Origin of the sequence: Cohnella soli, from assembly GCF_042655525.1 — a bacterium.
GTDB classification, from domain to species: domain Bacteria; phylum Bacillota; class Bacilli; order Paenibacillales; family Paenibacillaceae; genus Cohnella; species Cohnella soli.
Genome location: NZ_JBHSMI010000028.1, coordinates 1 through 57,671 on the forward strand (window position 1 = coordinate 1; position 57,671 = coordinate 57,671).

Here is a 57,671-nt window from a genome sequence, read left to right on the forward strand (position 1 = left end):
GTCAAAATTCTTCTGGCCGAGAAAGAACGCGAAATAAAGATCATAACTACGTCATGAATCGATTTTATACGGAAGACTCCGGAATTAGGGGGTCGCACCGGAATAGCCTGGAAAAACCCGGCTACAAAGCGCCAAAGGCCACGCGCAGCACGAATAGCCGGGAAAAACCCGGCTACAGAGCGCCGAAGGCCACGCGCAGCACGAATAGCCGGGAAAAACCCGGCTACAGGGCGCCGAATTCCACCCGCCGGTAAAAATCGGTTGAAAAACGCAACAATTCTCCTTGGCGTTTAACACATAGGTTGAAGTTGAATGATCGTGCATGTTATCGTTGCTATGATTTTGTTGGGTGATAGGCATGGGTTTCGATAATGGCATGATCGGCATGAGGATCAAGAAAGCCAGAGAAGGCAAAGGTCTGACGCAAGAGGCGCTGGCGGAACATCTGGAAGTGTCCAATGCATACGTTAGCAAGATCGAGAGGGGAAAGACGGCCCTTAACTTGGATACGCTTTCCAAGATTACGATGCTGCTTGAACAAACGTCGGACTACATATTGACCGGGGCGGACACATCATCTGCAGACTACATGCGCAATGAGATCGTGGAGATGCTGCAGGGCTGCTCTGCGGAGAAGATCAAGCTCATCGCTCAAATTATCAAACCTATCATCGAATACAAAGAATAGTCGCAAGCAAATGAAGGGGGTCGCTTTTCTCGTTGAATTTTGCTCTGTATTTGGCTTGTACGTTCTTAGAACGTAGTCTCCGTATGTTCGATCTTGATCATCTGAAGGTTCGCATGCAGGAACGCACTCTCGTCATCTACTCCGAGGAAAGTGGCAAACAATCTCCGAGAGCGATTTTTACTTTATTCCCAGGCAATCAGTTTCTGTTGTTTGTGGCGAATCATAGAGGGAAGTGGCAGCCGACTCCGTTTATCGGAACAGCGGCAGAAGTATGGAAAGTGCTCACAAGTAAGTGTGTATTCGCGTTGGCGCGCTGGCCGTAACTTAGGCAGCTTATGAAGAAGAGAGTCGTCCATCCAGGTCATGCATTGACTGGAGGACGGCTCTCTTTTTTTTTATTATTTGATCGCAAGCATTCTCACAATCGCGGCTACGGCCTCGGCCCGGGTGGATTGGGCAGCCGGAGCGAAGCGATTATCTTTCATCCCGCCGAGCAGCGAATATTGACCGGCAAGGGCTGCCGCGCCTCTGGCCCAACCGGGAATTGCTTTGTCGTCGGCGTAGCTGGAGATGGCCGTGGAATCGGTAGGCTTCTTGGAGGCTTTGACGACCATCGTGATCATCTCCGCATGGGTGATTTTCCCCTGCGGTTTGAACGTGCCGTCCGCATAACCGCTAATGATCCCCAACTTCACGGCGGCGGCGACGGCATGGGCGGACCAAGTCTCGATCTTGCTCTTGTCCTTGAAAGCGAGATCCGCAGGGTCTTCGCCGGGCTGCTTCAATCCGTTCATGAGCATGACGGTGAATTCGGAGCGGGTGATGTTGGCTTCGGGGCGGAAAGTCCCGTCGGGATAACCGCTTGTGATTTTGGCGTCAAATGCTTTAGCGATGTCAGCGGCTGCCCAATGGCCGGTCACGTCTTTGAAGACACTGGGTACGGCGGAACCGGGCGTTACGGTCACGGTAACGGAGGCGCTATATTCGCCTTCTTCGGTCGTCACGGTCACGACCGCGCTGCCCGCAGATACGCCGACGATTCGGCCGCTGCCATCGACGGAGACGACCGCCGGATCGCTGCTTCGCCACATCGTTCGTTTATTAACGGCTTGTTGGGGAGCGACCGTAGCTGTCAACGTCGCCATTTGACCGGCTTCCAGCGTCGTTGCAGAAGTGTTCAAAGTCACTCCGGTCGCGGCGAACGTGCCGATCGCATACAAGACATTGCGTTGTGCTGTCGCCGAATTCAACGGACTGGCGATCGCGTACACTGTCCCATCCGGACCCGCAACGGGAGCGAAATACGCTTTGGGATCCGCATCGGCGTACTTCCAGAGTTTCTTGCCTTCCGAGGAGACGGCGTAGATATAGCCGTAAGTCGCGACGTAGAGCGTCTCGTCGGCGTTCATGCCCAATTCGAATTTTGTATCTCCGGCGAGGGCGCCGTTGACGCTAGGGTCGGTCTTGTCGACGGACCATTCCCACTGTTTCTTGCCCTCGGGGGAGAAAGACATTAAGCGGGAATGAGGTGTCGCTCCGGACTCCCAGAAGTTCATATAGACGCCATTACCAACTACCCATGAATCCGAAGGTGCTGTATACGGAAGCTCCCATCTCAGTACGCCACTGGGCTTGATCGCCACGATTTTGGCCGGTGTGCGCGCGAGAATCGTGCCGTCAGCGCTTCGCTTCAGGCGAACAATATCCTTGTTGCCGACCGCGTAAGTCCACTTTTTGTTGCCGTTCGAGTCTAGGGCGACTACGGTGTAACCGATAGCCGAATCGTATTCCGCCACATACAAAATTCCGTTGGCCGCAGTTACCGGACTGGACGCACCGTGGTCTCCGTATTTCCATTTGATGCTGCCGTCCCGCGGAGAGACGGCGTAGACGCTGATGTTGTCGTTGATATAGATGGTGCCGTCCGATCCGTGAGTAGGCGTGGAGAACACTTCTTTGTCGAGCGTCCATTTCGTCAATCCGTCAGGTCCGATGGCGAACACTTTCTTGCCGGCGGACAAGATTACGGTTCCGTCGTCTTCGACAGAAGGCTGACTGGCCGCCAAGCTGGTCCCCGCTGGCGCTTTCCAGCTCCATTTCACTGTGCCGTGAGGCTCGAGCGCGGCTAAGTAATCCCGATCTCCGGTATTGAAATGAACCGAGACGTATACAGTCCCGTCTTTGCCGACAACGGGCGGACTGAGTGAATCTCCCAGAAGTGCTTTCCATCTTAACGGAGCTTCGCGATTTAGCAGCAAGTCGGCCGGGAGCTTGATGTTCAGGTCCCTGTCGATTTTAATGATCGGCCCAGTCACGTTGATAGCCGAGAGAGCGTATGCCGGACTGGCGAGTAGCGTCAATGACGTCGCAAGCAGAAGCGACCCCAGGGAACAGCGCTTAAGAAACGACAACGAAGCTGATTTCAAGAAAATCGCCGCCTTTCGTCCAAATAAAGAGAGGGAAAAATAATGGAATTATGTGTATATATCATACCAACAATGGCAAGAAACCTATAGTGATTTTCTAAAATTGCTTCTCATTGACTAGTTCCGAACGCCGAACAGGCTGCTCCGAAAGTCATCCAAGAATGACTTTCGAAACAGCCTGTTGAACAATCTTGCCGATTGTTACCCAATAACCGTCAGCGTCTTCGGGAATGTCGTCAGCACTTCGACGCCACTAGCAATGACGAGCACATCGTCTTCAATGCGCACGCCGCCGACGCCCGGCACGTAGACTCCCGGTTCGACGGTGAAAATCATGCCTTCGCGCAGCAAATCTTCATTATTTCCGTGGATGGACGGGTATTCGTGAATATCCATGCCAAGGCCGTGGCCGAGCCGGTGGTTGAATTGCGGCCCATATCCGGCGGAAGCGATCGTCTCGCGCGCGGCTCGGTCGAGGCTGCCGAACGTGACGCCGGGGCGAATCGCTTCGATCGCGCGAAGATTGCCGTTCAGCACCGTGTCATAGATTCGCTTCGCATCGTCGGAGATGTCTCCAACCGCGAAAGTCCGCGTGATGTCGGAGGCGTAACCGTCTGAGTACACGCCGAGATCGAACAGCAGCAACTCTCCTTCGCGGATGATCGTGCCGTCCGGATGGCCGTGCGGCAGCGCCGATTTGGCACCGGCGAGCACCATCGTATCGAACGAAGGGCCTTGCGCTCCGAGCTTCTTCATTTGATATTCGAGCTCTGCTACAATCTCGATTTCCGTGACGCCGGGTTTAACTTTAGCGATGCCCGCGCGAAGCGCATCTTCGACAAGGCGAACGGCACGGCGCATGCGTTCCGCTTCTTCCGGCGACTTGATCGCCCGCATCTCGCGCAAAGGCAAGCCGATATCGACGTAGCTGCCCGCACCGATTACTCCGATTAACGTCTCATACTTGCTCACGCTCAGATGTTCTTTTTCCACACCTAAACTCTTGACGTTGCCCGGAATCAGCTTGCGCAATATTTCATAAGGGTTGTCGGTATCGTCGTGCGTATGGATGCTTTGCACAGAGGAAGCTGCGTGCGCTGCCTCGTAATCGAGCGCCGGTACAAGCATAAGCGGTTCTTCCCCGCGTGGAATGAGCAAGCCGAGGAAACGTTCATGGGGATCGGTCGCGAACCCGGTTAAGTAGTAGACATGTTTCGGCGACGTGATGAGCATCGCGTCGAGCTGTTGTTCGCTCATCCATGCTTGAAGGTTGTTTATGCGTGAATTCATTTGATCTACCGCCTTTCGACTCTATTGTACATCTTCTCCTTCATTCCATAAAATAGAGCTATGTAGATGAAGGGGAGATTAACCAATCATGAAGCAAAATCAATTAGGCTCCTCGGAGCTTATCGTCGGCGAAATCGGGCTTGGCTGCATGTCGCTCGGGACGGAAGAGGGGAACGCGGTCGCGCTCATTCACGAAGCGATTGATCGTGGCGTTACTTTACTCGACACGGCCGATCTGTACGACGACGGGATGAACGAGCGCATCGTCGGCAAGGCGCTCAAGGGCAGGCGCGATCGCGTCGTTCTTGCCACGAAAGCGGGCAACCGGCGAGTTCCCGGGCAAGACGGATGGACGTGGGACGCTTCCAAAGCCTACATCAAGTCGGCGGCCAAAGAAAGTTTGCGCCGCATACAGACGGATTATATCGACCTATTCCAACTTCACGGAGGCACGATGGACGATCCGATAGGCGAGACGATCGAAGCATTCGAGGAGTTGAAGCGGGAAGGGTGGATTCGGGCGTACGGCATCTCTTCGATTCGTCCGACTGTGATTCGAGAGTATGCCTTGAGGTCGTCAATCGTGAGCGTTATGAATCCGTACTGCATTGCGGATCGACGGGCGGAGGAACAGGTACTGCCGCTTCTTCGCGAGCGCGGCATCAGCGTGATCGCGAGGGGTCCGTTGGCGGGCGGCGCGTTAGCCGCGAATCGCGAGCCGACGAAGCCTCACTTGGGCTACGGCATAGATGAGCTCCGCTCGTTGCGCGCGCGGTTAACGGAACTGACGAGCGAAGAAAGAAGCTTGACGGAGCTGGCAATTCGTTACTCGCTGAGCGATCCGGCGGTTGCCGCGGTCGTTCCTGGCGCGAGTTCACGCGAGCAATTGCTGCTCAACTTGAAAGCGGCCGACGTTCCTGCGCTGACGGCAGAGGAACTGGCTGCAATCCGCGATGTGAGCGAAGCGAATCGGTACGAAGCGCATCGATTGGTCGATTGAAAGGTCAATTGATTGACTCGTCGAAGCGCGGATAGGTACAATGTTTGTATTGTTTGTATTCACGGATGCAGTGGCATAGTAAGGGGATTCGGATGGACGGAATCGGACTCGTATTGGAAGGCGGGGGCATGCGCGGGGTTTACACTGCGGGTGTACTGGAATATTTCATGGAGCAGGACGTTTATTTTCCATATACGGTCGGCGTATCCGCAGGGGCATGCATGGCGGCGAGTTACTTGTCTCGGCAGCACGGGCGCAACAAACTCATTAACACGGAATGGGTGGCCGATCCGCGTTACTTGTCTTGGCGGAATTTTTGGACGAAGCGGCAGTTGTTCGGAATGGATTTTATTTTCGATGAAATCCCCAATTCGCTCGTTCCGCTGGACTACAAGACATTCAGGGAAGCGGGCGAAGAACTGGCCGTCGGAACGACGGACATCGAGACCGGGGAGACGGTATACTATCGGAAAAGCGAACCGGGAATCGACATGATGAAAGTCATGCGGGCGTCCAGTTCGCTGCCCTTCATAGCTCCGATTGTGGAATATGGCGGCAGACGTCTGCTCGACGGCGGTATATCGGATCCGATTCCGCTTCGCCAAGCGGAGAAGGACGGGTACGCTCGCAATGTCGTCATACTGACACGCAATGCGGACTATCGCAAATCCCGAAACAAGTTTACCTGGATTGTGAAGCGCGCTTATCGCCGGTTTCCTGTGTTCGTGAAAATTTTGCTGTCGCGCCACAACATCTACAACGGCCTGGTGGACTACGTTCGCGAACAGGAGCGGGATGGGAAATGTTTCGTCATTCGCCCGATTACCCCGCTGGCCGTCGGACGGATGGAGCGTGATCCGGTGAAGCTGGAAGTGCTGTACCGGCAAGGCTACGAGGACGCGAAGCGCCTGCTTCCATCGTTAAGAGCATGGGCAAGGGAGCAGTAAATGAAGACACGGATTGCAACGGCTTTTACACTCGCACCCCAATCAAATATTTCTCGGTCAATATCGACAGCAGTTGGATGCCGATCTCATTCTGCCCGCCTTCGGGGATGATGAGGTCGGCGTATTTTTTGGACGGCTCGATGAATGCGTCGTGCATCGGCTTGACCGTCTTCATGTATTGGTCGTAGACGGATTGGATCGTACGCCCGCGTTCCTCGATATCCCGGAGCACGCGGCGAAGGATTCGGACGTCCGGATCGGTGTCCACGAACACTTTAATGTCGAGCATTGCTCGTAAATTCTCGTCCGAGAGAACATGCAGACCTTCGACGATGGCGATCCGGTGCGGCAGCAGCTCGAGCGTCTCGGTGACCGATCGGGAATCCGTCGTGAAGTCGTACACCGGCGCGTGAGCGACTTGTCCGCTCTTGAGCATATTCAGATGCCGGATCAACAGCTCATTGTCAAAAACAAGCGGATGATCGTAATTGATCGCGCGTTTCTCTTCCTTTGACAGACCTGCGTGGTCTCTGTAGTAGTTATCCTGCGAAACAAACGTCACTTTGTCCGTACCAAGCCGCTCAATGACGGAACGGGCGACTGTCGTTTTGCCCGAGCCCGTGCCTCCTGCAATTCCGATAATCAGCATCTTAGTTAGTGAACCTCCTGGTTGCGCGCTTTCTAATTCTCGTATTGTAGCATAGCGCAACTGCGAAAACACGCCCAAGCTTACTGGCGCTTGCTGCATCAGTGAACGGCACGAAAAAAGACCATCCGAAGATGGTCTTTTCTCTACCCGAGCGGCGCTTAGTCGAACCTTAATGTATCCCGCGCCTCCAGCAGTAAACGGATTACGTACCGGATCGGGTAAGGGATACGTTCAACATCTGACTCTGAATGTTGACGCACCTCCTTTCCTGTAAAGCTATCTTAGCAGAGGCGAAGAAGCTTGTCTACACAAAATTCGGAATTATCAGAAAAATCTGAAAAGGCTTGTCCTTTACCGACGCTATCGCATGATGGTAGACTATCGATTAAGTTCCTGCAGATATTCTACGGACAGATAGATAGAGCGATAAGTGCGAGGAGGAGCAGAGATGTCCATCGTTCCAAGTTTGGTGGCGTTCAATAAGAAATTCGTCGAGGATAAACGATACGAAGAGTTTCTCACGGATAAGTTCCCGGACAAGGAACTCGTAATTGTGACCTGTATGGATACGCGGCTCGTCGAGCTGCTGCCCAAGGCGCTCGGAATGAAGAACGGAGACGCGAAGTTTATTAAGAACGCAGGCGGCATTCTGACCCAACCGTTCGGGAGCGCGATGCGCAGTATTCTCGTCGCCGTGTATGAGCTCGGGGCTCGCGAGGTTGCCGTGATCGGCCATCACGGCTGCGGCATGACGGAATTTGATTCGGAGAAGATGGTCGGCAAATTTGTCGAGCAAGGTATCGACCCGCTTGTCATCAAAACGCTTGAAGATTCCGGCATTCGTATGGACAAATTTTTGAGAGGCTTCAAGCGCCCCGAAGAAAACGTCATGCACAGCGTGCGAATGATTAGAAGGCATCCGCTGTTCCCGGCAGCGATCCCGGTCCATGGTTTCGTAATGGACCCGGAAACGGGCGCCTTAGAGGTCATCGTTGAAGATTACCGTGAAGTTGAGCGATAAGCAGCGGCATTCTCGATTCGGCAAAAGAAAGAGCGAACAAGGCCAGGGCGCCTACGTTCGCTCTTTCTTTTGCTTCTCGCGCAATGAGTTGCGCTCCCAGAATACGCCTTCCGAGAAACCTTGAATCGAGGCGTCTTCGTCTGCAAGCGCGAGCCGTTTCTCGGCTAGGCAGCAATAGGTCTCATCCGCTTCGATGCCGACGTAACGGCGGTTTAGCTTCTTCGCGACGACGGAAGTCGTGCCGGATCCCATAAACGGATCTAAGACGATGTCGCCTTCGTCGGAGCTTGCGAGAATGATTTTGGCGAGCAGCTTCTCCGGCTTCTGGGTCGGATGGTCGGTATTTTCCGGCATCGACCAGAACGGGACGGTCAAGTCGGTCCATACGTTGGACGGGTAGGTCAGTCGATATTTGCCGCCGTCGGTTTCATCCCCGACCCAATCTTTCGGCTCGCCGTCTTCCTTCCGATAAGGCGCGATGACTTTCCGCTTGAGCTTGACTCTGTCGACGTGGAATTTATAATCGGCCGATTTTGTGCAGAACCAGATGTCCTCGGAGGCGTTTTTCCAGTTCGTCAGAGCGCCGCGTCCTTTTTCCCGTTCCCAGGTTATCCGATTTTGGATGAGCAGATACTTGGACGCAATCTCGTAGATCGTATGGCTTGAGCGCCAATCTCCGCAGATGTAGACGGACGCATTCGGCTTCAGAAGGCGAACGAGACGGGAGAACCACGAGTCCATCCATTCCGCATAGTCTTCGCTATCCATTCGCAAGAACGTTTTACCGTTGAAATTTTTCGTCAAATTATAAGGGGGATCGATGAAGAGCAGGTCGACGAATGCATCCGGCAATTCGTCCAGCGCCTCGAACAGATTCTGATGTATGGTTTTATTCGCGATGCCCGCGACATCCGTCGGTCCGTTTAACGTGAGCAAGTTGCGTCCGTAGAATGCCCGTTCTTCCTCGGACAACGTCACGGTACGGTTCCGTCCCGCCCGGCGGCTTATTTCTTCGGGTTCCATTTCACGTGCTCCTCTCTATTCCTGACAAGGGCTATTATATACGTTGCGTGCTATTCTTTCATCCAAAAGGTGAACGGTTTAATAGTTGGTGGCGCAATAGGTATATGCTATATTTGATATGTAATATTCGCACGTGACATTTCACAGCGTTGGAGGTTTAAGGTAATGAGTGTGGAAAGAGAACCGCTGTACGTTCAAATACAGAACCACTACAAGAAACTGATCGGCTCCGGGAACCTGCGGGAAGACGATAAAATTCCGACGGAGAAAGAAGTGCTGGAGCAATTCAACGTCAGCCGGATTACGGTTGCCAATGCGCTGAACGAGTTGGCGCGCGAAGGGTGGATTTACAGGATACCGGGAAGAGGCACTTATGTGAAAGGCATTCCCGAGTCTTATGTCCCGCAGGCCGTGCCGGCCGCCGCCCAAGTTGCGCCATATTCGGAAACCGCCGAAGGATCGAGCCGACCGAAGATCGGTCTCGTCTTTCCTTTCGTGGATGACTTCTTCGCCATTCGTCTCATCCGAGGCATATCGAATGTGCTTGAAAGAAGCGGCTATTCGTTGCTGATGATGTTTTCCTTCAATTCGAAAGAGCGGGAGAAGGAAATTATTCGCGATCTGAAGGACAACGTTGCAGGGCTGATCATCTTTCCGGTCGATGCGGAAATCTATAACGAAGAAATCATCGCGCTGAAGATGTCCGAATATCCTTTCGTGCTGATCGACCGTTACTTGCCGGGAGTGGAGACGAATGCAGTGATCTCCGACAACGCGAAGGCTGCCAAGCTGGCCGTTGACCACTTATGGGAGCTTGGTCACCGCAACATTGCGATTTGCTCGGATTCTCCGAAGCCAACCGTATCGGTAGACGACCGCATCAACGGATACATTAACGCTCTGAGGGAAAAGAATGCGATGATCAATCCGGCGCTGTTCCTGACGGATTTCAACGCCAAGCCTTCGGAGGTGAATCCGGAGCATCCGCTATACCGGTTCATTAAGAACAGGATGGCGACCGCTTATATTGCTTTGAACGGAGACCTCGGCGTTCATATTTGGTCTATTGCAAGGAGTGCGGGACTTCGCGTGCCGGAGGATCTGTCCATCGTGACATTCGACAATCCGGGCTCGAGGATGGACGCATCGGTCATGTTCACGCATATCGACCAGTCCGAGGACGAGATGGGGGAGCAAGCGGCCGAGTTGGTGCTCGAAGCAGTGAGGGGCAGCCGCCATCCGGCGAAAATGCGCAAAATCGTCCAGGAGCCGGCATTGATCGTCAAACAGACGACCGGCGAGATGTTGTAGAAAAATTGAATTAAACGATATATATGATATATTAATGATATAATGTTGTATGCAATTGCAAAGTGTGGCGTATAACATCGACTTATCCATATCGCTTAAAGGAAGGTGCATATGCTATGCCGCATACGCCGTGGAATGCAGGGAGATTAAAAGATACGCTTGGTAATATAGAGCGGAGGATTTACGAGAAGATCGCCCCGCTGTCGGTCGTCGCCTACGCGACGAAGGAGCCGGTCACATTCGCGGAGCGCGAAGCCGGGGAACGGATGGAATTGAAGGCCGGTGAGAGATGGGGAGAACGGTGGGACTGTGCCTGGTTCCATTTCCATGGCGTCGTTCCGGCAACGGCTGCGGGTAACAAAGTCGTGCTGCTACTGGACGTGAATGGAGAGCTGTGCCTCTTCGACGAAGAAGGGACCCCGACCCAAGGCCTTACGAACGTGAACTCGGAATTCGACTTGTCGCTCGGGTTGCCGGGTAAGCGGGTTGTCCACGTTGCCGATCCCGCGTCCGGCGAAGAAATCATTGATCTGTGGGCGGACGCGGGCAATAACGACCTGTTCGGCTACTATCGGAGCGGTACGCTGAAGGAAGCGGATATCGCAATCTGCCGGGAAGAGACGAGAGGGCTGTATTACGATTACGAGGTGCTGCTGGATCTGGCGGTCGCGCTCGACGACAAGTCGGCGAGACGCGAGCGGATTATGCAAGGCTTGTACGACGTGCATCTGCTTCTCCGCAATTGGAGTGAAGAGAACGTAGCCCGGGCGCGCGGCATTCTCTCTCCATTGTTGGAGAAGAAGGGCGGCGATCCGACACTAAGAGCAAGCGCGATCGGGCACGCGCACATTGACTTGGCATGGCTGTGGCCGATTCGGGAGACATACCGGAAAGGGGCTCGCACGTTCGCGACGGTGCTGCGACTCATGGAACGTTATCCGGACTACGTGTTCGGGGCGAGCCAGCCGCAGTTGTACGCCTGGATCAAGGAACAGCATCCGAAGCTGTATGCACAGGTGAAAGAACGGATCGCGGAAGGGCGCTGGGAGGCGCAAGGCGCGATGTGGGTCGAGCCAGATTCGAACGTCGCGGGCGGCGAGGCGTTGGCGCGCCAGATTTTGTACGGCAAACGTTTTTTCCAGGAAGAATTCGGTTTGGGTATGCGCATGCTGTGGGTTCCGGATATTTTCGGCTATTCGGCGGCATTGCCTCAATTGCTGAAGTTGTCCGGCGTCGACTATGTGATGACGCAGAAGCTCAGTTGGAACACGCATAACGACCACCCCCACCACACGTTTCATTGGGAAGGCATCGACGGCAGCCGCGTGCTGACGCATTTGCCTCCGGAAGATACGTACAACGGGCCGGCGCTGCCTCGTTCGTTCGTGAAAGCGGAGAGAGAATACTTGGACAAGAACGTATCCGAGCATTGCCTTGTTCTGTTCGGCATCGGCGACGGCGGAGGCGGTCCAGGCGAAGAGCATTTGGAGCGTCTTGCCCGCCAGCGCAACTTGTCCGGTATAATCCCGGCAGAGCAGGAGCATGCCTTGCATTTCTTCGAGAAGCTGGAAGCGAACAGCGACCGGTACAAGACTTGGAAAGGCGAACTGTACTTGGAGAAACACCAAGGCACACTCACAAGCCAAGCGCGCAACAAACGTTACAATCGCAAGCTAGAGAAGTCTCTTCGGGAGCTGGAATTCGCGGCGTCTCTCGCGCTAGCGGCGGGTGGCGCTTATCCGTCGGAAGAGCTGGAGACGATCTGGAAAGAAGTGCTTTTGTACCAATTCCACGATATTTTGCCGGGCTCGTCTATCAAAAGGGTGTTCGACGAATCGTTGGCGCGGTATGAAGCGTTAAGTATCCGAGTGGAGGAGATGATCCGAGACGCCTACCGCGTTGCGTCATCTTCCGTGAGCTGTGATGGAGGCATGAGTCCTTCCGTAATCGCGTTTAACTCGGTGCCGTGGGAGCGAAGCGAATGGCTTGAAGTGGACGGCGGCTGGACGAGAGTTACAATTCCGGCGATGGGTTATCGAGCGTTGGACGGCGCGGCTGTCGTAGCAGAACCTTCGGCGGGACTTATGGCTTCGGCGCAAAAGATAGAGAATGACCTGATTCGAGTCTCATTGAATGACGACGGCAGCGTAAGCTCGATCTTCGACAAGGCGCTCGGCAGAGAGGCGATTGCCTCCGGCCAAGCGGGCAACGCGTTGTACGTCTACGTCGACAACGGGGACGCTTGGGATTTTCCCGAAGATTACGCGGGGGCTGCGCCGGACAAGTTCGAGCTTGTCGACACGGAAGCGTCGGTCGACGGCCCGAAAGCAGTCGTCGTGCAGCGCTATCGTTATGGCCGATCGACGCTGACGCAGAAGATCATCCTGACGTCCGGAAGCAAGCGGGTCGACTTCGATACCGAATGCGATTGGAACGAGGACGGCCGTATGCTGAGGGCTTCGTTCCCGGTTAACGTCTATACGGACCAAGTCAACTGCGAAATTCAATTCGGCCACTTGAAGCGCCAGACCCACCAGAACACGATGTGGGATTACGCGAAGGACGAGATTTGCGCGCACCACTGGATCGATTTGTCGCAGCCGGATTTCGGTGTCTCCCTGCTGAACGATTGCAAATACGGCTTCAGTGCGAAGGGCAACGTCATGGACGTCAATCTTCTGCGCAGCCCGAGCTTCCCGGACGAGGCATGCGACCGCGCGATTCATCGATTCGTCTACGCAATTTTGCCGCATGAGGGAGATTTCATTCAAGCTGAGGTTTATAAAGAAGGTTATGAACTAAACGTCCCGGTCCGATTATCGGACAACGCGCCGGAACGAAGCGGAGCGGCATCCCTGCCGACTTCCGCCTTCGAGCTCGGCTCGTCGCGGACGATGATCGAGGCGGTCAAGAAAGCAGAGGACGGCAATTCGTTAATTGTGCGCCTTTACGAGACGGCAGGCTCCGACGCGGACACGTTCCTGCAGGTGAACTTGCCGCACAGTGGCGCCTGCCTGACCGATCTGATGGAGAATCCGATTGGGGAACTTAAAGGCGAAGGCGGGCGGTATCCGTTGCACTTTTCGCCGTTCGAAATCAAAACGGTAAAGGTCGATTTACCCTCTTAAACGGCGTTTGCATGATCATTTTTTTCTGTTAAGTTGAGGATAGCCGCGTATCGTTCTCCCCCGCCAGGGCAATACAGGGAATATATGATTCTAGCAGGGGAGAAATGATAGATGCACGCGATGTGGAAGGGAACCGTTCAAATCGCCAAAATCCAAATCCCGGTCAAGCTGTACGCGGCGACGGAGGACAAGGAGCTGTCGCTTAAGCAAATGCATGCTCCGTGCGGAGGCTCGGTATCCCACTTGAAATACTGTCAGACGTGTGACGCGAAAATAGAGCCGGAGGATATGCGGAAGGTCTACGATCTGGGCGGCGGCAACGTCGTGGAGATTACCGAGGACGAGTTGACGAGCCTTGCTCCCCCCGCGTCGAAGACGATGATCGTGGAGCAGTTCGCGAGTGAGGCGGAAGTGGAGCGTCTACGGCTGAAAAAGCATTATTACGTCGGTACCGACGAGGTCGGGGAGGAAGCGTTTCGGCTGCTTCAGGCAAGCTTGCGGCAATCGCGCAAAATCGGCATCGGCTACGTGACGCTTCGCTCCGTTCGGAATTTGGCCGCGTTATGGGCGCAAGGCGAGGGATTGGTTTTATCGACGATGCTTTACGAAGACGAAGTGCGGCCGATGGCGCCCGTGTACGCGAAGTCCCCGGCGGCCGCGGAGAGAACGGCGGTGCCGGAGGCGCATCTGCTCGTGTTTGATCGGCTCGTCGCGGCGATGACGTCGCCGTTCGAAGGCACGCGATACGTCAACCATTACGATTCGGCGCTAAGGGAACTGATCGACAGCAAAATCGCGAAGCTCGCTCCTAAGCCGGCAATGGGGGCGGATCAACAGGGGGTGCGACGCGGGACGGCGCATTTGGAAGATTTGCTCGCATCGTTGACGACGAGCTTGGACGCCGTAACGGGGGCGGGCGGCGACCCGTTCGCTCAGCAAGACTTTGGCCAGACCCATTAGCGCACGTACAGGTATTGGAAAAAAATCGTTGACAGCCTTCTTTGGCGTCGCGTATGATTGGCACATTACTTTTCGAGGGAAAGGAGACGGTCGAATATGAAGAAGGCGAGCTTATATGGCATGATCGAGAAGCATCTGCAGTGGAATCCCGAGACGGATCGCCATTTCTTTCCGCATGCGCGGCAGCTTCGACGCGTCGGTACCCCTTTCTCTACGGGACGTTTAGGCCGTTAACGATTTACCGGCTTAACGATTGTTCGAGAGCGGAAGGGCTGCCTGCGGGCGGTCCTTTTTTTGTTTGTGTTGGCGGATTTTCTAGTAATGCGGGCATTGCTGGGCGGGAAGCCACGACCATTGGCCGGACGAGGAGCCGCGACCGCTGTTACGATGTTTTTTATCGCACGAATGGCGATTTAGAAAAATATTGGCGCTGGTGTGATGATTTTGATCGTATGGCGGCTGAAGTTCGGCTCAATTTGCAAAATTGGACGCTGTTACGATGTTTTTCATCGCACGAAGGCGCCGAATGTAGTGGTTTGATGCTGTTGCGATGAAAATCATCGTTACAGGCTGTTTTGCAGGGCTGTCCCATACGGATTGCAAGGATAAATTCCCATAAATAATAAAATATGGTTGACAGCGAAAAAGAGACGATGCTATGATGAGCGACATGAAACGAAAACGACAAGACGAGGTGAGGAAAATGAACCCATTGTTCCAGACGATCGAGACGTATAGCAAGCTAGATTGCCGCGAGCAAGAGAGCCATTTTACGAATCCTCAGTTTCATATACGATGTCTTTGCGAACGCGAAAGAGAGCGGTCGAATGATCGGGAAGGCGAGTCATTGTTATCCTGATCGAACGACGACTGCATCTGTACATATGCGGGAAGCGAAGACGACTTGTAGCCGAATGGACTTTTTCTAAGGGCGGAATACTCCTGAAAAGGTCGACGGCGAAAGTGGTCTTTTTTTATTCACCAAGGGAGAGGCGGGAAACGGGCATGAGAAACGGAGAACAGAAGCATTATCCATCGTGCGATCGGGAGACGAACCGGAATTTTAACGGCGGGCTCCATGATTTCCTATTGCCTCATATCCATTTAGGTAGCCGATATACGAACGGAAGGAGCGAGTCGCCGCCATAAGGCGGGAACGTTTCCTCGTCGAGCGGGCGAAACGATGCCTGAACGATTCGCGTATCGAGCTACCTGAACCGGACGATCCGTTCGCTGCCAATCGGCAGCCGCGGCGCCGGGTTAGGTAGCTTTTTTGTTCTATACGGTCGGGTAGCTCCAATGGTAGAGCGGCGGTTTGAAGAACCGCGCGATGAAGGTTCGAATCCTTCTCCGACCGCCAGTATGGAGGCCATGGCGAAATGGCGAACGCGGCGGACTGTGGATCCGCAAGTACCGGTTCGATCCCGGTTGGCCTCCCCAATATAGCCCGATAGCCAAGCGGCAAGGCAGATGACTTTGAATCATCGATCGCAGGTTCGACTCCTGCTCGGGCTGCCATAAGGTTCCTTAGCTCAATCGGGAGAGCGTCGGTTTGTCAGACCGAAGGCAGCGGGTTCGAAACCCGTAGGGACCGCCATACGCGGGAGCATAGAGCGTAATCGGAAGCGTCTTCGGCTGTAAACCGAATGTGCGTCGCACCTTGGAGGTTCAAGTCCTTCTGCTCCCACCAAACTACGGCTCCGTTGACAAAACGGCTTAAGTCACCAGGCTTTCAACCTGGTCAGTGCGGGTTCGAGTCCCGTCGGAGCCCCCAAATCCAATTCAACAAAGAAAAATGGTGAAAACGATGAAAAGGCGCAGGCAATCCCCCGTCCATGAAACGCTCTTCCGCAACCTGTCGGAAAAAAATTTGAATATCGACGACGTGTTCGAGCGGATCAGCCGCTTCATGCGGGAGGAGCCGCGCGCCGCGTATCAGCTCATCATCGGCACGGATGCGCAGGTGCACGCCGGACATACGAAGTTCGTGACGTCCGTCGTCATCTATCGTCCGGGGCGCGGCGCATGGTTTTGTTACCGCCAAACGATCGTCCCTCGCGAGATTCGCTCGCTGCAGGAGAAGCTGTCGCTCGAGACGACGCTCAGCCAAGAGCTCGCGGCGCTCGTCGACGGCGACCGGCGCGGCATGCTGGAGGATATCCTGCTTCCTTACGTCTATCAAGGCGCGGAACTCCAAGTCTTCGTCGACATCGACGCGGGCACGGACGCGAAGCGCAACAAGACGTCTGCTTACGTCGCCGACATGGTCGGCCGGGTCGAAGCGATGGGGCTGACGGCGAGAGTGAAGCCGGAGGCGATCGGCGCTTCCGCCGTGGCGAATCGGTTCACGAAGACGCCGTATCGAGGCGGCGGGTCGTTATCGGCGGCAGCGGCCGGAACCTTGCGTCGTTAATCTTTTACCCTATATAAAACCATCGGGTCTGCGTGTTCGGCGCCGTCCTGCGATCGCCGGGATTTCCGAATGGTCCCGCAGTGCCGAGGCGTTTCGTCTACGGTATGCTGCAGGCACGGGCGGCGCAGACCCACCAATTGGAGGTTCGAATCCTCCTCACATTCAGATGTGAGCCATGGTAGGCACTCGACTGTTAATCGAGACCAATCACCCAGCAAGACCAACGCCTGAACCGAAATCCTCGGCGAACACCTTCGGGGATGTCGCGCCTCGCGCCAAGCTTTGCGGTCCGCGGATACAGACGGGGGCAGGTTCGTTCGCGCCGCTCTTCAAAGACGACAAGCCAATGATCGTAAGAGGATCGGAGGCCATCGTCCAAGGACGACGAGTGCCGACGTTCCCTATTCCGTCTCAAGCGAGACTTCCGCCGAAGCGCGGGGGAGGATTTTCGGGAAAGGCAACCCATTATTTCATGATCGAAAAGAGGAATCCATCGCAATGAAAGCAATCATCCGAGCCGACGAACGGGGACTCCTGTTCAAAGACGGCAACTACGTTCGTTACTTGAAACCCGGCACGTACCGGTTTTGGCCTCTGGCCGAATACAAAATCGTTACGCTAAACGTGAACAAACCTTTTGCCGTACCCGACCGGGACCTCCAGTTGTTCCTACAAGACGCGGAGCTTGCAAGCGAGCTGACGGTCGTGGACGTGCAAGATTACGAATATGCGCTGCACTTCGAGGACGGCAAAATCGTCCGACTCCTTCCTACGGGCCAATATGCGTTCTGGAAAGGTTGGAAAAATAACGCGTTCGTTAAGATTGATACCCGAGAGCCCGAAATCGACGTTTCGATCGACGTCTCCGTGCTCGCCCGGTTGAATGCCGCTTACGTGCAATCGTTCGATGTCGCGACGTATGAGACGGGCGTCCTGTTCATCGGAGGACAGTACCGGAAGACGCTCGCGCCCGGCAAGTATTACTTCTGGAAAGGTCCGGTGAGCACGGTCGTCAAGACGATCGACATGAGGCAGCTTCAGCTCGATCTGACGGGCCAGGAAATCATGACGGAGGACAAAGCGACGCTGCGCTTGAACTTCGTCTGCCAATACCGGATCGTGGACCCGCTGAAGGCGCTCGAGTTCAAAGCGCTCGAAGACCAGCTCTATGTGCTGCTGCAGCTCGTGCTGCGGGAATACGTCGGCGCTTTGAAGCTGGACGAATTGCTTCGAACGAAGCAGGAGGTTGGCGCGTACGTGCTGGAAAAGATGAATAAGCGCGGCGCGGAGCTTGGCGTCGCTTTCCGGGAGGCCGGCGTCAAGGACATCATCCTTCCCGGTGACGTGAAGGAAATCCTGAACACCGTCCTGATCGCGGAGAAACAAGCGCAAGCGAACCTGATCATGCGGCGGGAAGAAACAGCATCCACGCGCAGCTTGCTGAACACGGCGAAGCTGCTCGACGAGAACGAGACGCTCTTCCGGCTCAAGGAGCTCGAGTTCATGGAGAGAATCTGCGACAAAGTCGGCACGATCTCCCTGTCCAACGGCGGCAACTTGCTTGAGCAATTGAACGCTCTCGTATCCGCCAAAGGAAAAACATAGTGCTGAAGCCAATCGGAGTCTGCATGGCCAAGTCTTATGCGTCTCATAACCCCCAAGCCCAGTGGCTTGGGGGTCTTCGCGATCTGGCGATCGGCAATGGTATAATCATGGGGTCGATAGAAAGATAATACCCGAAAGGGGGGTTATGGATGATTCGGATTAAACGCAGAATGAACTTGATCACGCTCATTCTGCTTCTCATGTGTATTATTATAATCCCGGTTCTATCCCAAGGTTATATGTTGGGCAAGGGAGCAGTTAAACAAGTGGAAACGCTGTACGATAAATCGGTTTCCAGCAATATGGAGTCGCTCTCCATAAGCTTGGATTTCTACGTGAATCATATCGAGGATTATATTCGCACTCTGTCGCAGGACCAGGAATTGCAGAGGCTGCTGAACCGGAATGCCGACGTCCCTGCCAGCGACCACGCGATCAGAGAGCGCCTGAAATCCTTCACCGCGGCCTACCGGTTAAGAGTGCCCTTATACGTACAAATTCTTACCGAGCAAGGGGAAGTATTCAGCAATAGCGTCTTGCACGATACGGAAATCGAAAGGTTTAAGCAAGTCGTAAGCGGGTTTAATTGGCCAAAGGATAGAATTCCTTATGACAATAACATCATGTATCGCAATGTGGGCGCTAATTTCCACGATCTCTCCAGCGGACATAACGCCTTGTATTTTACGAAAAATATCGTGCAAGGGAACCAGGCTCTCGGTCTCCTGAACGTAGAGGTGAACGACAGCTTATTTCAACGGCTGCTGCGCAAAATTCAACTGAATAGCTCTACGCTCGCTTTCATTAGCCAAGGAGACGGCGTATTGCTCATTTCGAGCGAGGACAATGACTCTCATCTGCAGGAGTTATCGAAAAGCGCGATTTCCAAGGCAAAGAAAGACGGAGGAGAGTACGAAAGCTTCCACATCAAATGGGACGGGCAAAGCTACTTCTGCTCCATTCAGAATATCCCTTTTTTAAGTTGGTATTTAATTGCGTTAACGCCCGAGGAATTGCTGGCAAGCCCGACTAAACAGTTATGGAATCATACGCTAACCGTAACGGTTGCCTCGATTGTTCTAATCTCGCTCATTCTGTATATTTTCACGAGAAAAGCGATGGTACCCATCTTGAATTTATCCAAGACGGTCCGCAAAATTCGTTTTAACGATTCCGGACAAGGTCCAAATATCAATTGGCAGTTCCAGTACAAGGGGCTGGAAGAGATCGAAATATTGTTCTCGGGCATTCAACAGATGGTGAGCCGCATTAACGGACAGATCGAGAGAATCCAAACGGATGAACGGGAAAAATCGAACCTGGAATTAAATCTGTTGCTCTCGCAGATTAAACCCCATTTTCTGCATAATTCGATCAATTCGATCCGCTGGATGGCGGAAATGAAGGGCGAGAAGACGATCGCCCAGACGCTTGTCAATCTGAGCAGCATGCTCAACTATACGTTAAGCAAATCGCTCACGATCTGGAGCACGATCGGCGAAGAAATGGATTATGTAAGAAGTTATATCGCTTTTCAGGAGAAACGTATTTTTATGAAAATCGAAACGGTATGGGATGTGCCGCAGGGGGTTCTGAGCGCAAGAATTTTGAAATTAACGCTGCAGCCTATCGTCGAGAATGCCATCTTGCACGGGTTTGCCGATCTGGAGGGGATTACGCCGAGATTAACGCTGTCGTGTGTGTTGGAAGAGGAGCAGGTACGGGTGGAAGTCTCGGATAACGGAGTCGGTATTGAGGAAGCTGCCCTTGCCGGCATGCTGCTATTCGATCCGAACGAGTCGGAGAACGAGGAGAAAATATCGGGTATCGGATTAAAAAACGTGCATCGCCGTTTGCAATTGGAGTTCGGTACGCGTTATGGTATCGACATTCGAAGTGAACGAGGTAAGGGGACGACCGTCGCGCTGACTTTTCCTTATATCGATCATAATGGGGGCGTTTCCGAATGAAAGTGATGATTATCGAAGACGATATGCTCGTTAGAATGGGAATCAAATCGTTAATACCTTGGTCTGAAATGGGACTTGAAGTCGTCTGCGAAGCCAGGGATGGAGCCGAGGCCGTAGAACTGTACGAGACTTATTTGCCTGACATCGCGCTTGTGGATATTCTGCTTCCGAAGATGAACGGGCTGGACTTCATAGAGAAAGTGAAACCGCTCAACCCTCGGGGAGAGTTTATTATTCTTACCTGCAATCAGGATTTCGAAACGGTGCGCCAATCGCTGCGTCTGGGCGTTCATGATTTCATCGTCAAATCGACGATGGAGATTGAAGAGCTTCAACGTATTTTGAAGCAGTTAACGGACAAAATGAAAGCCAAGCTGTCGGAGCATACGCAGTCGGAGCAACCGGCTTCGGAGGCGGGGTCGCGATTTATTCGCAAAGCAGGACTATTGAGAGATTGGCTGCACGGCTTGTATAACGGCGTCGAGACGGAAGATTTTGCCGAGAAGCTGGGCGAATTCAAGCATTTTCTTGAAGAGGGGCACTATCAGGCGTGGGTCGTAGCATTAAATAATTCCCGGAACGATTCGATTCTAACTTCCCAGGAAGTCGCGAAAATCGGCCATTCGATCGATCATATGGCAGCGGAGCTTTACCGGGGCAAGCTTATCGGGTTCGTGGAGAACATCAAAGACAACTGTTGGCATGTTCTGCTGCGTAGCGGGAACGGCATGGAGATCGATCCGGGGCTGTTGATCGTCTCCGTCGCGCAGTATCTCGGCCATTCTCTATCCATCGCGGTAAGCGATCGGTTTACGGAGTGGCGGGAGTGGATCGACTATGACCGACAAGCGGGCGAGCTGCTCAGCCTTAAATATTATCGCGAGAACGATCATCTGTTCCAAGGGGAGCCGCCCGAATCCACGCTTTCCGATGCCGTGTTTATTTGGAAAAAGGCGATGATGAACAAGCTGTCCGGCTTTCAATTCGAGCAGGCGGAGGAGCATCTTGCCGACCTGAAGCGGGTCATCGGCCCGCCTTATCCGAAGCCAAATCTGGTTCACAATGTACTGGAGGACGTATTGTTCCAACTGAAGCAAATATACGAAATGACGGGAAGACGTCAGTTGGACGCACAACTCCAAAGAACAGAACTGCTGGACTGCGCTTCGTTAACGCAAGCCGTGGATTTGCTGCATAATGCCATCCATGTCTTGCAGGACCCTCTATCCAAGGAGAAGAACGGGCATGAGAGAAAGAAGTTCGTTGATGCTACCGAGTTATTCATTCAGGAGCATCGCTTCGAAGAAATCAGTCTGAACGGCATAGCTGCGCACTTGAAAATAAGTCCGGTATATCTTAGCCGGATTTATAAAGAAGAGAAGGGGATTTCCTTCAGCACCGCCGTAGTGACGGCCAAGGTGGAGCAAGCTGAAACGATGATACGCAGCGGAATGACTTTAACCGAAATTTCCGATAAGCTGGGTTATTTGAATCTCAGTTCGTTTACCCGAATGTTCAAGAAAATCAAGGGCATCGCTCCGTCGCATTACGCGGAATCGGATTCGGACACGGAAACGGATTAAAAGATGTCAACACTAAGTTAAAAAATGATAAGCCTGTGCGACGCCGGATATAAAGTGATAAATCAAATGGTTGGCTTAGGACATTCATCTGCGTAAGGAAAGCTTCTACACTAGCTACAAGACATCAACAAACGAAAGAGGGAAGCTTTCCATGAAACTTAGAAAAGGGTCTGTCTTAACCGCCGCATCGATCATGGCCATGGCGCTCATGCTTAACGCGTGTGGCAGTGGCAATAATGAAAGCGCTTCTTCCGCCGGCAACGGGGAGAAAAAAGTGAACCTCGTGTTTTGGAATTCAGGGTTTGCCACCATTGACGAGAATAACAAATCCAAGAAAAAAGAAGACTTCTACATCTCCCAAGCGGTGGCGCGGTACGAGAAGCTGCATCCGAACATCACGATCGACGTGCAGGACGTCCCTTCCGGAGACGAGCTGTTCGCCAAATTCCAGACGGCGAGCATCGCCAAGAACGGTCCCGACCTGACCGTACTCTGGTCCGGTTCGTATATGCTCCGCTTCAAGCAGTTCTTGGAGCCGATGGATCCGTACTTCACGAGCGAAGAGAGAAACAGAATCGTCGGGTGGAGCGCGACGACGGAAGACTTCACGAATGAAGGCAAAGCGTACGGCGTCCCGTTCGGGACGGACGGCACGTTCCTGCTGGCGTATAACAAGAAGATCTTCGCCGATGCGGGAGTTGATCCCGTCGCCCAACGTCCGAAAAACTTCCAAGAATTCGTAGCCATGCTGGAAAAAATCAAATCGAAAAGCGTAACCCCGCTCGGATTATTCAAGGACAGCTTCCTCCACGTGCCGGACTACTGGATTGCTCAGACGGTGGACATCCCGGGGCTCGACAGCTTGGTTCAAGGCACGTCAAACTTCTCCGATCCTAAACTTGTTAACGTCATGAAAGGCTGGCACGAGCTATTCGCCAAAGATTTGGTCATCGCGGACGATTCCGTTCGTCAATTGTTTATCCAAGGGCAACTGGGCATGACCGTAGGCGCCAATTCGGACATCTTGAACTTCAGCAAAGAGATGGGCGATAACATGGGCTTCATGAAAATTCCGGACTTCAGCGAGGATGTCAAAATCCATGATGGCGGTCCCGGCGGCGTCGGCGCTGCGTTCGTCGTGACGAATTACACCGGGCATGCCAAAGAAGCGGCCGATTTCGTTAAGTTCCTCATGAGCAAGGAAGAACAAATCAACAAAATCAAGTCGGGCGAAGCGCGGATTACCGTCGTGAACGACGTCGACGTGAACGAATACGTATCCGATCCGTTAGTGAAAACGATGCAAGATATGGCGAACGAGCCGAGCACGATTTTCTGGCCGGATAACGTGTATCCTGCGGAGCTTACGAGCGAGATGATGTCGTTGCAATCGCTTGTTTCCAGCGGAAAAATGACGGCGGAAGAATTCATGAAGAAAATAGACCAGAAACGCGATGAGCTTCTAAAAAGCAAAAGCAAATAACAACGATAGGAAACGGCCTCCCTTTAAGGGAGGTCGCTTTTGTACACGGCAAGGAGGAAGATAAAACTCGGGGGGATGGCGACGAGTGAACAAGCTCCGCAATTCTTTTTTTTCTAAATTGATCGTCATTCTACTGCTGGTCAACATACCGGTAGTCATGGGTATGCTTGTTTTTTTCTTTCAAAGCATGTCTTCCTTAAAAGTGAATGCAATGGAATCGATCCGGCAAAACCAAGGTGAATTGACGAAGACGGTAGAGAGCGATATCGATTACGTAAAGCAACAATTATTTAAAATATCCAATATGAGCGACTGGAATGAGCTTAACTCTGGCGGTCCCGATGGTATCGACTATAACGGGATTTCCGCGATCAATCGCTTCCGAGAGAGATTCCAGAATACATTGGATACGAGCCGGCTCTTCTCGGATGTGTGGGCCAATATCCCTTCCGTCGACAGGCGGTTCTCGGCCAAGAACGGATTGGAAGAGTTTAATGCGGAAGAAGAAAACAAAATCAGATCATTCTACCACGATTTCAAGCGTGTCGCGGCGTGGGACGGGAGAATGTTTATCACGTCCCAAAGCGGGTACTTGGAAGATTCGGCTGTGAATATAGCAGCAGAAATCGATAGGCAGAAATTATGGAAGCTTGCCGATTCCCGGAAAAGCTTTGCGAACGAGGAAATCATTTTCGCTTTTCATGCCAACGAAGAAACGTACTTATACAATCCGGCGAGCAAGGTTGCGCGGGTGTTAATCCAAGGCGGATTTGCCATTAAGAATACGGATATTCCCCATCACCTACTGATTCAAACTTCCTCTTCCCTGGGGGACTTCACCGTATACAGTCTAGTTCCCACCTATGATGTCTACTCCTTTCTGCAACGCTTTTACACCAGTATGTTTTTCGTGCTTTTTTGTACGGTGGCGGCGATTGTCTCTTACTTTATCGTGGTTGGGCGACTTATCAAAAAACCGATTCGGATGTTGATAGATGGGTTTAAGCAAGTCGAGAAAGGGGATTTTTCTACTCGGCTTAAACGCAAGAGTAACGATGAAATTTCTTATCTTTACGGGAACTTCAACACGATGTCCGCGAAGCTAAGCGACTTAATTACTGAAAATTATATTAAAGAGATCTATGCGCAGCGTGCCATTTATCAGCAATTGCAATCGCAAATCAACCCGCACTTCTTATACAACAGCTTTTATGTTTTGCATCACATGATTAAAGAGGGCGACAACGAGAACGCGGAGGAATTCTCGATCGGGTTGAGTCGGTACTACAAATTTCTCACCCAAAATTCGCGCAGCGACGTACTGTTGCAGGAAGAAATGCTGCATACGGAAGTGTATATGAACATCATGAGAAAACGTTATGGCTCAAGGGTGTCCATTGACGTACATTGCGAAGATCCGTCCTTATTGCAGGTGGAGGTGCCGCGGCTTATTCTGCAGCCCTTCGTTGAAAACATCTTTAAATACGGCATGGGGTACAAACGCGAAAGCCTGCATGTAACGTTAGCGATTAGGCAGGAAGGCCAAGAGCTGATCATCCGCATTTCCGATAATGGCAAAGGGATAGAGGATGAACTCTTGGCGAAGTTCAAGAAAGAACTTTTGCTGCCGGATGCGCCATCCGACTCGGCTATTTTTAACATCAACAAACGATTAAAAATCAAATTCGGAACCGATTACGGCGTGTCCGTAACGAATGCCGCCAGCGGAGGATGTCAAGTAGAGATTAAAATACCCTATCGCTCGCAAGACACTGAAACGAGAGGTGTAGATACATGTATCGAATGATGGTCGTCGACGATGAAGCGGCAATAACCGATTGGCTTGAACAAGCCATCTCCGAGCGTTATGGCGGAAGGATCGAAGTATACAAAGCGTATTCCGCGGATGAATGCCTTGAATTGATGGCCAGGGGAAGCTTTCACATTCTGTTGACGGACATCAGTATGCCTTATGTATCCGGTCTCGAGTTGCTGAAAGCGGTCTCGGTCTATCACCCCAAAACGAAAAAACTAGTGTTATCCGCACATGACAATTTCGAGTATGCCAAAAGAGCCATCGACTTCGAGGTGACGGCCTATGTGCTGAAAAGCGAGGGAGACGAGGTTTTATTCGATGCCGTGGAAAAGGCGATCGCGGAGGCGGAAAGCGATCAAGAGATGTTTAGACTGTCGGAAAAGTTAAAGCTGCAATCTCAAAAATGGGATGGAGCGATTAGAAACAGCCATCTGCGGTGCTTGTTGTTTGGCGAAGTCGGTTTGGATGAGTTCGCGACAAAAGCAGGCAGCTCTTTGGATTTTACTCGTCCGATGGAAATGGCATTGCTTGCGATCGAAGTGCGGGACGTCTCGCAGCGAGCCTTCGCGATGATGGCGCTCGAGGCATCGCTGGCGGAATTCCTGAAACCGCATTTCGCTTATGAGCTGGTGGAGACGGGCATGTCGGAGGTTACCTTGCTGGCACAGATCAAGATTGTCGGCGGAGTGTATAGGGAAGCCGCCCAATTCTTGAAATTCCACTACGTGCTGTACGAAAAGGCGCAGGAAAGTTTCTATCATCTGGCAGGGCAGCACGTCAATATCATCTATTCGACGCAGGCCACGGGCACGGCCAATTTGCACGCCAAGTATGTTCGGTTCAAAGAAACGATGCAAAAGTTCTGCGATTTCGATTGCTCGATCATTTTACCCGAAACGACCAAACACGAAACATCCGGATCTTCTAACGCGACTAGCGGCATGAACAGAGAGATCGGAGTCGTACTGAAATATATCAGCCAAAACATGGACAAAGACTTATCGCTTATCCGGCTTGCGGATGTGGCGTATTTAAACTCCTCTTACTTGTCGCATTTGTTCAAACAGCAGGTGGGAATAAACATATCCGATTACGTAAAGGCCGAACGGATTCGAGTCTGTAAAGAAATGCTGGCAGACCCCAGGCCTAAAATTCACGAGATTGCGCGCCATGTCGGGTACGACAATGCTTCGTATTTCAGCCGTTTTTTCAAGAAAATGACCGGCATTACACCTCAAGAATACCGGAATTCGCTGTAACATCCAACGAAAAGGACAGAGATACAAAGAAAGCGTAACTATTTCCCGGGAGGTAAACGCATTAACATCAAGGTATACGAATCGTTTGATCAGGCATGAACAAGGGGGATATCAATGAAACGTCTATTTGTAAGCGCGACCATCGCGACGGTTGCGTTCTCGTTAACGGCTTGCGCGGGCTCGTCAACCGAATCCGGAGGGGACAACGGCCAGAGTCAAGGACGGTCAAGCTGGAATGAGGCGGCAGGAAAATACGAGCCCAATATCACCCTAACGGTGGGAACCGCAGAGTCCGACCCCAATAGCGACAAGATCGCGGGTCAGACGCAAGAAGACAATGTGTGGATCGATGCATACCGGGACGATCTAGGGATCACATTCGAAGATATGTTTGTCGTCAGCAGCGCGCAGCTGGAAGAAAAACTGAATCTGCAAATCGCTTCAGGTCAAATTCCCGACCTGATGGCCGTCAATCGCAAGCAATTCGAGATGATCGTTAAATCGGGCTTGGCTACGGATTTGACCGAGGCGTACGACAAGTATGCCAGCGAAAAAACGAAAAAGTTCCTTATCGCGGACACTGGCATCTGTATGGACATGTCCAAAATAAACGGACGCTTGTATGCGCTGCCTGCGACTCAGGGGTACTTGGAAAGCGCCGGAGTTATCACCTGGTTGCGCAAAGATTGGTTGGACAAATTGAAGTTGAAAGTTCCTCAATCGTTCGATGAGTTATATAAGGTTATGCAAGCCTTTACGAATGACGACCCCGATGGCAATGGCGTGAAAGACACTTATGCCTTTACGACAAGCAATTCGTTAGACGAGTTGATCGGTTTGTTCGACAGCTTTGGGTCGCATCCCAAGTCTTGGGTGAAAAACGCTAACGGGGAAATCGTGTATGGCGGCACTCAGCCGGAAACGAAGGCGGCGCTTGCCTTCTTAAATAAAGCCTACAAGGAAGGCTTAATTAACCGCGAGTTCGGCGCCAATGACTGGAATCAATTTACCCAAGCCATCGATAGCAGCAAAGTAGGCGTTGCCTGGTTGCCATGGTATGCGGTCGATTGGCCGTTAGGGGCTTCTCACCGCGAGATGGGTGCCGAATGGATACCCGTCAAAATATTCGGTGCCGACGGCGGCGATGCCAAGGTCATGGGCGTTGCGGGTCCCGACACTTATTATGTCATTCGCAAAGGTTATGAACATCCTGAAGCGCTTGTTCAAATGTTTAACCTCTGGTTCGAAAAGGCATACGGCAGCAAGGAAGATATCCTCAAATATCACAAAAACGAAAAAGGCGAAATGCCCGCCAAGTTCAGTCAAGTCAAACCGTGGCTTGCCCATGAGGACATCGGGTACTATCTGAACATTCAAGACAAGCTGGCGGGCAAGGACGTGGGCGAAATGTCCCCCTCCAACGAGATGTATTACGAGGGCGTGGTGCGATATATAAAAAATCCTTCCGAGGATGACTATATTACCTACAAAATGTACGGCCCCGATAGCGCTAGCGGTATTCTGAACGATTATATGAAAAACGGTTTGGTTCTGCAGGAACAATACTATAGTACCGGTACGGAGACGATGAAAAAGAAATGGGGCGCGCTTGAAACGAAGAAGCTCGAAGCTTATGTGAAGTTGATTATGGGCGCAGAGCCTATCGATGCATTCGATGATTTCGTCAAAGACTGGGAATCCAGCGGCGGCAGTCAGGTCGTAAAAGAAGTGCGAGAAGCGGTACAGCACAATTTGAAATGAGGGTCTAACCGTGAAACGGAGACAAGCGCATAACCCGCGCCAAAGGTTAAACCGGCATGTGCTGAAAACACAGCTTACCTATCATGGCCTGATGCTGCCGGCGTGTATTGTTCTTGTCCTTTTTTCTTACGTGCCAATGTTCGGAATCATTATGGCTTTCCAAGACTTTATCCCTACCGACGGCATTTTCGGCTCGAGTTTCGTAGGGTTTGACAATTTCGTACATCTGTTCACGCTGGACAACATTCAGCAGGTTATGTATAACACGCTTTATATTTCGATCATGAAGATTATTCTCGGTCTTGCGGTGCCGATCGTTTTCGCGCTATTGCTTAACGAGGTGCGTAGCCGATTATTCGTCCGATCGGTACAGACCATCGTCTATCTTCCTTATTTTCTGAGCTGGGTCATCTTGGCGGGCGTCTTTATCGAAATACTGTCTCCTTCGAGCGGGGCGGTCAATCATGTATTAAAGCTATTCGGCATCGACTCGATTTTCTTCTTGGGGGACAAAGAATGGTTTCCCAACGTGATGATCCTAACCGATACGTGGAAGAGCTTCGGGTTTGGCACCATCGTGTATTTGGCGGCGCTTACGGGCATAGACCCTTCCTTGTACGAAGCGGCGAAAGTGGATGGAGCAAGCTATTTCCGGCAAATGTTTCACATCACGCTGCCTGGCATTACCCCTATCGTGGTGCTCATGACGGTGCTCTCTATCGGCGGTATCCTGGATGCCGGATTCGATCAAATTTATAACCTGTACAATCCGATCGTCTATGAAACGGGAGATATTCTGGATACGTTCGTGTACCGAGTGGGGATCAAGGATATGATGTTTTCGTTGTCGACTGCCGTGAGCCTGATCAAGTCGATCGTCTCCTTCGTGTTAATCGTGATCTCCTATAGGCTTGCCTATCGCTTAACGGAATATAAAATTTTTTAGGGAGCTGCCATGAGAACAACAAAGGCGAAGAACGGAATAAAAACCGGTTGGCAGAGAAAAGCGTTCATGAGCGGCAACCTGATCTTCCTGAGCTTGATTTCGCTCCTATGCATTCTTCCCTTGGTGCATATACTCGCCCTCTCCTTTAGTTCCTCCTTTGCCGCGTCCAGCGGCAAAGTGGGGATCTGGCCGGTCGATGCGACACTGGCGTCCTATAAATACGTGCTCCAAAACACGGCGTTCTGGCACGCATTCGTCGTCACGCTTAAACGCCTAGTGCTGGCTGTGCCGCTCACGCTGTTTATTATCTTTATCACGGCGTATCCGATGGCGAAAAGCAGTCAAAAGTTTAAGGGCAGGGAGTTTTACACGTACTTCCTGCTTATCCCGATGTTATTCGGAGGCGGACTGATTCCCGAGTATATGACTTATATGAAGTATGGCCTTGTCAACAATATTTGGGTGTTGGTGTTGCCCGGTTTGGTACCCATCTTCTCCGTCATTTTGTTGATGAACTTCATTCGGGATTTGCCGGCGGAGATGGAAGAGGCTGCAAGCATCGACGGCGCCGGCCCCCTCACCAGCTTGTTCAAGGTCGTCTTGCCGTTAGCTACGCCCGCGATCGCAACCGTCGCGCTGTTCTGCGTCGTGGGACACTGGAACTCGTGGTTCGACGGCATCTTGTACATGAACCATCCGAAGAACTATCCGTTGCAAAGCTTCTTGCAAAAAGCGCTTACCGCTTACGATACCAAAACGATTACCGCCAAGGATATGTCGTTAATGCGGATGATCTCGGATCAGACCACCCGTGCCGCCCAGATTTTCGTCGCAACGTTACCTGTGTTGTTGGTTTATCCGTTTTTGCAAAAGCATTTTACCAAAGGATTGGTCATGGGAAGCGTTAAAGGATAAAAGATGTCAACGCCGCTGTATAAAATGATAAATCCGTGCCGCGCCGGATATAAAGTGATAAATCAAATGGTTGGCTTAGGACATTCATCTGTTTATGTAAAGCTTCTATACTTGGACTCAAGACATCAACTAACGAAAGAGGGAAGCTTTCCATGAAACTTAGAAAAGGGTCTGTCTTAACCGCCGCATCGATCATGGCCATGGCGCTCGTGCTGAACGCGTGTGGCAGTGCCAATAATGAAAGCGCTTCTTCAGCCAGCAACGGAGAGAAGAAAGTCAATCTCGTGTTCTGGAATTCAGGGTTTGCCACCATTGACGAGAATAACAAATCCAAGAAAAAAGAAGACTTCTACATCTCCCAAGCGGTGGCGCGGTACGAGAAGCTGCATCCGAACATCACGATCGATGTGCAGGACGTCCCTTCCGGAGACGAGCTGTTCGCCAAATTCCAGACGGCGAGCATCGCCAAGAACGGTCCCGACCTGACCGTACTCTGGTCCGGTTCGTATATGCTCCGCTTCAAGCAGTTCTTGGAGCCGATGGATCAGTACTTCACGAGCGAAGAGAGATCCAGAATCGTCGGTTGGAGCGCTACGACGGAAGACTTTACGAACGAAGGCAAAGCCTACGGCGTCCCGTTCGGGACGGACGGCACGTTCCTCCTAGCTTACAACAAGCAGATCTTTGCTGATGCGGGAGTCGATCCCGTTGCCCAACGTCCGAAAAACTTCCAGGAGTTCGTAGCCATACTGGAAAAAGTCAAGTCGAAAAAGGTTACGCCGCTCGGTTTATTTAAAGACAGCTTCCTCCACGTGCCGGATTACTGGATTGCTCAGACGGTGGACATCCCGGGGCTCGACAGCTTGGTCAAAGGCACTTCGAACTTCTCCGATCCTAAGCTGGTGAAAGTGATGGAAGGCTGGCATCAGTTGTTCGCCAAAGATTTGGTCATCGCGGACGATTCCGTTCGCCAATTGTTTATCCAAGGGCAACTGGGCATGACCGTAGGCGCCAATTCGGACATCTTGAACTTCAGCAAAGAGATGGGCGATAACATGGGCTTTATGAAAATTCCGGACTTCAGCGAGGATGTCAAAATCCATGATGGCGGTCCCGGCGGCGTCGGCGCGGCATTCGTCGTGACGAATTACACCGGGCACGCCAAAGAAGCGGCCGATTTCGTTAAGTTCCTCATGAGCAAGGAAGAACAAATCAACAAAATCAAGTCGGGCGAAGCACGGATTACCGTCGTGAACGACGTCGACGTGAACGAATACGTATCCGATCCGTTAGTGAAAACGATGCAGGATATGGCGAACGAGCCGAGCACGATTTTCTGGCCTGATAACGTGTACCCTGCGGAGCTTACGAGCGAGATGATGTCGTTGCAATCGCTTGTTTCCAGCGGGAAAATGACGGCGGAAGAATTCATGAAGAAAATAGACCAGAAACGCGATGAGCTTCTAAAAAGCAAAAGCAAGTAAGGATTCGGTAAATGACCTCCCTCTATGGGAGGTCGCTTTTACAAAAGGCAAGGAGGAAGATCGGAATGAGTCTTAAGCAAGAACGTTGGGTAGGATGGGTCTCCTTGCTGCCGGCTTTTGTGCTATTGGCCATATTCGTGGGTTATCCCATGTTTAATACATTCTTTCACAGCTTCACGAAATGGGACGGGGTCACTTCCGTATTCGTAGGTTGGGATAACTTCAAGAACATCTTAAGCAACGGCGATTTGCCGCTCATGTTGCGGAACAATCTCATCTTTCTGATTTCCGTTCCGGGCATTCTGTTGATCTCGTTAACGGTGTCGGTGCTGCTGCATGAGGAGGTTAAAGGCTGGCGCTTTTTCCGTTCCGTTTATTATTTGCCGGCCATACTCTCTTCGGTCGTCATCGGTTTTCTGGCCAAATCGATGTTTACCAATCGAGGTGTCGTGAACACCCTTCTGGAAAAAGTCGGACTCGGTCATTTTACGGTGGATTGGCTGAATACGGTCCCGACCGAATTCATGATTTTGATCCTGTGCTTCTATTGGCAAACGCTCGGTCAAGGCACGCTTATTTTTCTATCGGGGCTGTCTTCAATCTCCAACGAATTGTTCGATGCCGCGAAAATAGACGGTGCCAGTTGGCGGCAGCGCTTGTTTTACATCGTCATCCCGTCTCTTTATCCGGCCATCTTTTATTTCACGATTGTTAACGTCATTTACGTATTCGTCGGGCTGTTCGGGCTTGTTTATTCGATTACGGGCGGAGGCCCGGGTTACGAAACGACTCCGATCGATTACATGATTTATATTCAAGCTTTCAGGAGCGGCAATATGGGTTATGCGAGCGCGCTTTCGGTATTTCTGTTCTTTATCGTCATGTTTATTACGTGGATTCAATTAAAAATATCCAGGCGCTTGGAGCAATAGGAGGACATGATGAAAACTGCCTCTGCAAGGTGGATTCGGTTTCTGATTTTTATCGTTCTCGCCATCATCGCCCTCATGGCCATGTATCCCTTGTTCTTCATGGCTTTCAGCAGCATGAAGCCTACGATCGAGTATATTAAACACCCGATCGCGCTTCCTCAAACGTTGTATTTGGACAATTATCAAGCGTTGATTTACCGTTTTTCCTTGGTCCGCTTATTCGGCAATACGGCATTATATGTGGGCTTGAGCATGGTTGCCTGCTTGGCGATTTCCATACCGGCCGCATACGCATTTGCCAAATTGAAATTCAGCTTCAGAAATGGCGCTTATGTCGTCATGATTGCGACGATGACTATTCCGGGCGTCACCTTTATTATTCCCAACTACTTGTTGATGAGTAAAATCGGTTGGACCGATCATATCGTGTCCGTTGTCGTCATCTGGGCCGTCTCGGCCATCCCGAGCACGGTATTCTTGCTCACTTCATTAATGCGGGGAATGCCCGACGAAGTGCTCGAAGCGATCAAAATGGACGGAGCAAAGTATCACCAGACGATGACGAAGATCATCTTGCCCATGAGTTTGCCCGGCGTCGTTACGGTATCGATCTTTAACGCGACGAACTGGTGGAACGATTTATTGACCCCGCTCATTTATTTGCAGTCCGATCATCTGAAGACGGTAACCGTTGCCGTAGCGACCGTGCTCAACAGGTTCAGCTCGGATTATCCGCTGCTGCTGTCTGGATTGTTGCTATCCTCGTTGCCGCCGATTGCCATTTATATTATTTTCCAAGGTTATATTCGTAAAGGCTTGGTTGTCGGCGCCGTCAAATAAATCGAATGAGGAAGAGAAAGGATGTTATGCACATGAGTACAAATCAAACGAAACAAGGTCGCCTTTATTCGAAAGTCGCCATTGTCACGGGAGCGGCCTCGGGAATCGGCAAAGGAACTGCGCTGCTCTTCTCCGAAGAGGGCGCGAAGCTTGTGCTCGTTGACGTCAACGAGGATAAGTTAAACGAAGTCGCCGCGGAAATCCGCGAATCGGGCGGAAGCTGCGAAGTGGTATGCGGAAGCGTAGGTTTGATGAAGACGGCTGAAGCCGCGGTAGCAAGCGCGGTTAACGCTTACGGAAAACTCGATATCGTGTTCAACAATGCGGGCATTATGCCCGTCGGCGATATTCTGGAGTATCCCGAAGAAACGTGGGACGAAGTGTTGCAGGTCAACTTGAAATCGATGTTCTTGATGTGTAAGAAGGCGATCCCCGAGATGCTCAAAGGAAACGGCGGTTCCATTATTAATACCTCGTCCGTGATGGCTTCGCTGACGGAGCCGGGTTATACGGCCTACTCCGCATCCAAAGCGGGCATTATCGGCTTAACGAAGGAGATCGCTGTCTCGTATGCCGAGAAAGGCATTCGTTGCAACGCCATTTCTCCGGGATGGGTCGAGACGGATATGAACGTCCGGCTCGCCGAAAGCCTGGGAGGCATGGATAAGTTGTACCCGATTATTAAACAGCAGCAGCCGCTCGGAAGAATGGCTTCGACACGCGAAGTAGCATACGCGGTGCTGTTCTTGGCTTCGGATGAATCCGTCGTCGTTAACGGCTCTAATCTGAGCATTGATGGGGCGGCATCGGCTGCGATCTAAGACTGGCTTTATTCATAATTCTATCATTCTCATTTGGAGGTTGTACTCATGCCTAAAATCAGTATTATCGGGGCCGGCTCTGCTATGTTTTCCTTAAGCCTTATTAAAGACATTTGCCTTACGCCTTCCCTTGAAGGCAGCGTCATCAGCTTCATGGACATCGACGAGCAACGTCTGAACAGCGCCTATTCGCTTTGCGAACGGTATGCCAAAGAAGCGAATATCCATCTCGTTCTGGAGAAAACGACGGATCGGAGAGAATCGATTCACGGAGCCGACTTCGTCATGCTCGCCGCGCTGATCGGCGGACATCAACGTCTGAAGGACGGATGGGAAATCGCGCAGAAACACGGGTATCGTTTTGGCGGAAGCCTCCATGTCATGCATGACGAAGGATTCTGGATCAATTTCGATCAGTTGCAATTGATGGAGTCAGTTATGCGGGACGTACTGGAAATCTGTCCGAATGCTTGGTATATGCTCGTATCCAATCCGGTCATGGCCGGGGTCACTTATTTGCAGCGCAAGTATCCGCAAGCCAAACTGGCAGGTTTCTGTCATGGCTCCAACGGAGTTAAGGCAGTCGCCGAGGTCATCGGACTCGACCCGGCGCACATTACGTACGAAATTCCGGGCGTCAACCATTTCATCTGGCTGACGGAGTTCCGCTACAAAGGCGAAGACGCATTCCCGATTCTGGATCGCTGGATCGAAGAGAAATCGGCCGCCTATATCGAGCAATGCGGAACTTGCGATTGGTTGGGACCGAAGGCGCTCGATCTGTACAAGAAGTTCGGCGTATTTCCGATCGGCGATACGGGAAATCCGGGGGGCGGCGCTTGGCCGGCTTGGCATCACGCTGATGATGAGACGGAGCGTTTCTATAAGGAAGATCCGCAGGCTTGGTGGCGTGACCTTTACTTCGCGGGAGGAGCAGCGGGCGTAGAGAAAATTCGGAGAGTGTCCGAGAATACGGCCGAGAAAGTGATGGATAGCTACCCGCCGGAGCATTCGACGGAACCGATGATTCCGTTCATCGAAGCGATCGCATGCGATGTTCCTAGAGTCATGATCCTTAATATTTTGAACGAGAGCAATTACGTGCCGGGCATTCCGCTTGATTTCCAGGTGGAGATCCCTTGTTACGTTAGCGGAATCGGCGTTCAAGGCATTAAAACGAAGGGCTTGCCTAAGCCTGTCATTCAATATGCGCTGCGCGACCGCGTCGCCCCGGTCGAGATGGAGCTGCAAGCTTACGAAACCGGAAATTATGAAGACCTCGTTCAATTAATTCTAATGGATCCATGGACCCGTTCCGAGCAACAGGCGCGGGCGCTGTTGGACGATATTCTTCAAATGCCGGGCCTTGACGCAATGAGACGGCATTTTAATTGAGGGGCGGCGGGCTGAATGGCAATCGAAGGGATCGACCTGTACGGCGAAACCGCGATAAGAGCGTGGAACAAGCATCTGGAAATGATTCTAGTCCCTTCATGGGGGAGCAACTTAGTATCTCTGCGCTCCAGAAGCAAAAATCTTGATTTGCTGCGCTTCCCGCAAAGCCGGGAAGCGTACGAAGCCGATCCGTTCATGTACGGACTGCCGATTCTTTTCCCTCCGAATCGAATCGCCGACGGAAAATTCGAATTTAACGACATGAAGTATAGTTTTAACATTAACGACCCTTCCGAACACAACCATACCCACGGTTTGCTGTTCGATGCGCCGTGGAAGCTCCTGCGCGCGGAAGACGAAGGGGAACGGACCGTGCTGGAGACGATCATTCATTCGCAGGAACACAAAGGCATTCTGGCGCAATTTCCTCATCGATTTACCGTGCATATGCGGTACGTGTTGGAGCAGACGACGCTTACCGTCGAAGCGACGGTGAGCAGCCAAGACAGCGATCCGTTTCCATGGGGGCTTGGTTATCATACGACCTTTAATTTCCCTTTTAACGGCTCCGGGGACTTGGCGTCATGTCGTTTTGCGCTAAATGCGGAAAAGCAATGGGTGCTGGACGAACGATTCTTGCCGACGGGGGAGCTAGTGGACATCCCGTATTCGGAACAATTGCGCAAGGGGAAAAGCCTCGTCGGTCACGCGCTGGACGATGCTTTTCAAACGGCTAACATCGGGTCGAACGAAGCGGTGCTGACCGATTCGGGTTCCGGAATTCGTGTCGTGTACGGCGCCGACGAGCAGTTCAAACAATGGGTGGTTTACAATCATGATTCCAAACAAGGTTATCTGTGCCCGGAGCCGTATACTTGGATCACGAATGCGCCCAATTTGCGGCAGCTTCCCGAGGAGTTGACCGGCTTCCGCGTTCTTCAGCCTGGCGAACAAGTCAAAACAACGACGCGAATTCGGATTGAAGAGGTGATCTAGACATGTCCTTGCGCAGCGATAGATGGTTCAAACATCCCTCCAAAGAAACGCGATTCCAGCATCTGTCGGCCATGAGGGCGAACGGGCATGTTCCGGAATCGTTCGTCGGCAAGCCGATCATCGGCATTTTTAACTCGTGGAGCGATTTGAATAGCTGCAATGCGCCGCATAAAGAATTAGTCGAGTTCGTCAAACGCGGGGTGCTGCTCGCCGGAGGGTACCCGCTCGAGATGCATACGATTACGGCGCCTTCCGATTTTCTGAAGCCATCGGACTTACCCTATCGCAACTTGATGGCGATGGATGTCGAGGAGTCCATAAGGGGATTGCCGATAGACGGCGCGGTCATGCTCTGCGAATGCGACAAGACGACGCCCGCGCAGCTTATGGGCGCGGCCAGCAGCAATATCCCGTCGCTGCAGCTTGCCGCCGGACATCGGGCTTCCGGATCGTTTCGCGGGAAGAAAGTGAATTACGGCACCGATCTGTGGCGGTTAATGGATGATTACAATGCCGGACTGATGACAGAAGAGGAATGGACCGAGCTCGAAAAATGCATCTCGTGTACGCAGGGAGGGTGCCCCGTGATGGGGACCTCCTCCAGCATGAAATGCCTTTCGGAAATGCTAGGCATGATGCTTCCGGGTACATCCACGATTCCCGCTACTCATGCAAGCCGCAAATGGGCGGCGGAAGAGACGGGCAAACGAATCGTCGCGATGGTCGGAGAGGGTTTGACTCCGTCCCGCCTAATGACGGAAGCCGCTTTCGATAACGCCATCAAGCTGCTCGCGGCGCTCGGGGGCTCCACCAATGCGGTTATTCACTTGACCGCGATCGCGGGACGCTTGGGTATCCGCATTCCCTTGAAGCGATATGAAGAACTATCCGCGGGCATTCCGCTGCTCGTTAATCTTCAGCCTAGCGGCGAACATAGCATGGACGACTTTTTCGAAGCGGGCGGGATCGGAGCCGTGATCGGCAGGCTGCTGCCGCACTTGGATAAGACCAGTCTAACCGCTCTGGGAAAGACGCTTGAAGAAGCTTATCGCGATGCTACGTCTTACCGCGAAGACGTGATCTCCACGTTAAGCGAACCGTTCAAGACGGATGTCGGCATTGCCGTGCTCACGGGCAATTTGGCGCCTTCCGGCGCGATCCTGAAACGCGCCGCAAGTTCGTTTATCAACGGGAAGCATAGGGGTCAAGCCATCGTATTCGATAGTTACGAAGAAATGCATGAACGAATAGATGGCGATGATCTGGAAGTCGACGAGACATCGGTGCTCGTTCTGCGCAATTGCGGTCCGATCGGCGCCGGGATGCCGGAATGGGGGGCGATACCGATTCCGAAAAAGCTGTTGAAGCTGGGCGTGCGGGATATGGTCAGAATTAGCGATGCGCGAATGAGCGGAACAAGCTACGGCACCAATATTTTGCACGTCTCCCCGGAAGCGCAGCTCGGAGGGCCGCTCGCGGCGATCCGCAACGGGGATTGGATCGAAGTCGATTTGGAACGGGGAACTCTTCATGTCGAGCTTACCGACGCGGAAATAGGCGAGCGATTGAAAGCTTGGGCGCCTGTTCGCTTGCACAAACGCGGATATATGCGGATGTATGCGGATCATGTCCTGCAAGCGGACGAAGGCTGCGATCTCGATAACCTGCGTCCGAAATCCGAGGATGAGGTTCCTTTTATCGAACCGACCGTAGGCAGAGGATAGTTAAATCCGTGTTACGATTTACGATTAAGTAGAAATAAGATGATGCCAAGTCGTTATCAGACTCTTCCAATACTTGTTCGTGAAAATAGAGTGATATCTCAACGTTATTACTCCAAGAGGGCCTCGATTTGACCTGATTTAATCAAAATAGAATGATGCCGAGTCGTTATTTTTCTTCTGCGCGCCAAATAAGCGGAAATAGAGTGAATTTATAACGTTATTGTACTGGTGGAGGTAACAGATATGAGTAGAGCGCAAGCATTCGCGGCGAGTCTTGGGCTGCCGGGCAAGGAGCAGTACCAGCTTCCGACTAGCGGGAAGACTTTCGAAGATGGCGCCCATTATCGGGTGGAAATCCCTTCGGTGGAAGGTCCCGCAATTTTGGAGAGCGTCATCTCCGAGTCCAAGAAATTCGGAGTAACGGTAAACCGGGTGTCGCAGGGCAGCGGCATTATGCTGCTAAGCGATTCGGACATTCGCGACATGTCGCAAATGGGGAATGCGGAAGGCATGGAAGTGTGCCTCTTCGTCGGGCCTCGAATGAGCTTCGATATCGGCGCGATGGCTCTAAGCAGCAGCGGTAAGGTACTAGGCGGAAGGCATGCGGGAATGGATCAGCTTCTCTACGCGCTGGAGGATGTTTACCGCGCGGCGGATCTCGGCATTCGCAGCGTTCTAGTGGCCGACGAAGGTTTGGTGTGGCTGATCGATCAAGCCAAAACCAAAGGGGAGCTGCCGGCCGACTTGGTCGTCAAGATTTCCGCGATGATGAGCCCGACCAATCCGGTTAGCGCCAAAATCATAACGGAGATCGGCGGCAATACGTTGAATTTGACCGGAGATATTACGCTTCCGCAATTGTCGTCGATTCGTACGGTCGTGGATACGCCAGTGGATCTCTACGTCGAGTCGCCGGACGATATGGGCGGATTTATCCGCAGCTACGAAATTCCCGAAATCGTCAGAGTCGCCTCGCCGGTGTACTTGAAGTTCGGACTTCGTAATGCGACAAGCGTCTATCCTGTAGGCGCCCATAACAAAGAGGTTGCCAGAATCCAATGCATGGAAAAGGTAAACAGAGCGCATCTCGGTTTGCAATTGTTGGAACGGTATAACTCCTCTGCCGTTCAATCCGGCAAATTCGCCAAAGGCTTGGGTATCCCTGTCGTGAACTAATGCCGTAGCGAAGGGATGGAGGGAGTAGAAAAATGACGATAGAGACGAAGCAAGAGCAAGCGTATCTGAACTATATCGACGGAATATGGAGCCCATCTGTAACAGGAAGGGTGACGGCAAGCATCAATCCGGCCAATACGAGCGAGATCGTCGGTTATGTGCAAGATTCCGGCGAAGCGGATCTAGACCTTGCGGTCAGCGCGGCCAATCGTGCAAAAGGGGCATGGCGTAAGCTTTCGGGCGCGGCCCGCGGCGATTATTTGTTCAAAGTCGCTAACTTGTTGGAGCTACGGTTAGCGGATATCGCGGAAACGATGATGCGCGAGATGGGCAAAACCTTAGCCGAGTGCAAAGGCGAAACGGCTCGCGGCGTCGCGATTCTCCGATATTATGCCGGGGAAGGCATGCGGAAGATCGGCGACGTTATTCCTTCGACCGACAATGAGGCGATGATGTTCACCACTCGGGTGCCACTGGGGGTCGTAGGCGTTATTACGCCTTGGAATTTCCCGGTAGCGATCCCGATGTGGAAAATGGCGCCGGCGCTTATATACGGGAATACTGTCGTCATAAAACCAGCCATTGAAACGTCTATTACGGCTGCTAAGCTTCTAGCTTGTTTTGAAGAAGCGGGTCTACCGCCAGGGGTTATCAATATGGTCACTGGTGACGGCGCAGTAATCGGAGGCGGCATTGCGCAGCATCCCGATATTCAAGGCATCACCTTTACTGGCTCCAATAATGTAGGGAAACAGATCGGGCAAGCTGCGTTATCCCGCGGCGCAAAATATCAATTGGAGATGGGCGGGAAAAACCCGCTTATCGTCGCGGAAGACGCGAACCTCGACCTGGCGGTGGAAGCGGCGATTAGCGGCGGACTGAAATCCACCGGGCAGAAATGTACCGCGACCAGCAGAATACTTGTGCAAGCTTCAGTCTATGAAACGTTCCGCACGAAGCTGGTGGATCAAGTGAAGCGGCTGAAACTGGGGAACGGGAACGATTCCGCGACGTGGATGGGGCCTTGCGCGAACGAAAAACAGCGCGATACCGTTCTTTCCTACATCGACAAGGGCATCGTCGAAGGCGCGAACTTACTTTGCGGGGGAGGCATCCCTGCCGACGAGGAATTGAACAACGGCTATTACGTGCAACCGACCGTATTCGACGGAGTAACCTCGAATATGACGATTGCCCAAGAGGAGATTTTCGGGCCGGTTCTAGCGCTTATCCCTTTCGATCATTTGGAAGAAGCAATCTCGCTTGCCAACGACGTGGAATACGGGCTTAGCGCCTCGATTTTCACGCAAAACATCGGGAATATTCTCGCCTTTATTGCCGACATGGATGCAGGCTTGGTCCGTATTAATGCCGAAACAGCAGGCGTCGAGCTGCAGGCTCCTTTCGGCGGAATGAAGCAATCCAGTTCTCATTCGAGGGAGCAAGGGCAGGCGGCCATCGAGTTCTTTACGTCGATAAAAACGGTTTTCTTGAAAGCTTAACGATAGGATGAATAACAGCCTTCGCGGATGCATATGCCGCGAAGGCTGTTTGGCTTTCCGGGTTCTCGCGGGAGGGTGAAACCAGCGGTATAGCGCGTCCTTCCTTCAACCATTCAGTCAAACACAGAATAGACGGGGTAAAATGTACCCCTTTGTCCGGAGACGACCAGTCTTAAAATAGAGAAGAAGGAGGTAAACCGCTTTCAAAAAGAAATGAAACTTCTACGAGGAGGGTATTCGCAAATGAAACGAAATTGGAAAACAGCGGCTAGGCTCGTCGCATGTTTGCTTGTGCTCGGATTATGGACGGGATACGACATGCAGAAAGGTTTTGCTAAGGAATCGCTAAAAATTGTAAAAACCGAGCAGTGGAGAGTTGCGGAAATTTCGCTGCAAAGTACGAAAAAATATGCCGACCCGTTCAAGGACGTGGAAATTACGGCGACTTTCATCGGTCCGGATCGAACGGTCATTACCCGCCCCGGCTACTGGGATGGCGGCAACACGTGGAAGGTCAGATTTGCGCCTACTAAACCGGGGACGTGGACTTATCGGATAACGTCGTCCAACCCGGCAGATAAAGGGCTGAACAATCAAGTCGGACAAGTCTTAAGCCAAAAATACAAAGGCAATTTGGAGATTTACAAACATGGATTTGTGAAGGTGAGCGATAGCGGCAAATATTTGACCTATGCGGACGGAACGCCGTTCTTCTACTTGGGGGATACGCATTGGATAATGCCGCATGAACGATTCTCCACGTCCAATGTACCTGGAGTCGCTTCAGAATTCAAGTATATGGTCGATAAAAGAAAGAACCAAGGGTTCACGGTCTACCAATCAGAGCCAATCTGGCAGCCGCATGGCGGAACGCATACCGGAGCGGATGAAGAAAAAACGGCCAATTTAAGCGACGGTTTTACGGCAGACGATCTGGATGGCTTCCGCAATCTGGATCGCAAGTTCAAATATATCGCCGATAGCGGTCTCGTTCACGCGAACGCCCAAGTCACCTGGGCGCTCGACCCGGCGCAGAATAAGATCTACACCGAAGAATACATGGCGCGAATCGCGAAATATTGGGTAGCCCGATTCGGCGCCTACCCGGTAATCTGGACGATCGCGCAAGAAATCGACAAAAATATGTACGGCAACTATAACGATGAAACGATGGGCAAGTGGTATGCGGTGGGGCAGAGCTTGGCGGACAACGACGCATACAATCACCCCATCATGCCGCATATGGAAAGTGCGAGTTCGACGCTTCCGGCGAGCTCCAGTTGGGCGAGCAAACCTTACCATGACGGCTGGGCGGTCCAGTGGCAGGGCAATCTTTCCGGAATGAGAGTGGCCAAAGAGTTCTGGAATGCTTCACCTACGAAGCCGGCGGTGTTATACGAAAGCGCGTACGACCAATTTTGGACCGATAACCGGGGGGCATTGGGCGCGGCATACAAAGCGTTTCAGTATGGAATGTACGGGTACGGGTATGGGGCGGCGGGCGTATGGAACGATATATACTCTAAACGAGGAGGCCCGGATGACTTCGGGACCGCTTCCGAGATGCCGGACCGGTACTTCTGGTGGTATGACGGCGCCAACCTGAAAACGGGCGATCAATTGACCGACTTTAAGCGGTTTTATACCGCACTGGAATGGTGGAAACTTATCCCCCGATTTAATGACGGCGCTTGGGCTTCTTTTAAGGACACGACCCGATCGCTGCTGTCATCGGACGGCAACAACACCTATGTCGTCTTTTTTTACAACAACGATGCTGCCACCGGAACGTTGAAGAAGATGGACAACTCCGCCATATATAATGCTTACTGGTTCGACCCGCGTCAAGGAGTGTACTACAGTATTCCGGAGACGGTCAAAGCAAAAAGTTCGAGCTGGTGCATTCCCGCCAAGCCGAACAACGAAGATTGGGTGCTGCTGCTCGAGAAGCAAAAGAAAGGGAAGCCGAACAATAAGAATAAGAAAAATGCCGTTCTCGATCCGGCGATTCAGCAAAAGATCGCCGACTCCTTGCAAGCGGAATCGCGTTGCTTCGTTCAGCCCGGCCAAGAGGGAGAACTGCCTGTGCCGGTATCGGCATGGAAATTCGACGACAAGACGGGGAATACGTCTGCGGAAGTTACCGGGTCCGGCTCGCCGGCCCAGTTAAAGAACGGAGCGGAGTTCGTATCCGGCGGCGTTGCAGGCAACGCGCTCTCGCTGGACGGAGTAGACGACTATGCTGAAATCGACAGCGGAGCATTGGATGGCAAGGAGCAGTTTACGATATCGTTATGGGTGAATCTATCGAGGCTGCCGAAGCTCAATTATTCCCTGATCGGTAAAGAAGGAGGAGATACGGACAATGCGTTCCGATTGACGATAGAACCTAGCGGAGCGGGACATTTCGTGATGAGTACAACGAAATCGGGATGGTACAGTACGGTGGCGGGATTTTATTTGCCGCTGCAGCCCGGACAATGGCATCAGATTACCGCTACTTACGACGGGAAGAACGCGCGCGTATACATCGACGGCGAGGAAGAAGGGATGAGCGGCGATTTGGCAGGGGGTCTGCTGTCCGTCAAGAACCCCATTCGTCTCGGCTATCAATCAGCCTCCAATATCGAATTCGCGCAAGCCAAAATCGATGAATTGCAATTGTACGACCGGGCGCTCACAGGCGACCAGGTCGCTGCACTCTACTCCCGTCGATAAGCGAACGAACTCCAATCGAATGGATGAGCTCCTTCCGGATTTCCGGACAGGAGCTCTTGTGTTTGTCAAATAGAGAATAGAATAAGCACACGAACTCATTGACTGGCGAGTAGATCCTCTGAGAGGATTAAGTTATGACATATCGTGAAGTTCAATCATAAGGAGAGGTTCGCCAGGTGAAAATCGTTCGGTTCATTCGGTCGAAATTACATTATAAAATGATGTTGATCTACTCTCTCCTAACCCTGGTGCCTTTGATCATTGTAAGCGCCACCTTCTATTCCACCTCTAAGCGAATTCTTGAAAACAACGTCGACCAATCCTTCAAGCAAACGCTGGCCGAGACATCGGATAAAATCGATGGGATTCTTAAAGCATTCGCAAGGCAAGCTTCCAGCATCGGCGACAATCGGTTCGTATACGCGCTCTTGCGCAACGCCGCAGACCCGGATAAATATCCGCTGGCGCCTTCCGAAAGATCGGCGTTGGAGGAAAGAGTGCAAGATATGCTGAGGATCGAACTGGACGATATGGGCAAAAGCATTGGCGACATCGCCGATTCCATTCATCTCTTCGACGTTCAAAGCAAGCATTATTTCGCGGGAGCGGAACCCGACGTTCAGTATTATGAAGCGATCACCATTATGCCATTCGAGAAGATGGGCTTTCCGGAGTGGGCATTTTTCGTCGACCATCGCCGAATGATATGCAATTTGCAGCTTGTCGATCCCGCTTCGGGAGTTCTTCTGGGACACTTGGCCATCATGCTGGATCCGGTCAAAGTGACTTCGTTATACGGTTCGTACGAAAAAGGCTCCTTTTTCATTACGAATTCCAGCAACGTGGTCATGTCGAACAATAATCCCTTATCGATCGGAGAACTCCTTTCCTTACCCGCGAAACGCGATACGATAACGACGGAACGGAAATCCAAATGGACAAGCTTCAAATATGTCAGCCGCATTCCCGTGTCCGAAGCGAGCGCGGGGATTTCAAGACTGGCTGTCTTCTCTATTATGGTTGCGCTGGCGTCCTGGATCGCGGTCATCGTCATTACCTATTACGTACTCCGGAAAATCACGAATCCGCTAGCGACGTTGAGCAAGCTTATGCGTAAAGCGCAGAAGGAAAATTATCAGTTGATCGAAAACTTCGGGTCACACGACGAGATCGCGCAGCTCTGTCATACCTTCAACCGGATGATTATAGAAACGAAGGAATTGATTCAAAAGGTGTACAAAGCCGAGCTTCAGCAGAAGGAAGCCCAACTGGCGGCGATCCGGACTTATTTTAATCCTCATTTTCTTCATAACACGCTTGAATACGTTAGCATACTAGCCAAATCCAAGGACAAGATCGAACGGATCCCTTACGTCGTGAAAAGTTTGTCCAGCATTATCCGGTTTTCGATTTCGCCCGGAAAACCTTTCGTTTCGCTGGACATGGAAATGAAATTCGCGAAAATCTATATGCAAATTCATCAATATCGCTTCGAGGATCGGTTTCAATACAGTCTCGATTATCCGGAGCACTTGAAACAGGTTGAAGTTCCGAAGCTGATTCTTCAGCCTATCATAGAGAATGCGTTCATTCATGGAATCGACCATATTCGCGGAATAGGCGTAATCGATATCCGGGCGTACGAAAGCCGGTTCAATCTTGTCATCGAGATCGAGGACAACGGCGGCTCTGCCCAAGCGCCTCCGCAGAAGTCCAAAGGGATGGGATCCGGCCTGAAGGGGATCGAGTCCAGAATCAAGCTGCATTTCGGAGAGCGTTACGGCGTCGAGAAGCTGCAAGGAGAGAACGGGATGATCGTTAGGCTTCACCTGCCAATCCTATTGAATGAAACGACAGAATGTTCATCGGAAAAGGAGGACGCCCCTTCATGAATTTATTTATCGTCGATGACGAAAAAGCGGTCAGGGATTATATCGTCTCCCTCCCCGCTTGGAAGACTCTTGGGTGCAAGGTCGTCGGGTATGCCGCGGATGGATGGGAAGCTTATGAAGCGATTTCCGGGTTGAAGGAGGCAACGCCCGATGTGTTGATCTCCGATATTCGTATGCCTTTTATGGATGGGATCGAGCTGACCAGACGCGTTCTGGGGGACTTTCCCGAGATGAAAGTCATCTTCCTGACCGCGCACGGCGAATTCGAATATGCCAAGCAGGCCGTGAAGCTGGGCGTTGCGGATTTCATTACCAAGCCGTTCCATGAAAATGAGCTCGTGGACAGCGTGAAGTGGATCAGAGATCATCGCCTCGACCGTCAGAAGGGGGAAAGGATTCAGCAGGAGGAATGGATTCAGACGTTATTGAACCCGAGAATGTCGGACGAAGAGAAAATGAGCTTGCTTAGCCAATCTCATGCGTCTAACAAGTCGGCGGTTTTCTTATCCGTCGAAATCGACAACGTGGATATTTTGGATGAAACGGGAAAGCCGTTTTCCAAGCTTTCTTTGCGCGAGAAAATCGTCGACGTGATGGCGCTGTACCCGCATCCATATTGGTCGGCCTTGTCGCAAAGCGGGGTTTATTTGGTTTTGTTCCTGTCTCCGGATGTTCCCAAGGATCATATGGCGCATGAAGCGATGGAGGTAGCAAGGCATATTCTGGAAACGATCAAAAGTTCGCTCGGTTTCAGCGTTTCGATTGGAATCAGCGATCGATTGTCCTCCGCGGCGGATCTCCGAAGGGGGCTGGAAGAAGCGAAGAGCTGCTTGGATTATCGGATGCTGATCGGTCGGAATTCGATCGTCGCTTATCCGGCCATGCTCTCCATGCGGGAGCAGAAACGAGAGCGCTCGGAGCTGAAACGCTCCGAACTGTCCGATCTGCTGCGCAGAGGGGATGAAACGTTAATTTCCGAGTTTCTGAGAGACATGAATAAAACGTTCATGATGGAAGGAATAAGCAAAAAACGCATCCAGGAAGCCTGTATGGAAATGGTGGAGACAGCGGGGAAAACGCTTCTTTCCTTCGGCATTCAACCGAGTCCGGAGGAGACGATTGCTGTGCGCAAAAGCGTTCTGTCCTTTACGATCCTATCCGATTTGATGGTATATATGGAACAATTCCTGGAGAAGGTTGCCAAGCTGGTCGGTTCCGCCAGGCAGAGAACGTCGGCCCACTTCATCGATGCCGCAACGAAGTTTATCGAAACCCGCTACATGGAGGAAATCACGCTGCAAATGCTGGCGGATCAGCTTTTCGTCAATTACTCGTATTTAAGCAGACTGATCAAGAAGGAAAAGGGACGCAATTTTAGGGATTTATTGTGGGACTACCGGATCGAAATGGCCAAGATTATGCTATCCACGACAAATTTGAAGCATTATGAGGTCGCCTATGCGGTAGGGTTCAAGGACGCCGCCCATTTCAGCCAACTTTTCAAGAAAATGACCGGCAAAACTCCCGGTGACTATAAAGCATAAAGAAAAATACAGAACAGTTCGAGACAAATAGACACATGTCGATACAGACACGTATTCGATAAGCTAAAGATAGGGAAGGCAATTCTGTCGAAGGCGCCGAACCCGACTTAAAAATTCCAGGAGGTCAAACCAGGTGAAAAGAAAAATGATGCTTCTCGTGTCGCTGACCATCGTGCTGGCCACGCTGATCTCGGCATGCGGAGCAAACAAATCGAACGAAAGCCAATCCTCGCAAACGCAGGATTCGGGCACTTCCGAAGCAAGCGCAACCTCCACAGGCTCCGCCGGCGGGACCGGCGATCCCTTTACGATCCGGATCGGGGCTTGGTTTATCGACGATCGGCCGTTCATGCAAGAGTTCAAGACAAACGTCGAGAAAGCTTACAAAAAAATATACCCGAATGCCGACATTCAATGGGATATAACGCTGGGAGACACGTATGCCGACAAGCTGAAGGCAGAGCTGGCGTCGAATACGGCACCGGACGTTTTTTTCCATCAGGGAAAAACCGCAACGTTCGGCGAAGTCGGTTATTTGGCGGATTTGTCGGGCGAGTCTTGGGCTTCCAAGTTGAATCCGGGAACAAAAAGCGCTTTTTCGTACAAAGATACGGTTTATGCGCTGCCTATGGGGATCGCTTCCAGCGGGATCTGGTACAACAAGAAAATATTCGCCGATCTCGGGATCGAAGTGCCGAAATCCTGGGCGGAGATGGAAAGCGCATTTGCTAAAATTAAAGACGCAGGCATTACGCCGGTTGCTGCGGGATTTAAGGATGCGTGGACGGCAAGCATGACCTTTAATTTGTGGATGCAGCCGTATGGAAACGAGAGTAGCCCGACTTACGGCAAAGATCTTTATGAAGGAAAGAAGAGATTGGACGGTCCTGAAGTTCAGGCGGTCATGACGCATTTGCAAGAAATGGTCGACAAAGGGTACTTGAATAAAACGGCGCTTAGCATCGATTGGCCGCAATCGGCGGAGCTATTCACTTCGGGGAAGGCGGCCATGATCGTTCAAGGTCCATGGATGCCCGGCACCGCGCAGGAAAATTTCGAAAAGAAAGGCCATGCCGCCTTTGAACTCGGATACTTTCCTTTCCGAACGGACAAAGGGTACGCCAAATTGTCGCTGGGCATCGACCAGTCGCTCTCCGTAAACGCGAAAACCAAACTCCTGCAGCAAGCCAAGGATTTGGTAGGCGTTATCTCAAGCCCGGAAATATACGGACCGTTTAATATAGGCAGCGGAACGGTTCCTGCGATACAAGGCATGCAGCTGGACTATCCGAACTCCGCGTTAAACGATCTATTGAAGGTTGTCGATGAGACGGATTCCGGCATGGGTTACGAAGCCTATGTGCCAGCTTCGGCCATGACATCGCTCGTGGAAACGTTCACGAAAGTGGCATCGGGCATCAAGTTTAATCCGAAAGATTTGTTGGAAGCCCAGAAAAAATTGGAGAAAGATAAAGGTACGGTTATCGTTCCGGCAGAGTAATTCTTTCCATAACCATTTACACCGGCCGGCTCAATAGAGCGGCCGGTGTAATATTAAGCAGGTGAGAGCGTGTTAAGATCCAGTACCCGGGAGTGGTGGACCGGTTTTTGGTTTATCCTGCCGGCAACCGTGTTGTTCGTGGCGTTCGTCTATTACCCTTTCGCCACCAGCGTGTTCTATTCGTTTACGGAATGGGACTCTATTCGTCCTGCTAAATTCATAGGCTGGGACAACTATGTTTTTCTGCTCGAGGATTCCAAAATGCTTCAAGCCGCCAAGAATACGTTGATGATCACCTTCTTCGGAATCGTCGTTCAGAACCCCTTGTCCTTATTCCTGGCCCTATTGCTGAACCGCTCTTTCCGCACGAAAATTTTGCTCAGAATCGCGTTTTATTTGCCTGTTGTCGTCAGTCTAGTCGTCACATCCATCGTGTGGGGCAATATTTTGCAGTATGACGGCTTGCTTAACGGCCTGCTGGAAAAATTAGGATTGCAGGCCTGGGGACGCGATTGGCTGGGAAACACGCGAACGGTATTTCCGACTATCATCGCTTTGACGCAGTGGCAGGGACTCGGATATTGCGCGGTCATCTACTTGGCCGGGCTGCAGGCGATTCCGCAAGAATTGTACGAAGCTGCGAAGATAGACGGCGCCAAGGCAGGCAGCAGATTTATGCACGTGACGCTGCCGATGCTCATGCCCGCGACAACGATTGTCGTTTTCTTGACGATCGTCGGAGGGCTGAAGATGTTTGACATTCCGTATATCATGACGGGAGGAGGCCCCGGATCAGCTTCCTATACGATAACCCTTGCGATTTATAATGCCGCATTCCGGGAAAATACGTACGGCTATGCGATCGCGGCCGGTATCGTTCTCATGCTGTTCATTATGGTTGTGACCCTGATTCAGCTCAGAATGATGCGACGTAAAGAGGTGGAGATGTAAATGAACCCTCACTCCGCCAAACGAAAAGGCCATGGCAGCGCATTGCTGGAAATCCTTTTGTTATTGGCCGCTTTGCTCTTTCTATTCCCGATTTTTTATCTCGTCCTGACAAGCGTTAAAGCTCCCAGCTTGTTCTATCAGCCTTTGGCTATGCCGGATTCGTTCTACTGGGGCCATTACGCCAAAGCATTCGACAAAGTTAACGTCTGGCGCGGTTTCTTCAATACGTTCGCGATCAGCGCAGGCTCGATCGGACTGATCATCCTCGTTTCTTCTATGGCGGGTTATGTCATCGCGCGTATTCCGCGCAAGTTCTTTCAGTTTCTGTTTTATTTCTTTATTTCCGGCATGGTTATTCCTCTGCAAACGGGAATGATTCCGATCTTCAAGATGGGGGTTGCCTTGCATCTGATCGATACGCGTTCCTTCCTGATCCTATTGTACGCGGCGGGCGCGCTTCCCATGGCGACGTTCATGTACACGGGATTTACGAAGTCCGTTCCCAGGGAAATCGAAGAATCGGCCGCCATCGACGGGTATGGAAGATTTCGGTCGTTCTGGTTGATTATTTTTCCGCTTATGCTTCCTGCGACCGGTACGCTCATCATGTTGAACATCTACGGGATCTGGAACGATCTGTTCGGACCGCTGCTTTATCTCAAGGATCCCGCAAAAATGACGCTTATGGCTCAAGTCGTGCAATTCAAAGCGAATAACCAATCGATCGATTACGGTCCGATTTTCGCGCTTTGCGTCATGGCGACCCTGCCGTTGATCGTTCTGTTTTTCTTTACGCAAAAATATATGATGAAAGGACTTGTCATCGGTGCGGTTAAAGGCTGATCCGAACCTAAGCGAGAAAGAGCGGAGATCCGATCGGAACGATTTCGGCATCGCGGAGCTGCGCGTCGAATACAGAAATAATCCGATTGGCATCGGCGTGCGAGCCCCCCGATTCAGCTGGCAGCTGTTCGGGGCGGGAAGGGGGATCAGACAAGGAGGATACCAAATTCAAGTCTCCGAGGACGATCCTCAATACCGAAGTCTGATCTGGGACAGCGGCGCGGTGAACTCGGACCAATCCGTTCACGTCCTGTATGAAGGAGGCTCTCTAAAATCCCGTCAAGTCTATCATGTCCGCGCGCGCGCTTGGGATACAAAGGGGCGGGAAAGCGGCTGGCAGAGCGCATTTTTCGAGACCGGCATACTGGACTTCGGAGAATGGCAGGCTCAATGGATCACGTGCGATCTAGAGATGCAGCACCGGGCGGAAGCGTTGCCTATTTTCCGCAAAACGTTCGAGGCGGGATCCCCCTTACGAGCGGCGCGTCTTTACGCGACCGCTCTTGGACTGTACGAAGTGGAAGTGAATGGTCAACGCTTAAAAGATCAACTTCTCACGCCGGGTTGGACCAGTTACAGCAAGCGGCTTCAAACTCAGACATATGATGTGACGGAGTATATTCAAATCGGCGTTAATGCGATCGGATTAACGATTGCGGACGGTTGGTACAAAGGCAGAATCGGAGGGCATCCTCGCGATTTTTACGGGGATCGAAGAGCGGCGCTGCTTGAGCTGCATTTGATATACGAAGACGGCAGCAAGCAATGCGTCCTTACGGACGGATCCTGGCGGGCGGAGACCGGTCCAATAGTGATGGCTTCCCTCTATGACGGAGAAACCTACGACGCCAGGCTTGAAAAAGACGGTTGGAGTATGCCGGAGTACGATGATCGCGGTTGGTTGCCCGTCGAAATATGGGAACGCGGCATGCATATGCTTCTTCCCCAGGAAAACGTATCGACCGTAATCGTAAAAGAAATGAAACCGGAGAGAATTTTTCAGCCGCCAGCCGGCGATCCGATTCTGGATTTCGGCCAAAATTTGACGGGATGGGTTTCCTTCACGGTTGAGGGACAACCCGGAACGACAATCGAACTGGTTCATGCCGAAGTATTGGATTCCGCTGGAAACCTGTACGTCGATAATTTGCGTTCCGCCAAGCAGACGACCCGCTATATTTGTAGAGGAACGGGGAATGAGCGCTATGAGCCCAGATTCTCGTTTCAAGGATTTCGCTATGCGCAAGTAAAGGGATATCCGGGCGAGGTGAATTCCGAGCGGTTTACCGCACATGTCGTAAGCTCCGATCTGGAGGAGACGGGGACTTTCGAATGCTCGGATCCGCTCGTGAACCAATTGCAAAGCAACATTGTATGGGGGCAGCGGGGGAATTTCCTCGATGTTCCAACGGACTGCCCTCAGCGAGACGAAAGATTAGGGTACACGGGAGACGCGCAGGTTTTCATCCGGACAGCCGCCCATAACATGAATGTTGCCGTGTTTTTTGCCAAATGGCTAAGAGACTTGAAGGCGGACCAACTGCCGAGTGGCGGAGTGCCCAACACGATTCCCGACACTTTGCCGGGTTGGGAAATGCATTCGGCGGCAGGATGGGGGGATGCGGCGGTCATCTGCCCATGGACGATGTATGCGTGCTACGGGGATCTGCGGTTGTTGGAAGAACAATATGCCAGCATGAAAGCGTGGGTCGAATTCCTTCGAAACTCGGGGGAGCAGGAGTATCTGCGGAACGACGGGTTTCAGTTCGGAGATTGGTTGGCGCTGGATGCGCCGGCGGGGAGCTATACGGGGGCGACTCCGAAAGACTTGATCGCAACCGCATTTTATGCCTATTCTACGGATTTGCTCGCCAAATCCGCACGGGCGCTAGGAAAAAAGGAGGATTATGCAAAGTACCAAGAGCTTCGGACGCGGATTGTTGAAAACTTCAACAGGGAGTTCGTTACTCAGACGGGGAGACTCGTATCCCCGACCCAAACGGCTCACGTATTGGCGCTTCGGTTCGGCTTAGTGGAAGGCGCGACCCGCAAAAGGGTGGAGCAAAGCTTAATCCGACTCATCGAACAAGCGGGTTATAAGCTGACTACGGGTTTTCTGGGAACTCCATATTTATGTCCGACGCTGTCGGAAATCGGCAGAAGCGATCTCGCCTATCGGCTGGCGCTATCTCGTGACGATCCGTCCTGGCTGTACTCTGTCGCTCAGGGGGCAACAACGATCTGGGAACATTGGGACGGACGGAAAACGGACGGTTCATTCTGGAGCGCGGATATGAACTCCTTTAATCACTACGCGTTCGGCGCGATCGGCGAGTGGTTCTACCGCTTTGTGGCGGGAATTGACACGGATGAAGCCAGACCGGGCTTTAAACATATTCATGTGAGACCCTTTCCGGGCGAAGGACTGCATTATGCGAGAGCTTCCTACCAATCCATGTACGGGGAGATTGTATCCCAATGGAAGATTGATAACGGGAAGATGCAAATAGAGGTTAAGATTCCTCCGAATACGACGGCTACGATCGTTCTTCCGAATGTGCTGCAGGAAAAGGTATCGGAACGAGGCCGACGACTTGGCGATGCGGAAGGGGTCAGGGTCGTCGCATTGCACGACAATCAAGTGACCTTGGAGCTGGAATCGGGCTCTTATCAGTTTCAATATGATTGGCGTACGCCATCCTCAGGAAATTGATTCGGCCAAACGCGAAAGTGAACCGTCAGGGGACAAAGCCGCCCTGACGGTTTTCTTGCGTCGCGGCTTGTGGTGCCGGCGAGAGGTAAATTGGAGAATACATAAAGTCAAATAGATTCATGTTCACTATGAAAGCGCCATCATAAACTGGGGGCGAGGGAAGAAACTCGGCAAGGCGGACAAATTCGAAGGAGGAGAGAGTGATGAAGGGGAATCCGATTCCGATCAACTGGCATTTCCCGCTTGCGATTGTTGTTATATTCTCATTATTTAATGGCCTTACCGGCATCCGCACCGCCTATGCAGCCGACTTTACGGTCCAGCAATGGCAGGCGGCAGAGATTACGCTGACAAGTTCAATGGCGTACGGTAATCCGTTCAATGACGTGGACGTCATCGCCACTTTCACCGGTCCGGATGGAACGGTCATTACCCGCCCGGCGTTCTGGGATGGCGGATCCACCTGGAAAGTCCGTTTCGCGCCGACCAAGACGGGCACTTGGACGATGACCACAAGCGCAACGGATACCGCGAACACCGGCCTCCACAACGTGACGAAAACCGTGCAAGCCGAAGCTTATACCGGCGATCTCGATATTTACCGACACGGCTTTCTTAAAGTCAGCGGCGACGGCAGATATTTGACGTATGCGGACGGGACGCCGTTTTTTTATTTGGGCGACACGCATTGGATTTTGCCCCACGAGCGATTCGCGACATCCAACGCGCCCGGTGTCGCTTCGCAGTTCAAGTACACCGTGGACAAACGAGCCGATCAAGGCTTTACCGTTTATCAATCGGAACCGATCTGGCAGCCTCACGGGGGCGGGACTCACACCGGTGCCGACGAAGAGGCGCTGGCCAATCTAAGCGACGGATTCACGAGCGCGGATTTGCCCGGGTTCGCCAATCTGGACCGGAAATTCAAGTATATTGCCGACAAGGGACTTGTGCATGCCAACGCCCAGATCACATGGGCGCTCGATCCCGCCAGCTATGTCGTCTACACAGACGCTTACATGGCCAGGATGGCGAAGTACTGGGTCGCCCGGTATGGCGCATATCCTGTCATATGGACGATAGCCCAGGAAATCGACAAAAACATGTACGGCAACTTTAACGCGACCACCATGAGCAAGTGGTTCGCGGTCGGACAGAGCATCGCGGACAACGACGCGTACCGGCAACCCCTTATGCCCCACATGGAAAATACGAACTCGACGACAGCATCGTCTTCATGGTGGTCCTCCAAGCCGTACCACGACGGCTGGGCGGTGCAGTGGCAAAGCGAAATGAACGATATGAACACCGCCAAAAACTTCTGGAACATTTCGCCCGCCAAACCGGCCGTCTTATATGAAAGCGCGTACGACCAATTTTGGACCGATAACCGAGGGGCATTGGGGGCGGCGTACAAAGCGTTCCAATACGGCATGTACGGTTACGGTTATGGAGCGGCCGGGCTGTGGAACGACATTTACTCCAAACCTGGAGATCCCGACGACTTCGGCACGGGATCCGAGATGCCCGCCCGCTACTACTGGTGGTATGACGGCGCCAATTTGCAGACAGGCAATCAGCTGACGTATTTCAAAAACTTCTATACCGGTCTGCAATGGTGGAAGCTTGTGCCCCGCTTCGACGACGGCGTCTGGGGGGCGTTCGCGGATTCCTCGCGCTCGCTGCTGTCTTCGGACGGACAGACCACGTTCGTCGTCTTTTTCTTCGGAAGCGGAACGTCCACCGGCACTCTGAAAAACCTGTCTTCCGGTTTCAATTATTCGGCAAAATGGTTTAATCCCAGGACCGGGCAGTTCACGACGATCGGCACCTTAACGGCCCCCGGCGGCCAATGGACGATACCCGTCCGGCCGACCGCCGAGGATTGGGTGCTGCTTGTGCAGCAAACCGGAACAAACGCTAACAATTTGGCTCTTGGGAGAACATACGCCGGTTCCTCGTCGTGGGACGCGAACCAGACGGCGCCCAAGGCGTTCGACGGCAACAGGGTCACGAACTGGCAAGCTTGCAACGGGTGCTGGAACGGGCAATGGCTGGAGGTCAATTTCGGTACGAATACAACGTTCAATACCGTGTTGTTAAGCGAATACGGAGACCGGACGACCGGTTACCAGATACAGTACTGGAACGGTTCAGCCTGGCAGATCGCTTACGCGGGTTCGACGATCGGTTCGTCCAAGACGATCACTTTCCCGGAGGTGACCGGCAGCAAGGCGCGAATCTACTACTTGTCCGGCACCGCCAACGCGCCGATCGTATACGAGTTCGAGATTTACCGCGACTCCATGCCCAATCTTGTACTGGGCAAGACGTATGCCAGCTCTTCGTCGTGGGACGCGAACCAGACGGCGCCCAAGGCGTTCGACGGAAATTTCGCGACAAACTGGCAAGCTTGCAACGGGTGCTGGAACGGGCAATGGTTGGAAGTTAACTTCGGGTCGAATATGACCTTCGACAAGGTCGTGCTTAGCGAATACGGGGACCGGACGACCGGCTACCAGATACAGTACTGGAACGGTTCAGCCTGGCAGACCGCTTACGCGGGTTCGACGATCGGTTCGTCCAAGACGATCACGTTTCCGAAAGTGACCGGCAGCAAGGCACGAATCTACTTCTTGTCCGGCACCGCCAACGCGCCGATCGTATACGAGTTCGAGATATACAATACGTAACGATGAACCCTACTGCGGTCACTGCCCAAATTTAATGCCCTTCTAGCACAAAACCTCTCCTTCGTTGACATGAATGGTTACAATTAGCTATATTCGCAGCTTGTCCAACACGGATCGCGAGAGAGTCGAGTGGATCGCGGAATATGCCGGCGCAGTAATGGGGTCTCGCGCGATACCGTACTTTCTTACATCGAGAAGGGAATCGCGGAAGGCGGCTTTCTTGAAAGCTTAACGGCATAATGAAAATACAGCCTTCGCGGATGCATGTGCCGCGAAGGCTGTTCGGCTTGCCGGGGACTATGATTTGTCAGCCTGCTATTTCCCCCACCGTTTCGTTCCGCACGCAGTTGTTTTTTGAGCAACTACAGTTTCGATTTGTGCGGTTATAAGCTTAACCTGACAAAATTAGGGACCGCGGTAAACAAAGGTGCACAAATGTAAAAAGAAGTGCATAGCCCTCCCCGCTCATCCGCCGTTACAATGCGATCATATCCCATGGTTTGGAGGTAGGACATGCGCGAGAGTAACTTGGAAATGGACAGCATTCATGTCATTGGCGGAAGCGTTGAACCCATAACATTCGCGGCGGCGGAGTTGCGGAAATATTTGCGTCTGGTATCCGGAACGGACATCCAATTGAGCGAGACTTCGCAATACCGGGCAGATCTGCCTGGTATTTGGGTCGGACTGCATCAGGATTTTCCTTGGGCTCCGGGGCTGGAATATGATGAGCGGGAGGATGCCGTCCGGATCGACGTTTCGCATGGGAGCGGAATCATTGCCGGCTCCAATAAAGGCAGCGTGCTGATTGCGGTGTACCGGTATTTGCAGGAGCTGGGCTGCAGGTGGGTGAGGCCGGGAACGAGCGGAGAATTCGTGCCGCGCGTCGATTACAAGATCAGGCCGGTAAAAGTGGACGAGAAAGCCAACTGCCGATTCAGGGGCATTTGTCTGGAGGGAGCGGTCAGCTTCGACAACGTTTTCGACATGATCGACTGGCTTCCGAAGGTGGGGTTTAACGGCTATTTTATTCAATTTCGCGAGGCCTACGTGTTTTTCGAACGCTGGTACCATCATCTCCGGCATCCGACCAAGCAAACGTCCGGGAAAATCCATCCGAAAACGACTTTATCGTTCGTAGAGTCGTTGGCGGCCGAAATTAAAAAGCGGGGGCTCGTGTACCATGCCGTCGGCCACGGCTGGACAAGTACGGCTTTAGGCGTTCCGTCGCTGAGCTGGGACAAAGTCGAGTCGGAAGCGGCGCCGGAGATTGCGCCTTACCTGGCGGAGGTGAACGGAATACGCGGCTGGTGGCGAGGCGTACCGATAGATACGGAGCTGTGCTATTCTAATTCGAACGCGAGAGCCCGGATGATCGACGAGATTGTGAAATACGCGATGGATCATCCGGAAGTCGATATGCTCCACGTCTGGCTGTCGGACGGACATAACAACCAATGCGAATGCCCGAATTGCGTGCTCCAGTCGCCTTCGGATTGGTACATTGCGCTGCTCAATGAGCTGGACGACGCCTTGACGGTCAACGGATTGACGACGCGGATCGCCTTCCTGCTCTATCAAGAGTTGTTGTGGCCTCCGAATAGGGAAACGCTATACAACGCGGAGCGTTTCGTTCTGATGCTCGCGCCGATTACGCGTACCTATCGCAAATCCTTTGCGGAATCCGGCGAGCTTCCGCCGCTTCCGCCTTTTGTCCGCAACCAAATCGGTTTTCCGCTGACAATCGAGGAC

Annotated in this window: 42 protein-coding genes and 6 tRNA genes (1 of these 48 running past the window's edge); 44 read left to right on the forward strand and 4 right to left on the reverse strand. The window is 52.2% G+C overall.

Translation table 11 applies throughout. From position 1 onward, the window contains the following. The 3 genes from ACFPOF_RS16465 to ACFPOF_RS16475 all read left to right on the forward strand — a co-directional run. A partial coding sequence (locus ACFPOF_RS16465; protein WP_378134558.1) for a hypothetical protein occupies positions 1 to 254 on the forward strand: 254 nt, incomplete at its 5' end. A 104-nt stretch (positions 255 to 358) separates the two neighbouring features. After that, positions 359 to 688: a helix-turn-helix domain-containing protein gene (locus ACFPOF_RS16470; protein ID WP_378134560.1), complete on the forward strand. Its 330-nt coding sequence runs from the start codon at positions 359 to 361 to the stop codon at positions 686 to 688. Between the two features lie 32 nt (positions 689 to 720). Next, positions 721 to 1,011: a hypothetical protein gene (locus tag ACFPOF_RS16475; RefSeq protein ID WP_378134562.1), complete on the forward strand. Its 291-nt coding sequence runs from the start codon at positions 721 to 723 to the stop codon at positions 1,009 to 1,011. Positions 1,012 to 1,086: 75 nt separating this feature from the next. Here the strand turns inward: ACFPOF_RS16475 and ACFPOF_RS16480 are convergent, their stop codons facing one another. Both ACFPOF_RS16480 and ACFPOF_RS16485 read right to left on the reverse strand, forming a co-directional pair. Next, positions 1,087 to 3,114, reverse strand: coding sequence for an S-layer homology domain-containing protein (locus ACFPOF_RS16480; protein ID WP_378134563.1), 2,028 nt, complete (start codon positions 3,112 to 3,114; stop codon positions 1,087 to 1,089). Between the two features lie 201 nt (positions 3,115 to 3,315). Next, positions 3,316 to 4,404, reverse strand: coding sequence for a M24 family metallopeptidase (locus ACFPOF_RS16485; RefSeq protein ID WP_378134565.1), 1,089 nt, complete (start codon positions 4,402 to 4,404; stop codon positions 3,316 to 3,318). An 88-nt stretch (positions 4,405 to 4,492) separates the two neighbouring features. Here ACFPOF_RS16485 and ACFPOF_RS16490 point away from each other — a divergent pair, with 88 nt between their 5' ends. Beyond that, positions 4,493 to 5,404, forward strand: a complete 912-nt coding sequence (locus tag ACFPOF_RS16490) for an aldo/keto reductase (RefSeq protein ID WP_378134567.1) — start codon at positions 4,493 to 4,495, stop codon at positions 5,402 to 5,404. Positions 5,405 to 5,496: 92 nt separating this feature from the next. Continuing rightward, complete coding sequence (locus ACFPOF_RS16495; protein WP_378134569.1) at positions 5,497 to 6,351, forward strand: patatin-like phospholipase family protein; 855 nt, start codon at positions 5,497 to 5,499, stop codon at positions 6,349 to 6,351. A 25-nt stretch (positions 6,352 to 6,376) separates the two neighbouring features. On the opposite strand, the gene udk is transcribed toward ACFPOF_RS16495, so the two are convergent. Next, entirely contained in the window at positions 6,377 to 7,000 is a 624-nt protein-coding gene (gene udk, locus ACFPOF_RS16500; RefSeq protein WP_378134571.1) for a uridine kinase, read from the reverse strand. A gap of 448 nt (positions 7,001 to 7,448) precedes the next feature. Between udk and ACFPOF_RS16505 the strand changes: the two genes are divergently transcribed. After that, on the forward strand, positions 7,449 to 8,021 hold the full coding sequence (locus tag ACFPOF_RS16505; protein ID WP_378134573.1) for a beta-class carbonic anhydrase: 573 nt from the start codon (positions 7,449 to 7,451) through the stop codon (positions 8,019 to 8,021). Between the two features lie 51 nt (positions 8,022 to 8,072). Here the strand turns inward: ACFPOF_RS16505 and ACFPOF_RS16510 are convergent, their stop codons facing one another. Further along, complete coding sequence (locus ACFPOF_RS16510; protein WP_378134575.1) at positions 8,073 to 9,044, reverse strand: DNA-methyltransferase; 972 nt, start codon at positions 9,042 to 9,044, stop codon at positions 8,073 to 8,075. A gap of 165 nt (positions 9,045 to 9,209) precedes the next feature. On the opposite strand from ACFPOF_RS16510, the gene ACFPOF_RS16515 reads away from it, so the two are divergent. From ACFPOF_RS16515 to ACFPOF_RS16700, 38 genes are all read left to right on the forward strand, one after another. After that, positions 9,210 to 10,355 (forward strand): GntR family transcriptional regulator, encoded by a 1,146-nt coding sequence (locus ACFPOF_RS16515; RefSeq protein ID WP_378134577.1) that lies wholly within the window; start codon positions 9,210 to 9,212, stop codon positions 10,353 to 10,355. A gap of 116 nt (positions 10,356 to 10,471) precedes the next feature. Further along, positions 10,472 to 13,483: an alpha-mannosidase gene (locus tag ACFPOF_RS16520; RefSeq protein ID WP_378134579.1), complete on the forward strand. Its 3,012-nt coding sequence runs from the start codon at positions 10,472 to 10,474 to the stop codon at positions 13,481 to 13,483. Between the two features lie 111 nt (positions 13,484 to 13,594). After that, positions 13,595 to 14,443, forward strand: coding sequence for a non-homologous end joining protein Ku (gene ku, locus ACFPOF_RS16525; RefSeq protein ID WP_378134581.1), 849 nt, complete (start codon positions 13,595 to 13,597; stop codon positions 14,441 to 14,443). A gap of 96 nt (positions 14,444 to 14,539) precedes the next feature. Further along, on the forward strand, positions 14,540 to 14,677 hold the full coding sequence (locus ACFPOF_RS16530; protein ID WP_378134583.1) for a hypothetical protein: 138 nt from the start codon (positions 14,540 to 14,542) through the stop codon (positions 14,675 to 14,677). Positions 14,678 to 15,727: 1,050 nt separating this feature from the next. Beyond that, positions 15,728 to 15,803: transfer RNA gene (locus ACFPOF_RS16535), tRNA-Phe, on the forward strand. A gap of 5 nt (positions 15,804 to 15,808) precedes the next feature. Continuing rightward, positions 15,809 to 15,883, forward strand: a tRNA-His gene (locus ACFPOF_RS16540). Positions 15,884 to 15,887: 4 nt separating this feature from the next. After that, a tRNA-Gln gene (locus tag ACFPOF_RS16545) sits at positions 15,888 to 15,961 on the forward strand. 3 nt (positions 15,962 to 15,964) lie between these two features. Continuing rightward, positions 15,965 to 16,040, forward strand: a tRNA-Asp gene (locus ACFPOF_RS16550). 5 nt (positions 16,041 to 16,045) lie between these two features. Further along, positions 16,046 to 16,133 (forward strand) — tRNA-Tyr (locus ACFPOF_RS16555). Positions 16,134 to 16,139: 6 nt separating this feature from the next. Further along, positions 16,140 to 16,217 (forward strand) — tRNA-Glu (locus ACFPOF_RS16560). Positions 16,218 to 16,250: 33 nt separating this feature from the next. Continuing rightward, positions 16,251 to 16,856, forward strand: coding sequence for a ribonuclease H-like YkuK family protein (locus ACFPOF_RS16565; protein ID WP_378134585.1), 606 nt, complete (start codon positions 16,251 to 16,253; stop codon positions 16,854 to 16,856). Between the two features lie 492 nt (positions 16,857 to 17,348). Beyond that, positions 17,349 to 18,461, forward strand: coding sequence for a slipin family protein (locus ACFPOF_RS16570; protein ID WP_378136001.1), 1,113 nt, complete (start codon positions 17,349 to 17,351; stop codon positions 18,459 to 18,461). Positions 18,462 to 18,610: 149 nt separating this feature from the next. Beyond that, on the forward strand, positions 18,611 to 20,431 hold the full coding sequence (locus ACFPOF_RS16575) for a sensor histidine kinase (RefSeq protein WP_378134587.1): 1,821 nt from the start codon (positions 18,611 to 18,613) through the stop codon (positions 20,429 to 20,431). Then, the gene (locus ACFPOF_RS16580) at positions 20,428 to 22,014 is read left to right on the forward strand and encodes a response regulator transcription factor (RefSeq protein WP_378134589.1); all 1,587 of its coding nucleotides are present in this window, start codon (positions 20,428 to 20,430) and stop codon (positions 22,012 to 22,014) included. The genes ACFPOF_RS16575 and ACFPOF_RS16580 overlap by 4 nt, the downstream gene beginning before the upstream one ends. A 151-nt stretch (positions 22,015 to 22,165) precedes the next feature. Then, positions 22,166 to 23,497 (forward strand): ABC transporter substrate-binding protein, encoded by a 1,332-nt coding sequence (locus ACFPOF_RS16585; RefSeq protein ID WP_378134591.1) that lies wholly within the window; start codon positions 22,166 to 22,168, stop codon positions 23,495 to 23,497. Positions 23,498 to 23,582: 85 nt separating this feature from the next. Continuing rightward, the gene (locus ACFPOF_RS16590; protein ID WP_378134593.1) at positions 23,583 to 25,304 is read left to right on the forward strand and encodes a sensor histidine kinase; all 1,722 of its coding nucleotides are present in this window, start codon (positions 23,583 to 23,585) and stop codon (positions 25,302 to 25,304) included. Then, on the forward strand, positions 25,292 to 26,572 hold the full coding sequence (locus ACFPOF_RS16595; RefSeq protein WP_378134595.1) for a response regulator transcription factor: 1,281 nt from the start codon (positions 25,292 to 25,294) through the stop codon (positions 26,570 to 26,572). Before ACFPOF_RS16590 ends, ACFPOF_RS16595 begins: the two co-directional genes overlap by 13 nt. Before the next feature lie 114 nt (positions 26,573 to 26,686). Further along, positions 26,687 to 28,333, forward strand: coding sequence for a type 2 periplasmic-binding domain-containing protein (locus ACFPOF_RS16600; protein ID WP_378134597.1), 1,647 nt, complete (start codon positions 26,687 to 26,689; stop codon positions 28,331 to 28,333). A 91-nt stretch (positions 28,334 to 28,424) separates the two neighbouring features. Further along, positions 28,425 to 29,279 carry an ABC transporter permease gene (locus ACFPOF_RS16605; protein WP_378136003.1) on the forward strand — a complete coding sequence of 285 codons (855 nt, stop codon included), beginning with the start codon at positions 28,425 to 28,427 and terminating at the stop codon, positions 29,277 to 29,279. Positions 29,280 to 29,288: 9 nt separating this feature from the next. Beyond that, a complete protein-coding gene (locus ACFPOF_RS16610; RefSeq protein WP_378134599.1) occupies positions 29,289 to 30,194 on the forward strand; it encodes a carbohydrate ABC transporter permease in 906 nt (301 codons plus the stop codon). Positions 30,195 to 30,346: 152 nt separating this feature from the next. After that, on the forward strand, positions 30,347 to 31,678 hold the full coding sequence (locus ACFPOF_RS16615) for an ABC transporter substrate-binding protein (RefSeq protein WP_378134601.1): 1,332 nt from the start codon (positions 30,347 to 30,349) through the stop codon (positions 31,676 to 31,678). 65 nt (positions 31,679 to 31,743) lie between these two features. Next, positions 31,744 to 32,610, forward strand: coding sequence for a carbohydrate ABC transporter permease (locus ACFPOF_RS16620; protein ID WP_378134603.1), 867 nt, complete (start codon positions 31,744 to 31,746; stop codon positions 32,608 to 32,610). A 6-nt stretch (positions 32,611 to 32,616) separates the two neighbouring features. After that, on the forward strand, positions 32,617 to 33,450 hold the full coding sequence (locus ACFPOF_RS16625; protein WP_378134605.1) for a carbohydrate ABC transporter permease: 834 nt from the start codon (positions 32,617 to 32,619) through the stop codon (positions 33,448 to 33,450). 32 nt (positions 33,451 to 33,482) lie between these two features. Beyond that, a complete protein-coding gene (locus ACFPOF_RS16630) occupies positions 33,483 to 34,271 on the forward strand; it encodes an SDR family NAD(P)-dependent oxidoreductase (protein WP_378134607.1) in 789 nt (262 codons plus the stop codon). 48 nt (positions 34,272 to 34,319) lie between these two features. Then, positions 34,320 to 35,666 (forward strand): family 4 glycosyl hydrolase, encoded by a 1,347-nt coding sequence (locus ACFPOF_RS16635; protein ID WP_378134609.1) that lies wholly within the window; start codon positions 34,320 to 34,322, stop codon positions 35,664 to 35,666. A 15-nt stretch (positions 35,667 to 35,681) separates the two neighbouring features. Next, the gene (locus ACFPOF_RS16640; RefSeq protein WP_378134611.1) at positions 35,682 to 36,662 is read left to right on the forward strand and encodes an aldose 1-epimerase; all 981 of its coding nucleotides are present in this window, start codon (positions 35,682 to 35,684) and stop codon (positions 36,660 to 36,662) included. A 2-nt stretch (positions 36,663 to 36,664) separates the two neighbouring features. Next, positions 36,665 to 38,386 (forward strand): dihydroxy-acid dehydratase, encoded by a 1,722-nt coding sequence (locus tag ACFPOF_RS16645; RefSeq protein WP_378134613.1) that lies wholly within the window; start codon positions 36,665 to 36,667, stop codon positions 38,384 to 38,386. Positions 38,387 to 38,629: 243 nt separating this feature from the next. After that, entirely contained in the window at positions 38,630 to 39,562 is a 933-nt protein-coding gene (locus ACFPOF_RS16650) for a hypothetical protein (RefSeq protein ID WP_378134615.1), read from the forward strand. A 32-nt stretch (positions 39,563 to 39,594) separates the two neighbouring features. Then, positions 39,595 to 41,064: an alpha-ketoglutaric semialdehyde dehydrogenase GucD gene (gucD, locus tag ACFPOF_RS16655; protein WP_378134617.1), complete on the forward strand. Its 1,470-nt coding sequence runs from the start codon at positions 39,595 to 39,597 to the stop codon at positions 41,062 to 41,064. Between the two features lie 243 nt (positions 41,065 to 41,307). Beyond that, positions 41,308 to 43,782, forward strand: a complete 2,475-nt coding sequence (locus ACFPOF_RS16660; RefSeq protein WP_378134619.1) for an apiosidase-like domain-containing protein — start codon at positions 41,308 to 41,310, stop codon at positions 43,780 to 43,782. Between the two features lie 176 nt (positions 43,783 to 43,958). Next, positions 43,959 to 45,674 carry a sensor histidine kinase gene (locus ACFPOF_RS16665; RefSeq protein WP_378134621.1) on the forward strand — a complete coding sequence of 572 codons (1,716 nt, stop codon included), beginning with the start codon at positions 43,959 to 43,961 and terminating at the stop codon, positions 45,672 to 45,674. After that, positions 45,671 to 47,218: a response regulator gene (locus ACFPOF_RS16670; RefSeq protein WP_378134623.1), complete on the forward strand. Its 1,548-nt coding sequence runs from the start codon at positions 45,671 to 45,673 to the stop codon at positions 47,216 to 47,218. Before ACFPOF_RS16665 ends, ACFPOF_RS16670 begins: the two co-directional genes overlap by 4 nt. 133 nt (positions 47,219 to 47,351) lie before the next feature. Continuing rightward, a complete protein-coding gene (locus ACFPOF_RS16675; protein WP_378134625.1) occupies positions 47,352 to 48,719 on the forward strand; it encodes an ABC transporter substrate-binding protein in 1,368 nt (455 codons plus the stop codon). A 69-nt stretch (positions 48,720 to 48,788) separates the two neighbouring features. Continuing rightward, complete coding sequence (locus ACFPOF_RS16680; RefSeq protein ID WP_378134627.1) at positions 48,789 to 49,670, forward strand: carbohydrate ABC transporter permease; 882 nt, start codon at positions 48,789 to 48,791, stop codon at positions 49,668 to 49,670. Further along, positions 49,671 to 50,513 carry a carbohydrate ABC transporter permease gene (locus ACFPOF_RS16685; protein WP_378134629.1) on the forward strand — a complete coding sequence of 281 codons (843 nt, stop codon included), beginning with the start codon at positions 49,671 to 49,673 and terminating at the stop codon, positions 50,511 to 50,513. It abuts the gene before it with no gap. Beyond that, positions 50,497 to 53,226: a family 78 glycoside hydrolase catalytic domain gene (locus ACFPOF_RS16690; protein WP_378134631.1), complete on the forward strand. Its 2,730-nt coding sequence runs from the start codon at positions 50,497 to 50,499 to the stop codon at positions 53,224 to 53,226. Before ACFPOF_RS16685 ends, ACFPOF_RS16690 begins: the two co-directional genes overlap by 17 nt. Positions 53,227 to 53,429: 203 nt before the next feature. Then, positions 53,430 to 55,919, forward strand: a complete 2,490-nt coding sequence (locus tag ACFPOF_RS16695) for an apiosidase-like domain-containing protein (protein ID WP_378134633.1) — start codon at positions 53,430 to 53,432, stop codon at positions 55,917 to 55,919. 513 nt (positions 55,920 to 56,432) lie between these two features. Beyond that, positions 56,433 to 57,671, forward strand: the 5' portion of a protein-coding gene (locus tag ACFPOF_RS16700; protein WP_378134634.1) for a DUF4838 domain-containing protein. The gene runs 693 nt beyond the window's last position; the window shows 1,239 of its 1,932 coding nt (coding positions 1-1,239); the start codon lies at positions 56,433 to 56,435; its stop codon lies beyond the right edge, outside the window.

Excerpts from the sequence above, each read along its gene's own strand:
- ACFPOF_RS16505 (WP_378134573.1), top strand. The coding sequence starts at position 7,449 with ATGTCCATCGTTCCAAGTTTGGTGGCGTTCAATAAGAAATTCGTCGAG.
- ACFPOF_RS16610 (WP_378134599.1), top strand. The coding sequence starts at position 29,289 with ATGAGAACAACAAAGGCGAAGAACGGAATAAAAACCGGTTGGCAGAGA.
- ACFPOF_RS16670 (WP_378134623.1), top strand. The coding sequence starts at position 45,671 with ATGAATTTATTTATCGTCGATGACGAAAAAGCGGTCAGGGATTATATC.
- ACFPOF_RS16530 (WP_378134583.1), top strand. The coding sequence starts at position 14,540 with ATGAAGAAGGCGAGCTTATATGGCATGATCGAGAAGCATCTGCAGTGG.
- ACFPOF_RS16485 (WP_378134565.1), bottom strand. The coding sequence starts at position 4,404 with ATGAATTCACGCATAAACAACCTTCAAGCATGGATGAGCGAACAACAG.
- ACFPOF_RS16605 (WP_378136003.1), top strand. The coding sequence starts at position 28,425 with ATGCTGCCGGCGTGTATTGTTCTTGTCCTTTTTTCTTACGTGCCAATG.
- ACFPOF_RS16615 (WP_378134601.1), top strand. The coding sequence starts at position 30,347 with ATGAAACTTAGAAAAGGGTCTGTCTTAACCGCCGCATCGATCATGGCC.
- ACFPOF_RS16695 (WP_378134633.1), top strand. The coding sequence starts at position 53,430 with ATGAAGGGGAATCCGATTCCGATCAACTGGCATTTCCCGCTTGCGATT.
- ACFPOF_RS16645 (WP_378134613.1), top strand. The coding sequence starts at position 36,665 with ATGTCCTTGCGCAGCGATAGATGGTTCAAACATCCCTCCAAAGAAACG.
- ACFPOF_RS16650 (WP_378134615.1), top strand. The coding sequence starts at position 38,630 with ATGAGTAGAGCGCAAGCATTCGCGGCGAGTCTTGGGCTGCCGGGCAAG.
- ACFPOF_RS16600 (WP_378134597.1), top strand. The coding sequence starts at position 26,687 with ATGAAACGTCTATTTGTAAGCGCGACCATCGCGACGGTTGCGTTCTCG.
- ACFPOF_RS16620 (WP_378134603.1), top strand. The coding sequence starts at position 31,744 with ATGAGTCTTAAGCAAGAACGTTGGGTAGGATGGGTCTCCTTGCTGCCG.
- ACFPOF_RS16660 (WP_378134619.1), top strand. The coding sequence starts at position 41,308 with ATGAAACGAAATTGGAAAACAGCGGCTAGGCTCGTCGCATGTTTGCTT.
- ACFPOF_RS16495 (WP_378134569.1), top strand. The coding sequence starts at position 5,497 with ATGGACGGAATCGGACTCGTATTGGAAGGCGGGGGCATGCGCGGGGTT.
- ACFPOF_RS16490 (WP_378134567.1), top strand. The coding sequence starts at position 4,493 with ATGAAGCAAAATCAATTAGGCTCCTCGGAGCTTATCGTCGGCGAAATC.
- ACFPOF_RS16515 (WP_378134577.1), top strand. The coding sequence starts at position 9,210 with ATGAGTGTGGAAAGAGAACCGCTGTACGTTCAAATACAGAACCACTAC.
- ACFPOF_RS16635 (WP_378134609.1), top strand. The coding sequence starts at position 34,320 with ATGCCTAAAATCAGTATTATCGGGGCCGGCTCTGCTATGTTTTCCTTA.
- ACFPOF_RS16595 (WP_378134595.1), top strand. The coding sequence starts at position 25,292 with ATGTATCGAATGATGGTCGTCGACGATGAAGCGGCAATAACCGATTGG.
- ACFPOF_RS16640 (WP_378134611.1), top strand. The coding sequence starts at position 35,682 with ATGGCAATCGAAGGGATCGACCTGTACGGCGAAACCGCGATAAGAGCG.
- udk (WP_378134571.1), bottom strand. The coding sequence starts at position 7,000 with ATGCTGATTATCGGAATTGCAGGAGGCACGGGCTCGGGCAAAACGACA.
- ACFPOF_RS16625 (WP_378134605.1), top strand. The coding sequence starts at position 32,617 with ATGATGAAAACTGCCTCTGCAAGGTGGATTCGGTTTCTGATTTTTATC.
- ku (WP_378134581.1), top strand. The coding sequence starts at position 13,595 with ATGCACGCGATGTGGAAGGGAACCGTTCAAATCGCCAAAATCCAAATC.
- ACFPOF_RS16520 (WP_378134579.1), top strand. The coding sequence starts at position 10,472 with ATGCCGCATACGCCGTGGAATGCAGGGAGATTAAAAGATACGCTTGGT.
- ACFPOF_RS16575 (WP_378134587.1), top strand. The coding sequence starts at position 18,611 with ATGATTCGGATTAAACGCAGAATGAACTTGATCACGCTCATTCTGCTT.
- gucD (WP_378134617.1), top strand. The coding sequence starts at position 39,595 with ATGACGATAGAGACGAAGCAAGAGCAAGCGTATCTGAACTATATCGAC.
- ACFPOF_RS16470 (WP_378134560.1), top strand. The coding sequence starts at position 359 with ATGGGTTTCGATAATGGCATGATCGGCATGAGGATCAAGAAAGCCAGA.
- ACFPOF_RS16630 (WP_378134607.1), top strand. The coding sequence starts at position 33,483 with ATGAGTACAAATCAAACGAAACAAGGTCGCCTTTATTCGAAAGTCGCC.
- ACFPOF_RS16580 (WP_378134589.1), top strand. The coding sequence starts at position 20,428 with ATGAAAGTGATGATTATCGAAGACGATATGCTCGTTAGAATGGGAATC.
- ACFPOF_RS16510 (WP_378134575.1), bottom strand. The coding sequence starts at position 9,044 with ATGGAACCCGAAGAAATAAGCCGCCGGGCGGGACGGAACCGTACCGTG.
- ACFPOF_RS16685 (WP_378134629.1), top strand. The coding sequence starts at position 49,671 with ATGAACCCTCACTCCGCCAAACGAAAAGGCCATGGCAGCGCATTGCTG.
- ACFPOF_RS16585 (WP_378134591.1), top strand. The coding sequence starts at position 22,166 with ATGAAACTTAGAAAAGGGTCTGTCTTAACCGCCGCATCGATCATGGCC.
- ACFPOF_RS16565 (WP_378134585.1), top strand. The coding sequence starts at position 16,251 with ATGAAAAGGCGCAGGCAATCCCCCGTCCATGAAACGCTCTTCCGCAAC.